This window comes from Bradyrhizobium sp. CCBAU 051011 (genome assembly GCF_009930815.1).
Lineage (GTDB): Bacteria > Pseudomonadota > Alphaproteobacteria > Rhizobiales > Xanthobacteraceae > Bradyrhizobium.
The window spans coordinates 6813918-6871260 of record NZ_CP022222.1; the positions used below are offsets into that span (position 1 = coordinate 6813918).

General features: G+C 63.4%; 49 protein-coding genes and 2 tRNA genes (2 of these 51 only partly in view). 36 read left to right on the forward strand and 15 right to left on the reverse strand.

Going from position 1 to position 57343, the window contains the following annotated elements:
- The 8 genes from ACH79_RS32100 to ACH79_RS32135 all read left to right on the forward strand — a co-directional run.
- Positions 1 to 2357: the end of an alpha-2-macroglobulin gene (locus ACH79_RS32100; RefSeq protein WP_161854527.1), read on the forward strand. Its footprint begins 2857 nt before the window's first position; the window shows 2357 of its 5214 coding nt (coding positions 2858-5214); its start codon lies beyond the left edge, outside the window; the stop codon is at positions 2355 to 2357.
- 29 nt (positions 2358 to 2386) lie between these two features.
- Positions 2387 to 4504, forward strand: a complete 2118-nt coding sequence (pbpC, locus tag ACH79_RS32105) for a penicillin-binding protein 1C (RefSeq protein WP_161856668.1) — start codon at positions 2387 to 2389, stop codon at positions 4502 to 4504.
- A 77-nt stretch (positions 4505 to 4581) separates the two neighbouring features.
- Entirely contained in the window at positions 4582 to 6324 is a 1743-nt protein-coding gene (locus tag ACH79_RS32110) for a glycosyltransferase family 39 protein (RefSeq protein ID WP_161854528.1), read from the forward strand.
- Positions 6325 to 7170: a phosphatase PAP2 family protein gene (locus ACH79_RS32115; protein ID WP_161854529.1), complete on the forward strand. Its 846-nt coding sequence runs from the start codon at positions 6325 to 6327 to the stop codon at positions 7168 to 7170.
- A gap of 71 nt (positions 7171 to 7241) precedes the next feature.
- On the forward strand, positions 7242 to 7985 hold the full coding sequence (locus tag ACH79_RS32120; protein WP_161854530.1) for a glycosyltransferase family 2 protein: 744 nt from the start codon (positions 7242 to 7244) through the stop codon (positions 7983 to 7985).
- Positions 7985 to 8323: a lipid-A-disaccharide synthase N-terminal domain-containing protein gene (locus tag ACH79_RS32125; RefSeq protein ID WP_161854531.1), complete on the forward strand. Its 339-nt coding sequence runs from the start codon at positions 7985 to 7987 to the stop codon at positions 8321 to 8323. The genes ACH79_RS32120 and ACH79_RS32125 overlap by 1 nt, the downstream gene beginning before the upstream one ends.
- 329 nt (positions 8324 to 8652) lie before the next feature.
- Positions 8653 to 8901, forward strand: coding sequence for a PilZ domain-containing protein (locus ACH79_RS32130; RefSeq protein WP_161856669.1), 249 nt, complete (start codon positions 8653 to 8655; stop codon positions 8899 to 8901).
- A gap of 144 nt (positions 8902 to 9045) precedes the next feature.
- Positions 9046 to 9873, forward strand: a complete 828-nt coding sequence (locus ACH79_RS32135; RefSeq protein ID WP_161854532.1) for a tetratricopeptide repeat protein — start codon at positions 9046 to 9048, stop codon at positions 9871 to 9873.
- Between the two features lie 92 nt (positions 9874 to 9965).
- On the opposite strand, the gene ACH79_RS32140 is transcribed toward ACH79_RS32135, so the two are convergent.
- The 5 genes from ACH79_RS32140 to ACH79_RS32160 all read right to left on the reverse strand — a co-directional run bounded on the left by ACH79_RS32140 (position 9966) and on the right by ACH79_RS32160 (position 15248).
- The gene (locus ACH79_RS32140; protein ID WP_161854533.1) at positions 9966 to 11243 is read right to left on the reverse strand and encodes an AAA family ATPase; all 1278 of its coding nucleotides are present in this window, start codon (positions 11241 to 11243) and stop codon (positions 9966 to 9968) included.
- Positions 11240 to 11980, reverse strand: coding sequence for a CpaD family pilus assembly protein (locus ACH79_RS32145; protein WP_161854534.1), 741 nt, complete (start codon positions 11978 to 11980; stop codon positions 11240 to 11242). The genes ACH79_RS32140 and ACH79_RS32145 overlap by 4 nt, the downstream gene beginning before the upstream one ends.
- A gap of 40 nt (positions 11981 to 12020) precedes the next feature.
- Positions 12021 to 13490: a type II and III secretion system protein family protein gene (locus ACH79_RS32150; RefSeq protein WP_246738215.1), complete on the reverse strand. Its 1470-nt coding sequence runs from the start codon at positions 13488 to 13490 to the stop codon at positions 12021 to 12023.
- 17 nt (positions 13491 to 13507) lie between these two features.
- A complete protein-coding gene (gene cpaB, locus ACH79_RS32155; protein WP_161854535.1) occupies positions 13508 to 14308 on the reverse strand; it encodes a Flp pilus assembly protein CpaB in 801 nt (266 codons plus the stop codon).
- 277 nt (positions 14309 to 14585) lie between these two features.
- A complete protein-coding gene (locus ACH79_RS32160; protein ID WP_202639086.1) occupies positions 14586 to 15248 on the reverse strand; it encodes a GntR family transcriptional regulator in 663 nt (220 codons plus the stop codon).
- Positions 15249 to 15369: 121 nt separating this feature from the next.
- Here ACH79_RS32160 and ACH79_RS32165 point away from each other — a divergent pair, with 121 nt between their 5' ends.
- The 6 genes from ACH79_RS32165 to ACH79_RS32190 are packed head-to-tail and all read left to right on the forward strand — an operon-like array spanning position 15370 to position 21518.
- Positions 15370 to 16170: an enoyl-CoA hydratase/isomerase family protein gene (locus ACH79_RS32165; protein WP_161854537.1), complete on the forward strand. Its 801-nt coding sequence runs from the start codon at positions 15370 to 15372 to the stop codon at positions 16168 to 16170.
- A gap of 8 nt (positions 16171 to 16178) precedes the next feature.
- Positions 16179 to 17432 (forward strand): CaiB/BaiF CoA-transferase family protein, encoded by a 1254-nt coding sequence (locus ACH79_RS32170; protein ID WP_161854538.1) that lies wholly within the window; start codon positions 16179 to 16181, stop codon positions 17430 to 17432.
- A gap of 51 nt (positions 17433 to 17483) precedes the next feature.
- Complete coding sequence (locus ACH79_RS32175) at positions 17484 to 18476, forward strand: tripartite tricarboxylate transporter substrate binding protein (RefSeq protein WP_161854539.1); 993 nt, start codon at positions 17484 to 17486, stop codon at positions 18474 to 18476.
- 11 nt (positions 18477 to 18487) lie between these two features.
- Positions 18488 to 18970, forward strand: a complete 483-nt coding sequence (locus ACH79_RS32180; RefSeq protein ID WP_161854540.1) for a tripartite tricarboxylate transporter TctB family protein — start codon at positions 18488 to 18490, stop codon at positions 18968 to 18970.
- Between the two features lie 11 nt (positions 18971 to 18981).
- Complete coding sequence (locus tag ACH79_RS32185; RefSeq protein WP_161854541.1) at positions 18982 to 20508, forward strand: tripartite tricarboxylate transporter permease; 1527 nt, start codon at positions 18982 to 18984, stop codon at positions 20506 to 20508.
- Complete coding sequence (locus tag ACH79_RS32190; RefSeq protein WP_161854542.1) at positions 20505 to 21518, forward strand: 4-hydroxythreonine-4-phosphate dehydrogenase PdxA; 1014 nt, start codon at positions 20505 to 20507, stop codon at positions 21516 to 21518. The genes ACH79_RS32185 and ACH79_RS32190 overlap by 4 nt, the downstream gene beginning before the upstream one ends.
- A gap of 21 nt (positions 21519 to 21539) precedes the next feature.
- On the opposite strand, the gene metC is transcribed toward ACH79_RS32190, so the two are convergent.
- On the reverse strand, positions 21540 to 22733 hold the full coding sequence (gene metC, locus ACH79_RS32195) for a cystathionine beta-lyase (protein ID WP_161854543.1): 1194 nt from the start codon (positions 22731 to 22733) through the stop codon (positions 21540 to 21542).
- 338 nt (positions 22734 to 23071) lie between these two features.
- On the opposite strand from metC, the gene ACH79_RS32200 reads away from it, so the two are divergent.
- From ACH79_RS32200 to ACH79_RS32215, 4 genes are read left to right on the forward strand one after another with little or no spacing between them, the layout of a single operon-like run.
- The gene (locus tag ACH79_RS32200; protein ID WP_161854544.1) at positions 23072 to 24088 is read left to right on the forward strand and encodes an amino acid ABC transporter substrate-binding protein; all 1017 of its coding nucleotides are present in this window, start codon (positions 23072 to 23074) and stop codon (positions 24086 to 24088) included.
- A gap of 24 nt (positions 24089 to 24112) precedes the next feature.
- A complete protein-coding gene (locus tag ACH79_RS32205) occupies positions 24113 to 25318 on the forward strand; it encodes an amino acid ABC transporter permease (RefSeq protein WP_161854545.1) in 1206 nt (401 codons plus the stop codon).
- Positions 25315 to 26820, forward strand: a complete 1506-nt coding sequence (locus ACH79_RS32210; RefSeq protein WP_161854546.1) for an amino acid ABC transporter permease — start codon at positions 25315 to 25317, stop codon at positions 26818 to 26820. Before ACH79_RS32205 ends, ACH79_RS32210 begins: the two co-directional genes overlap by 4 nt.
- Before the next feature lie 10 nt (positions 26821 to 26830).
- Entirely contained in the window at positions 26831 to 27574 is a 744-nt protein-coding gene (locus ACH79_RS32215) for an amino acid ABC transporter ATP-binding protein (RefSeq protein ID WP_161854547.1), read from the forward strand.
- A 351-nt stretch (positions 27575 to 27925) separates the two neighbouring features.
- Here ACH79_RS32215 and ACH79_RS32220 read toward each other — a convergent pair whose 3' ends face one another.
- The 4 genes from ACH79_RS32220 to ACH79_RS45225 form a co-directional block, all read right to left on the reverse strand.
- Entirely contained in the window at positions 27926 to 28954 is a 1029-nt protein-coding gene (locus tag ACH79_RS32220; RefSeq protein ID WP_161849768.1) for an IS110 family transposase, read from the reverse strand.
- Positions 28955 to 29138: 184 nt separating this feature from the next.
- Entirely contained in the window at positions 29139 to 30179 is a 1041-nt protein-coding gene (locus ACH79_RS32225) for a cysteine synthase A (protein ID WP_161854548.1), read from the reverse strand.
- A 91-nt stretch (positions 30180 to 30270) separates the two neighbouring features.
- Positions 30271 to 31500, reverse strand: coding sequence for a cyclopropane-fatty-acyl-phospholipid synthase family protein (locus tag ACH79_RS32230; RefSeq protein ID WP_161854549.1), 1230 nt, complete (start codon positions 31498 to 31500; stop codon positions 30271 to 30273).
- Complete coding sequence (locus tag ACH79_RS45225; protein WP_371419306.1) at positions 31488 to 31769, reverse strand: DUF1365 family protein; 282 nt, start codon at positions 31767 to 31769, stop codon at positions 31488 to 31490. The genes ACH79_RS32230 and ACH79_RS45225 overlap by 13 nt, the downstream gene beginning before the upstream one ends.
- 786 nt (positions 31770 to 32555) lie before the next feature.
- On the opposite strand from ACH79_RS45225, the gene ACH79_RS32240 reads away from it, so the two are divergent.
- The 8 genes from ACH79_RS32240 (at position 32556) to ACH79_RS32275 (ending at position 45166) form a co-directional block, all read left to right on the forward strand.
- Entirely contained in the window at positions 32556 to 34016 is a 1461-nt protein-coding gene (locus ACH79_RS32240; protein ID WP_161856671.1) for an efflux transporter outer membrane subunit, read from the forward strand.
- A complete protein-coding gene (locus tag ACH79_RS32245) occupies positions 34006 to 35397 on the forward strand; it encodes an efflux RND transporter periplasmic adaptor subunit (RefSeq protein ID WP_161854550.1) in 1392 nt (463 codons plus the stop codon). The genes ACH79_RS32240 and ACH79_RS32245 overlap by 11 nt, the downstream gene beginning before the upstream one ends.
- 30 nt (positions 35398 to 35427) lie before the next feature.
- The gene (locus ACH79_RS32250; protein WP_161854551.1) at positions 35428 to 38577 is read left to right on the forward strand and encodes an efflux RND transporter permease subunit; all 3150 of its coding nucleotides are present in this window, start codon (positions 35428 to 35430) and stop codon (positions 38575 to 38577) included.
- The gene (locus ACH79_RS32255; protein ID WP_161854552.1) at positions 38578 to 41682 is read left to right on the forward strand and encodes an efflux RND transporter permease subunit; all 3105 of its coding nucleotides are present in this window, start codon (positions 38578 to 38580) and stop codon (positions 41680 to 41682) included. It abuts the gene before it with no gap.
- A 36-nt stretch (positions 41683 to 41718) separates the two neighbouring features.
- Positions 41719 to 42450, forward strand: a complete 732-nt coding sequence (locus tag ACH79_RS32260) for a tRNA-uridine aminocarboxypropyltransferase (protein ID WP_161854553.1) — start codon at positions 41719 to 41721, stop codon at positions 42448 to 42450.
- 226 nt (positions 42451 to 42676) lie between these two features.
- Complete coding sequence (locus ACH79_RS32265; RefSeq protein ID WP_202639087.1) at positions 42677 to 43156, forward strand: hypothetical protein; 480 nt, start codon at positions 42677 to 42679, stop codon at positions 43154 to 43156.
- A gap of 393 nt (positions 43157 to 43549) precedes the next feature.
- The gene (locus ACH79_RS32270; protein ID WP_161854554.1) at positions 43550 to 44416 is read left to right on the forward strand and encodes a hypothetical protein; all 867 of its coding nucleotides are present in this window, start codon (positions 43550 to 43552) and stop codon (positions 44414 to 44416) included.
- A gap of 69 nt (positions 44417 to 44485) precedes the next feature.
- Positions 44486 to 45166, forward strand: coding sequence for a hypothetical protein (locus ACH79_RS32275; RefSeq protein ID WP_161854555.1), 681 nt, complete (start codon positions 44486 to 44488; stop codon positions 45164 to 45166).
- Between the two features lie 95 nt (positions 45167 to 45261).
- Here ACH79_RS32275 and ACH79_RS32280 read toward each other — a convergent pair whose 3' ends face one another.
- Positions 45262 to 45513, reverse strand: a complete 252-nt coding sequence (locus tag ACH79_RS32280) for a hypothetical protein (RefSeq protein ID WP_161854556.1) — start codon at positions 45511 to 45513, stop codon at positions 45262 to 45264.
- Between the two features lie 353 nt (positions 45514 to 45866).
- Here ACH79_RS32280 and ACH79_RS32285 point away from each other — a divergent pair.
- Positions 45867 to 45940, forward strand: a tRNA-Cys gene (locus ACH79_RS32285).
- A 61-nt stretch (positions 45941 to 46001) separates the two neighbouring features.
- Here the strand turns inward: ACH79_RS32285 and ACH79_RS32290 are convergent.
- Positions 46002 to 46181, reverse strand: a complete 180-nt coding sequence (locus ACH79_RS32290; RefSeq protein WP_161854557.1) for a hypothetical protein — start codon at positions 46179 to 46181, stop codon at positions 46002 to 46004.
- 255 nt (positions 46182 to 46436) lie between these two features.
- On the opposite strand from ACH79_RS32290, the gene ACH79_RS32295 reads away from it, so the two are divergent.
- The gene (locus ACH79_RS32295; protein WP_161854558.1) at positions 46437 to 46694 is read left to right on the forward strand and encodes a hypothetical protein; all 258 of its coding nucleotides are present in this window, start codon (positions 46437 to 46439) and stop codon (positions 46692 to 46694) included.
- Between the two features lie 9 nt (positions 46695 to 46703).
- Here ACH79_RS32295 and ACH79_RS32300 read toward each other — a convergent pair whose 3' ends face one another.
- Positions 46704 to 47357, reverse strand: a complete 654-nt coding sequence (locus ACH79_RS32300) for a TetR/AcrR family transcriptional regulator (RefSeq protein ID WP_161854559.1) — start codon at positions 47355 to 47357, stop codon at positions 46704 to 46706.
- 101 nt (positions 47358 to 47458) lie between these two features.
- Here ACH79_RS32300 and ACH79_RS32305 point away from each other — a divergent pair, with 101 nt between their 5' ends.
- Complete coding sequence (locus ACH79_RS32305) at positions 47459 to 48280, forward strand: NmrA family NAD(P)-binding protein (RefSeq protein ID WP_161854560.1); 822 nt, start codon at positions 47459 to 47461, stop codon at positions 48278 to 48280.
- A 2-nt stretch (positions 48281 to 48282) separates the two neighbouring features.
- Positions 48283 to 48768, forward strand: coding sequence for a DUF1772 domain-containing protein (locus ACH79_RS32310; RefSeq protein ID WP_161854561.1), 486 nt, complete (start codon positions 48283 to 48285; stop codon positions 48766 to 48768).
- A gap of 66 nt (positions 48769 to 48834) precedes the next feature.
- Here ACH79_RS32310 and ACH79_RS32315 read toward each other — a convergent pair whose 3' ends face one another.
- Positions 48835 to 49560, reverse strand: coding sequence for a choice-of-anchor K domain-containing protein (locus ACH79_RS32315; RefSeq protein WP_202639088.1), 726 nt, complete (start codon positions 49558 to 49560; stop codon positions 48835 to 48837).
- 1136 nt (positions 49561 to 50696) lie between these two features.
- Between ACH79_RS32315 and ACH79_RS32320 the strand changes: the two genes are divergently transcribed.
- Positions 50697 to 51134, forward strand: coding sequence for a hypothetical protein (locus ACH79_RS32320; protein WP_161854562.1), 438 nt, complete (start codon positions 50697 to 50699; stop codon positions 51132 to 51134).
- A gap of 716 nt (positions 51135 to 51850) precedes the next feature.
- On the opposite strand, the gene ACH79_RS32325 is transcribed toward ACH79_RS32320, so the two are convergent.
- Positions 51851 to 51925, reverse strand: a tRNA-Asn gene (locus tag ACH79_RS32325).
- A gap of 269 nt (positions 51926 to 52194) precedes the next feature.
- Here ACH79_RS32325 and ACH79_RS32330 point away from each other — a divergent pair.
- The 5 genes from ACH79_RS32330 to ACH79_RS32350 form a co-directional block, all read left to right on the forward strand.
- Entirely contained in the window at positions 52195 to 52386 is a 192-nt protein-coding gene (locus ACH79_RS32330) for a hypothetical protein (RefSeq protein ID WP_161854563.1), read from the forward strand.
- A 147-nt stretch (positions 52387 to 52533) separates the two neighbouring features.
- Positions 52534 to 53199, forward strand: a complete 666-nt coding sequence (locus ACH79_RS32335) for a protein-L-isoaspartate O-methyltransferase (protein WP_161854564.1) — start codon at positions 52534 to 52536, stop codon at positions 53197 to 53199.
- Positions 53200 to 53448: 249 nt separating this feature from the next.
- Complete coding sequence (locus ACH79_RS32340) at positions 53449 to 54852, forward strand: TolC family outer membrane protein (RefSeq protein WP_161854565.1); 1404 nt, start codon at positions 53449 to 53451, stop codon at positions 54850 to 54852.
- Between the two features lie 315 nt (positions 54853 to 55167).
- Positions 55168 to 55860 carry a PopZ family protein gene (locus ACH79_RS32345; RefSeq protein ID WP_161854566.1) on the forward strand — a complete coding sequence of 231 codons (693 nt, stop codon included), beginning with the start codon at positions 55168 to 55170 and terminating at the stop codon, positions 55858 to 55860.
- Between the two features lie 310 nt (positions 55861 to 56170).
- Positions 56171 to 57343, forward strand: partial view of a valine--tRNA ligase gene (locus ACH79_RS32350; RefSeq protein WP_161854567.1) — the 5' portion only. Its footprint extends 1695 nt past the window's final position; the window shows 1173 of its 2868 coding nt (coding positions 1-1173); it begins with the start codon at positions 56171 to 56173; the stop codon falls past the right edge of the window.

Below are 57343 nucleotides of genomic sequence, written 5' to 3' on the forward strand. Positions count from 1 at the left end.
GACGGGCGATTGGCCTGAAATGGTTCGGCATCGACAAAAAGACGCGCACACTCGCCGTCGCGCTGTCGCCGCCGCCGCTGGTGCGGCCCGGCACCGCGCTGAAGATCCCGGTCAAGCTCGGCGGGCTCAATGCGGGTGAGGACGCCAAGATCGTCGTCGCCGCGGTCGATGTCGGCATTCTCAACCTGACCAATTACAAGCCGCCGGCGCCGGACGATTACTATCTCGGCCAGCGCCGCCTGACGGCCGAGATCCGCGATCTCTACGGGCAACTGATCGACGGCATGCAGGGCACGCGCGGCCAGATCAGGACCGGCGGCGACGGCGCGGGCGCCGAGTTGCAGGGCTCACCGCCCACGCAGAAGCCGCTGGCGCTCTACTCCGGCATTGTCACGGTCGGCGCCGACGGCACCGCCGAGATCAGTTTCGATATTCCGGAATTTGCCGGCACCGCGCGGGTGATGGCGGTGGCGTGGAATGCGACCAAGCTCGGCCGCGCCACGATCGATGTCACCGTGCGCGATCCCGTGGTGCTGACGGCGACGCTGCCGCGCTTCCTGCTTAACGGCGACAAGGGCACGATGAGTTTTGACCTCGACAATGTCGAGGGTGCGGCCGGCGACTACAGTATCAGCGTCAAGACCTCGGGCCCGGTGAAGGTGACGGGTAATCCGACCACCACCGTCAAGCTGGCGGCGAAGCAGCGGACCTCGATGTTGCTGGCGCTCGACGCCGGCGGCGCCGGTACCGCCAATCTCGATGTCGACATCAAGGGCCCGAACGGGCTGACGCTGGCGCGGCACTATGCGCTCGACGTCAAGGCGGCGACGCAGGTGCTGGCGCGGCGCTCGATCCGGACATTGGCGAAAGGCGAGAGCCTGACGCTGACGCCGGACATGTTCTCCGACCTCGTGCCGGGCACCGGTGGTGTCTCGCTGTCGGTAAGCTTGTCGACGGCCCTCGATGCGGCGACCATCTTGAAGGCGCTGGATCGCTATCCGCACGGTTGCTCCGAGCAGATCACCAGCCGCGCGATGCCGTTGCTCTATGTCAATGACCTCGCGGCCGGCGCGCATCTGGCGATGGATACCGCCGTCGACCAGCGTATCAAGGACGCCATCGAACGGCTGCTGGCGCGACAGGGCTCGAACGGTTCGTTCGGCCTGTGGTCGGCCGGTGGCGACGATTCCTGGCTCGACGCCTATGTGACGGACTTCCTGACCCGGGCCCGCGAAAAGGGCTTTGCAGTGCCGGACGTGCTGTTCAAGAACGCGCTCGATCGCATCAGGAACTCCGTGGTCAACGCCAACGAGCCGGAAAAGGACGGCGGCCGCGATCTGGCCTACGGCCTCTACGTGCTCGCCCGCAATGGCGCTGCCCCCATCGGTGACCTCCGCTATCTCGCCGATACCAAGCTGTCGAACCTCGCGACTCCAATCGCGAAATCGCAGCTCGCAGCGGCGCTGGCTTTGGTCGGCGACAAGACGCGGGCGGAGCGGGTCTATGGCGCGGCGCTGGATGCGCTGGCGCCAAAACCGGTGATCGAGTTCGGTCGCGTCGATTACGGTTCGGCGCTGCGCGATGCCGCGGCGCTGGTCTCGCTCGCCAGCGAAGGCAACGCGCCGCGGGCGACGCTGACGCAGGCCGTCCAGCGGGTGGAAGCGGCGCGGGGGCTGACGCCCTACACCTCGACGCAGGAGAACGCGTGGATGGTACTGGCCGCGCGTGCGCTGTCGAAGGAAACGCTGACGCTCGATATCGATGGATCGCCGGTGAAGGCCGCGGTCTACCGCAGCTACAAGGCCGAGGCGCTGGCCGGCAAGCCTGTGAAGATCACCAATACCGGCGATGCGCCGGTGCAGGCGGTGGTTTCGGTCTCGGGCTCGCCGGTCACTCCCGAGCCGGCTGCATCGAACGGCTTCAAGATCGAGCGCAGCTATTTCACGCTCGACGGCAAGCCCGCAGATGTCACCAAGGCCAAGCAGAACGATCGCTTCGCCGTGGTGCTGAAGATCACCGAGGCCAAGCCGGAATACGGGCACATCATGGTGGCCGATTATCTGCCGGCGGGTCTCGAGATCGACAATCCGCGGCTGGTGTCGTCGGGTGACTCCGGCACGCTGGACTGGATCGAGGACGGCGAGGAGCCGGAGCATACCGAATTCCGCGACGACCGCTTCACGGCGGCCATCGACCGCGCCAGCGACGATCAGTCGGTGTTCACGGTGGCCTATATCGTGCGTGCCGTCTCGCCCGGCAAATACGTGCTGCCGCAGGCCTATGTCGAGGACATGTACAACCCCTCGCGCTACGGCCGCACCGGCACCGGCTCAGTCGAGGTGCGTCCGGCGAAATGAGCGAAGAGCTGCGCCAACAACGGGAAGACGTGGATGCCCGGGACAAGCCCGGGCATGACACCGGTGAAGGTGGACGCCGCCGCTTTTTCCGGATTGCGGTGGCGCTTGCCTTCGTGCTCATCGTAAGCACCACCGCCTTCACAGGCTGGGTCGTCTCGCTCGGACCGCTGCCGCTGGAGCAGTCGCGAAAAGTCTCGACCACGATCGTCGATCGCAACGGCAAGCTGCTGCGCGCTTTTGCGATGGCCGACGGCCGCTGGCGGCTGCCGGTGGATGCCAAGACATCAGTCGATCCCGGCTATCTGAAATTGCTGCTGGCCTATGAAGACCGCCGGTTCTGGTCGCACGGCGGCGTCGATCCGCTGGCGCTGGGGCGCGCGGCGCTGCAGTTCGGCACCAGCGGCCACATCGTCTCCGGCGGCTCGACCATCACGATGCAATTGGCGCGGCTGATGGAGCCGCGGCGCGAGCGCTCGCTCTCAGCAAAGCTGCGCCAGATGGTGCGTGCGGTTCAGCTCGAGCGGCAACTGAGCAAGGACGAAATCCTCGATCTCTATCTCGCGCTGGCGCCGTTCGGTGGCAATCTCGAAGGCATCCGCGCCGCTTCCATCGCCTATTTCGGCAAGGAGCCGAAGCGGCTTTCGCTCGCTGAGGCCGCACTTCTGGTCGCGCTGCCGCAATCGCCGGAACGCCGCCGGCTCGACCGTTATCCGGAAGCAGCCCATGCCGCGCGCGACCGCGTGCTGGCGCGGATGGTCGAGGACGGCGTGGTGTCGAAAGAGGACGGGGCGCAGGCCAAGGCGGTCGTCGTGCCGCGGCTGCGCAAGCCGATGCCGATCCTCGCGCCGCATTCCTCCGATGCCGCGATGGCGACGGCAAAGGATACGTCGCTGGTGAAGCTGACGCTGGATGCAGGCCTGCAGAAGACGCTGGAGACCTTGGCGCGCGACCGCGCGATGGCGCAGGGGCCGAATATCTCGGTCGCCATCATCGCGGTCGACAATGAAAGCGGCGATGTGCTGGCGCGCGTCGGCTCGTCGGATTATTTCGACGAGCGCCGCGCCGGGCAGGTCGACATGACCCGCGCGGTGCGCTCACCGGGATCGACGCTGAAACCGTTCATCTATGGGCTCGCCTTCGAGGACGGCTTTGTGCATCCCGAAAGCCTGATCGACGACCGTCCGATTCGCTTCGGCTCCTATGCGCCGGAAAATTTCGACATGACGTTCCAGGGCACGGTGCCGGTGCGCAAGGCGCTGCAGCTCTCGCTGAACGTGCCGGCGATAGCGCTGCTCGATCGCGTCGGCTCCAGCCGGCTGTCGTCGCGGCTGAAGCAGGCCGGCGGCAACCTCGTACTGCCCAGGGACGAGGCGCCGGGCCTTGCCATGGGCCTCGGCGGCGTCGGCGTCACCCTGCAGGATCTGGCGCAGCTCTATGCCGGGCTGGCGCGGCTTGGCGCGGCGCGGCCGCTGCGCGAGATCATGCTGGCCAACGACGACCGCGAGCCGCTGCGGCTGATGGACCAGGCCGCGGCCTGGCAGGTCGGTAACGTGCTGCTCGGCACGCCGCCGCCGGAAAACGGCGTGCACAACAAAATCGCGTTCAAGACCGGCACCAGCTACGGCTATCGCGACGCGTGGTCGGTCGGCTTCGACGGCCGTATCACCATCGGCGTGTGGGTCGGGCGTCCCGACGGCGCGCCCGTGCCGGGCCTGGTCGGCCGCACCGCTGCCGCGCCGATCCTGTTCGATGCCTTTGCGCGCACCGGAAAGATTCCCGCGGCGCTGCCGAAGGCCCCTAAAGGTGTCCTGATTGCTGGCAATGCCAAGCTGCCGCTGCCGCTCAAGCGCTTCCGTCCCGTCGGCGAACTGATCCGGACCGGCAACGATGCCGCGCCGCGCATCCAGTTCCCCCTGAACGGCTCGCGGATCGACGTCGATCGTTCCGGCGACGGGCAGGCCGCCGCGATGCCGGTCAAGGTCGCCGGCGGCGTGCTGCCGCTGACCGTCATGCTGAACGGCGCCTTGGTCGGCGAGATCGACAGCCGGCGCCAGCGGCTGGTGGATCCGCCCGGACCGGGCTTTGCCCGGTTGACCGTGATCGATGCGACCGGTTCGGCCGATACCGTGGTGATCCGGGTACAGTGAGGAAAAACGCTCTGCTGACCACGACTTAGGGGGTCTGTGGTGTTGTTTGCAGTGCGGTTTCATCGTATGCGAACAGCATGGTGGAAACCTTCCAACCCCCACGCTTTGGATCCGGCCAACAGCCTGTAAAACCTACGCATTCCAACCGTAGGATCGCGGCTGCGTTCGACTTCGCCACGGCGAGCCATCTTCGCGCCATCGTGTTCCTGGTGCTTTGCGGCTTCGTGCTTTTCCTGCCCGGTTTCTTCACCATTCCGGCGATTGACCGCGATGAGGCGCGCTTTGCGCAGGCGACCAAGCAAATGGTCGAAAGCGGGGATTTTGTCGATATCCGCTTCCAGGATGACGTCCGCTACAAAAAGCCGGTCGGCATTTATTGGCTGCAGGCTGCCGTGGTCGAAACCGCTTCCTCGCTCGGGCTGCCGCGCGCGCAGTTGCGCATCTGGCTCTACCGGATTCCCTCGCTGATCGGCGCCATCGGCGCGGTGCTCCTGACCTATTGGGCGGCGCTCGCCTTCGTCACGCGGCGCGGGGCGGCGCTGGCGGCACTGATGATGTGCAGTTCCGTCCTGCTTGGCGCCGAAGCAAGGCTGGCCAAGACCGACGCGATGCTTCTATTGACCGTTGTCGCCGCGATGGGGGCAATGGCGCGGGTCTATCTGTCATGGCAGCGCGGCGAGGACCCGGCGCGTCCGCCGTGGACCGCGCCCGCGGTGTTCTGGACGGCGCTGGCTGGCGGCATCCTGCTCAAGGGGCCGCTGATCCTGATGTTCGTCGGGCTGACCATCGCAGCGCTCGCGATCCTGGACCGCTCGGCGGCATGGCTGTGGCGGCTGCGGCCGGTCTGGGGCCTGATGTGGACGCTGGTGCTGGTGCTGCCCTGGTTCGTTGCGATCTTCTGGCGGGCCGGCGAGGCATTCTTCTCCAATTCGCTCGGCGGCGACATGCTGAGTAAGCTCGGCGCGCAGGAATCGCACGGCGCGCCGCCCGGCCTCTATCTGCTGCTGTTCTGGGTTACGTTCTGGCCGGGCGCGGCGCTGGCGGGAATGGCGGCGCCTGCGGTATGGCGCGCGCGGCGCGAACCCGGCGCGCAATATCTGCTGGCGTGGCTGGTGCCGTCATGGATCGTGTTCGAGCTGGTGCTGACCAAGCTGCCGCATTACGTGCTGCCGCTCTATCCGGCGATTGCGATCCTCACCGCCGGCGCGCTGGAGCGCCGCGTGCTGTCGCGGTCCTGGCTGAGACGCGGTGCCGCCTGGTGGTTCGTCGTTCCGGCGGGGGCAGCCGTGATCGCCGTCATCGGCGCCATCAAGCTGACGCACTACCCGGCGTTTCCGGCCTGGCCGTTCCTGGCGGCGGCGATGATATTCGGCCTGATCGCGTGGTGGATGTTCGAGGACAGCCGCGCCGAACGTTCATTGTTGAATGCCGTGGTGGCGGCGATGTTTCTGGCGGTCGCTATCTACGGCATCGTGATGCCGTCGTTGACCGCGATGTTTCCGAGCCCCGAGGTTGCGCGCGCGCTTCGCAACGTGGTCTGCGTCGGGCCGAAGGCCGCGGCGGCGGGCTTTCATGAGCCGAGCCTCGTCTTCATGACCGGCACCAGCACGCTGCTCACCGACGGATCGGGCGCGGCCGATTTCCTGGGGCAGGGCAGTTGCCGCTTCGCGCTGGTGGAATCGCGTACCGAACGCGCCTTCGTCCAGCGCGCCGAAGCGATCGGGCTGCGCTACAATGTGGCGAAGCGGATCGAGGGCTATAACATCTCGCAGGGCAAGGCGATCTCGATCGCCATCTTCCGCTCGGAAGGTACGGAATAAATGCCCGCGAGCCCTGCTGTCGCCGATTCCAAAAACTATCTTTCGCGCTTCGCTATCCTGGCGTGGCTGTCACTGGCGCAATTGGTGCGCACGCCGTCGCATTCGCGACGCGCCGAAGCCGCTCGCCGCGCGGCACGGCACGTGCTGTGGCTGTCAGCCGGTCTGGGTGCCGCGATCATCGTGCTGATGTACGCGATCGACGCGTGGGAAATCAGCCAGATGCCGAAGCGCGGCACCCCCTCGCTGTGGTGGGTCCGCATTCTTACCGACTTCGGCAAGGATGAATACGTGCTGGCGGTGCTTGGAATATTGCTGATCGCGGTCGCGATCGCAGCTCCTGCCTTGCATGGTATCCGGCGCTCGCTGCTGCTTGGCCTCGGAACGCGGCTGCAGTTCATATTCTGCGCGGTAGCCGTCTCCAATCTGGTCACCGAAGTGCTGAAATATTGCGTCGGCCGCGGCCGGCCGTTTGTTGGCGGCGAAGCCAACGCGTTCCACTTTTCGCACTTCGCGGGCAACCCGGCCTATTACAGCTTCCCTTCCGGCCATGCCACGACCGCCTTTGCACTCGCTTTCGCCGTGTCGGTGGTCTGGCCCCAGGCGCGCCATGCGATGGCCGTCTACGCCCTGATCATTGCGGCGAGCCGTCTGGTGCTGCTGGCCCATCATCCGAGCGACGTCGTGGCCGGCGCCATGGTCGGCATCATCGGCGCGATGTTCGTGCGATACTGGTTTGCGGCCCGCCGGCTCGGATTTGCGATCCAGCGCGACGGCAGCATCGTGTCCCTTGTCGGGCCCTCGTCGGGGCGCCTCAAAAGGGTTGCCCGGGGCGCTTTGGCCCCATAAAAGCGGACGCCGCCTGACGGCCCGATACGCCCGGTTCCGGGGTCTTCCAAACCAACCAGACGAGTACCGATTTGACACCTGCCGACAGAGATGCGGTTGCCGTTTCAATCGTTGTGCCGGTGCGCAACGAGGCGGACAACGTCGCGCCGCTGATTGCGGAAATCGTCGGCGCACTCGGCGGCCGCTGGACCTACGAGATCATTTACGTCAACGACGGTTCGACGGATGCAACCGCCGACCGACTGGCGGCGATGATGAAGCAGCACCCGCAGCTCCGGCAACTGAAGCACGCCGCTTCGTCAGGGCAATCGGCGGCGGTGCGCAGCGGGGTACGGGCGGCGCGCGGCGCCATCGTGGCGACGCTGGATGGCGACGGGCAGAACAATCCGGCGTTCCTGCCGGACCTGATTGTGGCGGTCGAAAAGGGCGGCGGCCGCGTCGGTCTTGCGGCCGGTCAGCGGGTCGGGCGCAAGGACACCGGTTTCAAGAAACTGCAGTCGCGGATCGCCAATGGCGTGCGCAACTCGATCCTGCGCGACGGCACCCGCGACACCGGCTGCGGATTGAAGGCATTCCCGCGCGAGGTGTTCCTCTCGATGCCCTATTTCGACGGGCTGCACCGGTTCCTGCCGGCGCTGGTGCGCCGCGAAGGCTTCGACATTGCTTACGTCGACGTGATCGACCGCCCGCGCCATTCAGGCGTATCCAATTACGGTTTCTTTGACCGGTTATGGATCGGGATCATGGATCTCGCCGGCGTGTGGTGGCTGATCCGCCGCAAGAAGACGACGCCCGTTGCGACCGAGGTTCTCTGATGCTGATTCAATACGGCGCTGCGCTCGGCGACTATCTCTATGACGTCTTCGTCGCCAAGTTCGATTTCTGGCTGGCCTTCGGGTTGGTCGCGCAATTGCTGTTCACGGCGCGCTTCCTGGTGCAGTGGATATCGAGCGAGCGCGCCGGACGAAGCGTGATACCGATCGCGTTCTGGTTCTTCTCGATGGGAGGCGGGCTGATGACGCTGGTCTACGGCATCGCCAAGCGTGAGCCGGTGATCATTATCGGCCAGGCGGCGGCTACCATCATCTACATCAGAAACATCATGCTGATCGTCAAGCATCGCGGCAAGGCGTCGAAGACGCTGGACCGCTGACGGTCAGCGGCTCGGCCAATTCGCTTTCGCCGCTGCGATGGGCGGCGAGCCTGGCACTAAAGCATGATGACGTTTCTTCGAATCGTCATCCCGCTTTATCTTTTGTTTTGAGCATGATCTCTTCGGAAAACCGCTGCACACTTTTCCGGACCATGCTCTAGCGGGGATCAATCCTTTAATTCGCCGAAAATTGCGGTCCAGGTTCGGTAAACGGAGTTCGAATATATCAGTTACATTGCGCGCCGCCGCGCTAGGCCAATTCCAACAATTCTTCGGTAAAGCTGATCCACCTTCGAGTGAATCACATCGAGCAAGGGCCAGGGGTGGACATGTTGGCAGCGAATCGCCGCGCAAGCGTACGTCGTGCGTGCAGAAATTTTGCAAAAATACAGTTCGCGACCGGCGGATTGCCGCGCGACTGCATGATTACGGACATGTCAGATGGCGGCGTGAAGATCATCGCCGAATACCCCGAAATCCCGTCCGAATTCACGGTGATTTTCTCGGAAGGCCGGCCGCGTGCATGCCGGCTGGCCTGGCGGATCGGCTGCGAGCTCGGCGCGCAATTCCTCGACTAGACTGCCCGGCAGCGCCGGTTCGGGGCGGCGGGCCACGAGGGGCCCGCAATGGTCATTGATTACCGCCAAGGCGCGCGGATTTAACCCGAATTTAGGGTTAAGCTGGGAACACTGCTGGACAGTTCCCGCCGTGAGTCCCGCTACATGGTCCAGAAGTCATCCCATCCGCCCCGCGTTGCGCGGCATCTTGCCTGCGCATCCATCCTGGTTCTGGCGCTGGGGCTCGGCGGCTGCCAGACCTCGGGACTGTCGGACATTACCGGCTCGATCGACGAAAAGGCCGACACCGGCCCCGCCACCGATCCGCGCCGCGACGTTGAACTCTATCAGGAGCGTTACCGCGCCAATCCCAGGGATGCCGATGCTGCGCTGAAATACGGCAAGGCGCTCCGCGTGACGGGACAGCGGTCGCAGGCGGTTGCGGTGCTCGAACAGGCCTCCATCGCCCATCCCGGCAACAAGCCGCTGCTCGCCGCTTACGGCCGCGCGCTGGCGGATAACGGCAATTTCCAGCAAGCCTTCGACGTGCTCGGCAGCGCCCACAGCCCTAACGATCCCGATTGGCGGCTGCTCTCTGCGCAGGGAGCAACGCTGGACCAACTCGGGCGATTTGACGAGGCGCGCCAATATTATGCGAATGCGCTGAAAATCGTGCCCGACCAGCCGTCGGTGCTGTCCAATCTCGGGCTCTCCTATGTGCTCTCGAAAGATCTGGCCAAGGCCGAGGAGACGCTGCGCCGCGCCTACAGCCTTGCGAAAAACGATCCGCGCGTGCGCGCCAATCTGGCGCTGGCGGTCGGCCTGCAGGGCAATTTTGCCGAGGCGGAAAAGATCGTGAAAGCCGATCTGCCACCGGCCGAGGCCGCCGCCAACGTCACGCAATTGAAGCGATTGCTGGCACGGAAGGACAGGGAGAACGCGCGGGCCGAGGCCGACAAGATGCCGATCGCTGCGGCCCGACGCGTCGACTAAGGCTGGACGCGTTTTACGCGAACCGGAAATCGACAACGCTCGCGAACACCATGAGCGTCAATGGCAAGGCCGCTGACGCCGTTGCTTTGTGCTCAAGCCCTGCGGGCCGTCGCGCCCTGCAGCTTCTTGATGAGCGGCGCCAGGAATGACGTCCGCTTGGTCACGGCATGACCGGTCATGCGCTGCGCAATCTGCAGGAACATCTGGGTGGTGCGATGCTTGGCTGATATCTGCGCGATCATCTGGCCATTATTGGCGGCGGTGCCGAACATCTTCGAATCGAACGGAATGGCGGCGATCGGCTGGCTCTCGATCGCCTTGGCAAATTCGCGCGTGGTGATCTCCGGACGCTTGGGCATGCCGACCTGGTTGAGGCAATAGAGCGGCGGCCGGTCGTTGGGTCGCGCCGCCTTCAGCACGTTCAGCATGTTCTTGGCGTTGCGCATGTTGGCGAGATCGGGCTCGGCGACGATCAGGATGTCGTCCGCGCCGACCAGCGTGCGCTTGGTCCACGCCGACCATTGATGCGGCACGTCGAGCACGATGCAGGGGGTCGTCATGCGCATCGTATCGAAGATCGCGTCGAACGCATCGGCACCGAAATCGTAGACCTGGTCCAGCGTTGCCGGCGCTGCCAGCAGATTGAGGCGATCGGTGCATTTCGCCAAGAGACGCTCCATGAACGCGGAGTCCGGCCGTTCCTGCTGGAAGACGGCGTTGGCGATGCCCTGAACCGGATCCTGGTTGTAATCGAGGCCGGCGGTGCCGAAGGCGAGGTCGAGATCGATCACGACAGAATCGAGCGCCAGATCGCGCGCGATCGCCCAGGCGACGTTGTGCGCAACAGTGGATGCGCCGACGCCGCCCTTGGCGCCGACGACCGCAACGATACGGCCGACTGCCACGGCCTCGGAGGCCGCGTAAAGGCCGCATATCGCGCGCACGACGTCGATCGGCTCGATCGGTCCGGTCACGTAGTCGCTGACACCGCGCCGCACCAGCTCGCGATAGGGCGTCATGTCTTTGGCGCTGCCTATCACGACGACGCGCGTGCCTGCGTCGCAGACGGCGGCGAGTTCATCGAGCCCTTCGAGAATGTCGGTGCCGGGATCACTCTCCAGCAGGATCACGTTCGGCGTCGGCGCCGTGTGGTAGGCCTCGATGGCGGCCGCAATGCCGCCCATGTGAACCGAAAGGTGGGCCTTGCCGAGACGGCGGTCTTCGCTCGCCGCGCGCACCGCGGTTGCGATGGCGACGCTGGCGCAAAAGGCCTGCACCGATACGCGTGGCGCCGGCGAGATGTATTCCTCGGGCTGCGCCGGCGTTTCGTCCAGTTGATCGTCGGATTTTTGAAAGACGCGGCTGATCATTTGCCTGTATCGCTGAGTTTGGCTTTTTCGGCTTCGGGATAGGTCGTCGTGGTCGGAAGACCCTTGCGGTATTTGTCAAAGGCGATGTTGCGCCGCGACGTATAGGCGGGGCTCTCGGGACGCGGCTGTTCGAGATCGGCGGGATTGTCGATCATCGCCGCGAGGTTGCGCTGGGAGGCGCAGCCGAAATTGTGGTAGGAGCGGTTTTCGTTGTAGGCGACGTTGTCGATGTTCGGGCCGAGGTCTTGCGGCCACAGGCCGCACGGGCCGGCTACCGCCCTGATCTTCGGATAGCTCAGCCGGATCGTGGGCAAGGTGCGGGGATCTTCGGGACGGTAGTGATGTCGCGTGATGGCGCGCGAGGGCACGCCGCCAGCCATCAGCACCGACCGGATTTCCCCGAACGACGCCGCAGCCGCGCGGGCATTCGGGGTATCGATCGGGACGTCGACGATGATTGCGCCGGTGCCTTCGCGGACCCAGCTCTGCGCCAAACCCAGGACGTCGGCGCGTTGCGGACCGGAGAGACCGCCGCGGGCATGGCCGACAAACACGACGATCGAGTGGTTGGCTTCGGTCACGGCAATCGGATGACGCTGTCGGTAGTCATCCGGCACGCTGGCGGTCACGGTTTCCGTGGCCAGCGGTGTGCAGGCGCCGAGCGCGGCCGAAAGGCCGAGCAGGGCGCCAAAAACGCCCAAGGCCCTGACCTGACGGAGTTGAATTTTCGTGGTCATCGTTCTGCCCTCGTCCCCACTCGGTGAACAGTTCTGCGTCTCAATCGATGATGTAGCCGAAATTGCCCTGGACACCGGCGAAGGGATCGACACGTGCGGCGACGCCGTAGATGCGGTTGATGCGCCCGAGCAACGCGGACTGGGAGTCGGACGCCGACGCGAAGCCGTCATCGGGCCGCGACAGTTCTTTCTGTGCGACAGCCCGGACGACATAGGGCGTCACGATGACCATCATCTCGGTCTGGTGGTTGATGAAGTCCTGGCTCCTAAAAAGCTGTCCAAAAATCGGTATCTGGTCCACGCCGGGCAAACCGTTGATGGCCTGCTTGGTTTGTTCCTGGATCAGTCCCGCCATCGCGATTGAGCCTCCGGACGGAATTTCCAGCGTGGTTTCCGCGCGACGCGTCTTGATCGAGGGAATGGTTGTTCCGTTCTGGCCGCCCGTCAAAGCGTTTTCGGTCGAGATTTCCGACACTTCCGTCATCACCCGCAGGCTGATCCGTCCCTCGGACAGTACGACCGGCGTGAAGTTGAGCGAGATGCCGAATTTCTTGAAGCTGACGGTCTGGACGCAATTTTGAATGCCGCCGGGCGTTGTTGTCTGGCAGGTCACGCCGGTCGGAATCGGAAATTCGCCGCCTGAGATAAACGTTGCGGATTCGCCGGAGATCGCCGTCAGATTGGGCTCGGCGAGCGTCTTCACGACACCGGCGCTTTCCATCGCGCGCAGGGTAGCCGTGACAGTCGGCAAACCAGCTTTGTTCAAAGCCGCTCCGACCAAGCCGTTTTCGGGGACGAGCGGTGCGCTGTTGGCGGTGAACGGATTGTTATTTTTGAATACGACCGCCGCGGTGCCGTAGTTCATGCTGGCACTGAGATCGATACCCAATTGCTTGATGATGTCTCGTCGCACTTCCGCGACGGTGACCTTGAGCATCACCTGATCGCGGCCGCGAACGACGATCGAGTTGACGACCTTCTCGGATCCGCCGACCAGTCGCGCGGCGATCTCGCCGGCCTGCTGGGCTTCGACCGGGCTCGATACCGAGCCGGTCAGCAGCACGCTGTCGCCGACGCCCTCGATCTGAATCCCCGGCAGCGACTGCTTCAGCGCGGCGCGCACGCCGTTGAGATCGCGCTTGACCGCGATGTCGTAGGAAGCGATCTGCTGGCCGTCGCCGTCGAAAAACACCACGTTGGTCTGGCCGACGGCGCCGCCGATGATATAGGCGCGTTGCGGGGAGCGAATGACGGCGTTGGCGATCTTCGGATCGGCGACCAGCACATCCTTGACGTCGCGCGGCAGGTCGACGACCACCGACTTGCCGATGCCGAGCGCCAGGAAGCGCATCTTGACCGGGCCGATAGCGGAGGTCGTTACCGGATCCTTCTCGGTTTCGGCTGCGATCACGGGCAGCAGCGGTCCGAGCGTCAGCGCGGCGACGGCCGACAATAACAGTGCGCGCGCCGCCACGATTCGCATCGCTGACTGATTTACCCCAAACTTCATCTCAGCCGTCCTTTCGGTCACTTCTGTGCCGTCGTTTGACTAGAGACTCCGTAGCGAACCACGGAGACACTCTCTTTTCGTTTTTGAGTCTGTTCATCGGAACGGCCTTCGGCCGCATTGGCATCGGTGATGCTGCGCAGCGCGAGCGACAGCGTGCCGCTCTGGCGCGCACGCGCCATCGTCTCGGCCTGCTCGGGCTTCAGTTCCAGCGTGACGGTGCGGCCGACGAGGGAGTTCATGCCCTCTTTTTCCTTCGGCGCCTGATCGATCGCGAGCACGCGGATGTTGGAGAGAATGATTTCCGACTGGATGACGTCCGCTCCCCTGCCATCCGGATTCTTCTCGCGCTTGGAAAGGATCACGTCGACGCGGTCGTTGGGCAGGATGAAGCCGCCGGCGCCGGTTTCCGGCGAGATCTCGGTCGAGAGCGCCCGCATGCCGGTCGGCAGGATGGCTGCCATGAAGCCGGAGCCGTTGGCCTTGACCAGTTTCTGTTCGCGGATCGGTTCGCCCGCGAAGAACGGGTTGCGCGCGATCGAGCCGGCGAGTTCATTGATGGCTTCGGCCTTGCTCGCGCGGTCGATCAGGTTGCTGTTGGCGGTCGCAGCCGGCCAGGCCTGCCATTGCATGTCCTCGGGCTTGACAGCCTGGCCGAGCCCGATGTCGGACTTCGCGACCAGAATTTCCACTGTCGGCAAATTGGCGACAAGTTCGGCTGACGGTTGCGATGATTTGTCTTCGGTGCCACGGGCGAGATAGGCGGCGACACCGCCTGCACTCAGTGCGATGGCCAGAACGACGAGACGTGCGATGTTCATACGCTTACGATCTACTCTTACGCCGGGACGCCCCAACGGCACGGCAGTGACGGTCCCCGAAGGCCATGACTAGGCATCAAAGGTATAAGGGAACTTGAGGGGTGAACGATTTGACCGATCGCAGGAGCGGGATTCACGGTCATGGTGAACGACTGGTTATCGTTCGGGAAAAGGCCGCTTCCGCAAAAACCCGGAAAGCCGCTCAGTGCGGGCGCGCTACCGGGCCAACTCGTCAATATGGATGGACGTTGCCGATCGGGCGTCAGGCCTGACGCAGCTATGATGCGCGAGCTTGTTCGAGCGGCGCGGTCTCCGCGAAGCCGGCCTGCAAGACCTCTTCGCGCTTGTGGCGCAGATGCGCGCGCAGGATATGCGACAGCCCCACGCCATCGCGACGTTGCAGGGCGTTGAGGATCGCTTCGTGCTCCTGCACCGCCAGTGCCCAGCGCCGCGGCGTCATCGGCGTGACGTAGCGCGCACGGCGAATGCGGGCCGTGACGGATTCATACAGGCCTGACAGCACCGGGTTGCCGGCAGCAGTGATGATCGCCTCGTGGATGAAGCGGTTGCAGCGGTAGTACTGCAGCAGGTCGCGATCACCGTAATGCCGCACCATCGCGGCATGGGCATCGGCGACGCCGGCGATCTCGGCATCCGTGATGCGCTCGCAGGCGAGTTCGCCGGCCAGGGCTTCGAGTCCCTGGCACACCTCGAACAGGTCGCGCATGTCCTTGTCGGTCAGTCTCGCCGCGCGCGAGCCGCGGTTCGGCAGCAATTGGACCAAGCCTTCTGCGGCAAGCACCTTGAGGGCTTCGCGCAGCGGCGTGCGCGAGATCTGCAGCTTTTCACAGAGGTCGCGCTCGGGAATCCGCGCGCCCGGCGGGATATCGCCATCGAGCAGCATGGCGCGGACACGGCCTACGACTTCCTCGTGAAGCATTGCCGAAAAATCCAATTTGAATTCAAAAGTGGCTATAGCACCGGATTTTAGTCAGTTCCAGCTTGATAAAGCCTAATTTTGCATTCAGAATGGTAAAAATCAATTAAGAAAGGCCGTCGGGATGGATCAGGACGTAACGGTACGGGAGGGTGACCTCCTGTTTGCCCTCGATGACGGCATCGGCCGGGTAATCTTCAACCGGCCGCAGGCGCGCAACGCCTTTACCTTCGAGATGTACGAACGGCTGGCCGAGATCTGCGAACGCGCCAACCGCGACCATGCGATCAAGGTGCTGCTGCTGCGGGGCGCCGGCGACAAGGCGTTTGCGGCCGGTACCGATATCAACCAATTCCGCGCCTTCAAGACGCCGCAGGACGCACTCGACTATGAGAACCGCATCGACCGCGTGCTCGGCATTCTCGAAACATGCCGGGTGCCGACCATTGCCGCCATCAACGGCGCCTGCACCGGCGGCGGCGCGGGCATTGCTGCCTGCTGCGATCTGCGCATCGGCACAAGAAGCACGCGGATGGGATTTCCGATTGCGCGCACGCTCGGCAATTGCCTGTCGATGTCGAATGTCAGCCGCATTACCGCGTTGATCGGTCCGGCGCGCGTCAAGGATCTGATCTTCACGGCGCGGCTGGTCGAAGCCGAGGAGGCGGCCTCGTTGGGCCTGCTCAACGAAATCGTCGATGATCTGGCCGCGCTCGACAAACGCGCCGACGAGATCGCACGGCTCGTTGCCGGCCACGCGCCGCTGACGCTGAACGCGACCAAGCAGGCGGTCGCGCGCTTGCAGAAACGGCTGACGCGCGACGAGGGGGAGGACCTCATCCTGATGTGCTACACCAGCCAGGATTTCCGTGAAGGGCTCGACGCGTTTCTCACCAAGCGCGCGCCGCAATGGCGCGGCCAGTAGGAGCCCGCATGTCCCTTCAAAACGACACCACGCCGCGCTCGGGGCCGCTCGCCGGCCTCAAGGTCATCGATCTCACCCATGTGATGGCGGGCCCGACCTGCACGCTGATGCTCGCCGACATGGGCGCCGACGTCATCAAGATCGAGAAATGGCCGAATGGCGACGACACCCGGCATTCGGTGCCGCCGAAGATCGGCGACGAGGCGGCCTCCTTCCTGATGATGAACCGCAACAAGCGCGGCATCGTGCTCGACCTGAAGACCGCAGGCGGCAAGGAAGTGCTGCGGCGGCTGATCGCCGGTGCCGACGTGCTGGTCGAGAATTTCGCCCCGGGCGCGATGGAGCGGCTCGGCTTTGGCTATGCGGAGCTGCACCGGGATTTTCCGGCGCTGATCTATTGCTCGCTGTCAGGTTTTGGCCGCACCGGCCCGTACAAGCATCGCCGTGGCTTCGATCTGGTTGCGCAAGCGATGAGCGGCATCATGAGTTTCACGGGCGAGCGGCCGGACGGTCCGCCGGTGAAATGCGGTCCGCCGCTGTCCGATATCACCGCCGGACTGCTGGCCAGTATGGGCATTCTGGCCGCCTATGCGCACCGCCTCAAGTCCGGTGAAGGGCAGTGGGTGGAGACATCTCTTTATGAGGCGGCGCTGGTTCAGACCTACTGGCAGTCGACCATTGCGCTCGCAAGTAATGTGGCGCCGCGCGCCATGGGCTCGGCTCATCCGCTCAACGCGCCGTATCAGGCGTTCGAGGCATCCGATGGCTGGCTCGTGGTCGGCGGCGCCAACAAGAAGCATTGGCTGTTGATGCTGGAAGCGCTCGGCGCGCTGGAACTGGCGTCCGACCCGCGCTTCGTCAACGGCTCCGACCGCATGGCGAATTTGAAGGAGCTCGAAGCCGAATTGAGCGCGCGCTTCCAAAAGCAGACGCGGGCGCATTGGCTGGCGGCGCTTGACGAGAAGGGCGTGCCGTGCGGCCCCGTGCACGACATGCTGGAAGCGCTGAACGATCCGCAGACGCTCGCGCGCGACATGGTGGTCGAGGTCGAGCATTCGACACTCGGACCAGTGAAGACGATCGGACTGCCGGTCAAATTCTCGGCGACGCCCGGCAAGGTGCGTTCGGGCGCGCCTGTTTATGGCGAGCATACGCGCGAGGTGCTGCGCGAACACGGTTTTGATCAGGCGGAGATCGACGCGTTCGAGCGGGAGGGCGCGATCGTCGCCGCATCAGTCGGTCGCAAGGAGCAGGTCGCCTGACAAGAAAACGAGAATACGAACGACAACAAAAAAGCCTACCGGGAGGAAGCCATGAAGATCACGTCGAAACTGCTGCTGTCCACGGCAGCGTTCATGCTCGCGGGCGCGCTTCCGGCCAATGCTGCCTGGCAGCCGCAGAAGCCGATCGAGTTCGTTGCCACGGCGGGGCCGGGCGGCGGCACCGACAATCTCGCCCGCGCCGTCCAGAGCATCATCACCAAATACAAGCTGACCGACCAGCCCGTTGTGGTCGTCAACAAGGGCGGCGGCAGCGGGGCGGAAGGCTATGTCTACGGCAAGGCGTCCGCCGGCGATCCTTATAAGGTAATCTTCGGCACCTCGAACGCGTGGCAGCAGCCGCTCGTCTCCAAGGTCGCCTTCAACTACACCGATCTCACGCCGATCGCGGCGATGGCGCAGGACGAGTTTCTGTTGTGGGTGAAACATGACGCGCCCTACAAGACCGCGGGCGACTTCCTTAAAGCCGCGGCCGCGACCGAGTTCAAGATGGGCGGCGCGCAGTCCAAGGATACCGATGAGGTGCTGACGCGGATGATCGAGAAGGCGGCGCGCGTCAAATTCACCTACATCCCCTTCAAGAGCGGCGCGGAGGCGGCCGTGCAACTGGCCGGCGGCCATATCGATGCGCACGTCAACAATCCTTCCGAGAGCCTTGGGCAATGGCGCGGCAGTACCCAGCGCCCGCTCTGCGCCTTCAGCCCGAAGCGGCTGCCGCAGGGGCCGAAGGTTACGGCATCAGAAGGCTGGAGCGACGTGCCGACCTGCGTCGAGCAGGGGCTCGCGATCTCGCAATATGAGCAACCGCGGACGGTGTGGCTGCCCGGCAAGGTCAGCCCGGAGCAAGCGGCGTATTACGTCGATCTCATGAAGAAGGTGCAGGCGACGCCTGAATGGAAGGAATACATCGAGAAGACCTCGCAGGTTGACACCTTCCTGACCGGCACAGCATTCGACAATTTCATCAAGCAGGACCTCGAACACGTGAAGCAGGTCGCGGGCGAGCAGGGCTGGCTGGTGAAGTAGGGCAGGCCGCGATGATCTCCCGACGTGCGCTCGAGATAGCCGCCGCGCTGCTGACCGGAATCTTCGGTGTGGTGGTCGTCGTGTCCAGCCTCGACAACGGCATCGGCTGGTCGAGCGCCGGCGTCGACGCCGGCACGTTTCCGTTCCTGACCGGAATCATCATCGTGCTCGGCAGCCTCTATAATCTGGGGCAGGGCGCGCTCGGACGCGGCACCCTCGCCATCGTCAGGGTGGCCGTCACGCCGTTCGAGTTGCGCCGCCTCGCGGGATTGTTCGTTCCAGCCGCGATCTTCGTTGCCGCCATTCCAATGGTCGGAATGTATCTCGCCTCGGCGGGCTATGTTTTTGCAGTCCTGGCATTGCCGCGACAGCAATCGGTTTTGCGCGCCCTTGTCATTGCCGCGGTTACGCCGCTTGCGCTCTACGTCGTGTTCGAGCGCATGTTCCAGGTGTCGCTGCCGCACGGCGCGCTCGCCGCTGCGTTCGGTTTCTGAAGGGACGGGCGATGGAAAACCTTCAATCGCTGCTGCACGGTTTCACCATCGCGGTCACCGTTCCGCACCTGACGCTGATGGTTGTCGGCGTCCTGCTCGGCATTCTCGTCGGGGTGCTGCCGGGGCTCGGCGCGCCAAACGGGGTGTCGCTGCTGCTGCCGCTGACCTTCGGCATGCAGCCGGTGTCAGCGATCATCCTGCTTTCCAGCATGTATTGGGGCGCGCTGTTCGGCGGCTCGGTGACGTCGATCCTGTTCAACATCCCGGGTGAACCTTCGTCGGTGGCCACCACCTTCGACGGCTATCCGATGGCGCGCGACGGGAGGCCAACGACGGCGCTGGCCACCGCCTTCGGCTCGGCCGCGTTCGGGGCGCTGGTCGGCGTGATCCTAATTACGTTTCTGGCGTCCTGGGTGGCGCAGGTGGCGCTCGCCTTCGGACCGCCGGAATATTTCGCGGTCTATTTCCTCGCCTTCGCCAGTTTCGTCGGCATGGGCGGCGCGGCGCCGATCAAGACGGTGGTGGCGCTCGCGATCGGTTTTGCCATCGCCGCGATCGGCATCGATACGGTCTCGGGTAGCGTCCGGCTCACCATGGGCATCGACGAACTGGTCAAGGGCGTCAGCTTCGTCGTTGCCGTCATGGGGCTGTTCGGCATCGGCGAACTGCTGATTGCGGTGGAGGAGGAGTTTCAGGCCCGCGCGGTATCGTCGCGGGTGGACTGGAAGGAAGTCTTCCGGGCGCTTAGCCGTCTGCCGCATCATGGCATTGCGCTGCTGCGCAGCGCCGCCATCGGTTGCTGGATGGGCATTACGCCGGGCGGCCCGACCGCTGCTTCCTTCATGAGCTATGGCATCGCCAAGCGCTTCTCGCGCAACGGCGCGCGTTTCGGCACCGGCGAGGCCGAGGGCATCGTCGCGCCGGAGACCGCCGACCATGCCGCCGGCACCAGCGCGCTGTTGCCGATGCTCTCGCTCGGCATTCCCGGCTCGGCCACGGCCGCGGTGATGATGGGCGGGCTGATGATCTGGGGATTGAACCCCGGACCAATGCTGTTCGTCGACCAGAAGGATTTCGTCTGGGGGCTGATCGCCTCGATGTATGTCGGCAACATCGTCGCGGTTGCGCTGGTGTTGCTTACCGTTCCCGTGTTCGCCGCCCTGATGCGGATTCCGTTCGCCGTCATCGCGCCCCTGATCGTCATCATCTGCGTGGTCGGCGCCTATTCGGTCTCGAACTCCTATCTCGACGTCGTCCTGATGCTCGGCTTCGGCGTCGTCGGCTATCTCTTCAAGAAGTTGCATTATCCGTTGGCTCCGTTGGTGCTGGCGATCGTGATCGGCGACAAGGCCGAGGACGCGTTCCGGCAGGCCATGCTGATGTCCAAGGGATCGCTCGGAATATTCTTTGCAAACCGGCTGGTAACGACGCTCGTCCTGGCCGGGACGGTGCTGTTGCTGCTTCCGCTCGCCCTGCAGATCGTGCGTCTGTTGCGAAAACCGGACGAAGGCGCTCAGGAGAAGATGAGGATCATATGAACGTGCAAAGTCCCGGCAAGCCGCTGATTGCGCTGGCGATGGGAGACCCCGCCGGCATCAGCCCGGAGCTGACCGCAAAACTCGCCTGCCTCGACGAAATCCGCTCGCGTGCACGCCTGATCCTGATCGGAGACCGCCGCGTTTTCGACGAGGGCGCGCGTGTCGCCGGCGTCAAGCCGGACCTGCCGAATGTGCCGCCGTCCGCGGACCCCAAAGCAATCAGTGACGCCGCCTTCTTGGATCTCGGCCATCTCGATCCCGAGACCATCGAATGCGGCGTCGCCAGTCGGGCCGGCGGCGCGTTTGCGCTGGAGAATTATCGTCGTGCGCTGACGCTGGCGCGCGACGGGCAGGCCGATGCGGTTTGCTTCACGCCGTTCAACAAGAAGGCGATGCGGCTCGCGCGCGCGGAGTATGACGACGAGATTGCATTCTCCGCCGAGGTCGCCGGCCTGAAGACGCCAGCCAGCGAATTCAACGTGCTCGACAGACTCTGGAATGCCCGCGTCACCTCGCACATCGCCCTCAAGGATGTGGCCTCGCGGCTAACGGTCGAACGAATTCATCGCGCGCTGAAACTGACCGATGCCTGCATGCGACGGGCCGGCTTTGCCGAGCCCCGTATCGCGGTAGCGGGGCTCAACCCGCATGCCGGGGACGGCGGCAATTTCGGCCGCGAGGAGATCGATGTGATCGAGCCCGCCGTCATGGCCGGCCGGGCCGAAGGGATTGCGGCGGAAGGGCCGTTTCCGGCGGATACGGTTTTCCTGCGCGCCAAGAACGGCGCCTTCGATGCGGTGCTGACGATGTATCACGACCAGGGCCAGATTGCGATGAAGCTGATGGGCTTCGATCGCGGGGTGACGATCCTGGGCGGCTTCCCGTTTCCGATCTGCACGCCGGCGCACGGCACGGCCTATGACATCGCCGGCCAAGGCGTCGCCTCGGTCGGCGCCAGCCGGGCGGCCTTGTTGCTCGCCGCTGAGATGGCCGGCGCGGCCAGCGCGTAAAATCGGGCGGCGTGAGGGCCCCTAAGTGGCGGCCTTCAGCGCTGCAAATCCGCGATCGAGATCGGCCTTGAGGTCGTCGACATTCTCCAGGCCGATGTGCAGCCGCAGCGTCGGCCCGCCGGGCGACCATTTGGTCGCGGTGCGGTAGGGATCGCAGTCGAACGGGATGATGAGGCTTTCGAAGCCGCCCCACGAAAAGCCCATGCCGAACAGCTTGACCGTATTGAGCAGGGCGTCGACCGCCTGCTGCGGCACCGGTTTCAGCACAATGCTGAACAGGCCGGAGGCGCCGGTGAAGTCGCGCTTCCAGATCGCGTGGCCCGGATGGCTTTCGAGCGCCGGATGCAAGACCTGCAGAACTTCGGGGCGGCCGGCAAGCCAGCGCGCCATTTCCAGGCCCGAGCGATAATGCTGCGCGAGCCGCACCGAGATCGTGCGGGTGCCGCGCAGCGCCAGGAATACGTCGTCCGGCCCGGCGCAAACGCCGAGCAGGCGGATGCCCTCGGCGATCAGCGGCCAGGCCTTTGCGTTTGCCGAGATCGTGCCGAACATGATGTCGGAATGACCGCCGATATATTTAGTGGCAGCCTGCATGCTGATGTCGACGCCCTGGTCGAGCGAGCGGTGAAACAGCGCGGTCGCCCAGGTGTTGTCGTCGATGACGAGAGCGTCCCGAGCATGCGCGACGGCGGCGATGGCGGGGATGTCGCTCATCTCGAACGACTGCGAGCCGGGCGCCTCGACCAGCACCGCCTTGGTGTTCGGCTTAAACAGTTTTTCGATTCCAGCGCCGATCAGCGGGTCGAAATAGGTGACCTCGACGCCGTAGCGGACCAGCATGCCGTTACAGAAATTGCGCGAGGGCCGGTAGACGTTGTCGGTCACCAGCAGATGGTCGCCGGCCTTCACGACCGAGAGCAGGGTGGTGGTGATGGCGGCAAGGCCCGATGGCACCAGGCCGACGCCGGCGCATTGCGGGCCCTCCAGCGACATCAGCACGTCCTGCAGTGCCCGCGTGGTCGGGCTGCCGTGGCGCCCGTAGGAGAATTCGGCGCGGTGGGCGCGCAGGTCCTCGGCGGTCGGATAGAGCACGGTGGAGCCGCGGAAGACCGCCGGGTTGACGAAGCCCCTTTGCCCCTTGGTGTCACGGCCGGAAGTGACCAGCCTGGTTTCGGGTTTTTGCGGATTGGACGGGCCGTCGTTCGAAAAGCTCATGCGTTTGCATTATCCAAGACGTTATGCCGCAGCCGCAACTTGATCGCGAAAATAGCACCGGGCGGCGGGTCAGGGGCCGGCGACTTAATAACAAGACACAGAAGACGGCAGTCAACCCCTTGACCCGGCACGCTAGTCGTTCTGAGATGCATCTCAACTAATCATCGCCGCAAGTTGAGGGGCCTGCTGCGATATCGGATCCGCCGCCTGACCGGAATGGCACGCTAAATGCACGGTCAGGACAACGCTTTTCAGCGCGGGATCAGCGGGTTGGCCCCACAATGTGAGGCGTTGTCTAAAACACGACATCCGCACGACCCCCTTGAAAGGCCTTGCCCATGAAACGCGTATCTCTGGTTGTTACCCTTGCCCTAGCCGCCGGTCTCTCGGCCCAGGCCGCCTCGGCGCAAACCCTGAAGACGGTCAAGGACCGCGGCATGCTGTCCTGCGGGGTCAGCCAGGGGCTGCCGGGCTTCTCGACGCCGGACGACAAGGGTAACTGGACCGGCCTCGACGTCGATATCTGCCGGGCGATCGCGGCTGCCGTTTTCAACGACGCCACCAAGATCAAGTTCGTCCCGCTGTCGGCCAAGGACCGCTTCACCGCGTTGCAGTCCGGCGAGATCGACGTGCTGTCCCGCAACACCACCTGGACGCTGTCGCGCGACACCTCGCTGGGCGCCAACTTCACCGGCGTGACCTATTATGACGGCCAGGGCTTCCTGGTGAAGAAGTCGCTGAAGGTGAACTCGGCGCTCGAGCTCAACAGCGCCTCCGTCTGCGTTCAGACCGGCACCACGACCGAGCAGAACCTTGCCGACTACTTCAAGGGCAACAACATGAAGTATGAGGTGATCGCGTTCGCGACCGCCGACGAAACCATCAAGGCCTATGAGTCCGGCCGCTGCGACGTCTTCACCTCCGACGTCTCCCAGCTCTACGCCGAGCGCCTGAAGGTCGCCAATCCCGCCGATCACGTCGTGCTGCCCGAAGTGATCTCGAAGGAACCGCTCGGACCGATGGTTCGCCATGGCGACGACCAGTGGTTCGACGTCGTGAAATGGACGCTGTATGCGATGGTCGGTGCTGAAGAGCTCGGCATGACCCAAAAGAACATCGACGAGATGGCCAAGTCCGACAAACCCGAGGTCAAGCGCGCGGTCGGCACCGACGGCAATCTGGGCGAACAACTCGGCCTGACCAAGGACTGGATGGTGCGGATTGTGAAGGCAACCGGCAATTACGGCGAGTCCTTCGAGCGCAACGTCGGTGCAGGCTCCAAGCTCGGCATTGCCCGCGGCCTCAACAACCTATGGAGCAAGGGCGGTATCCAGTACGCCCCGCCGATCCGCTAGTCGCCAGCGAGAGGGGCTGCGGCGATGGCCATCGAACCCCGAAAACCACCATCGCAGCTCCTTCCCAGGCTGCAGCGAGCGCTCGGCGGCCGGGCGGGCTGGAGCGGCTTCGTGCTCCAACTGCTCTTCGTCGCCGCGCTCGCCTGGATTTCCTATGAGATCGTCGCCAATGCCCGCGCCAATCTGCAGGCGCAGCGGATCACCGCGGGCTTTGGTTTCCTTGCCAACAATGCCGGCTTTGACGTCAGCCAGAGCCTGATCCCGTATTCGGGATCCGATCCCTACACGCGCGTCTTTGTGGTTGGCTTGCTGAACACGCTGCTGGTCTCGGTGATCGGCATCTTCTTTGCCACCGTGATCGGATTCCTCGTCGCACTCGGCCGGTTGTCGCCGAACTGGCTGCTGTCGCGGATCGCGGGCGGCTATGTCGAACTGATCCGCAACCTGCCGCTGCTGTTCCAGATTCTGTTCTGGTATCTCGCGGTGCTCGCCGCCTTGCCCAATCCACGGCAGAGCATTTCGATCTTCGACAGCATCTTTCTCAGCAATCGCGGCTTGGTCATTCCGAAGCCTGTCGGGCAGGCGGGGTTCGAGCCCTTCGTCGTCGCCCTATTGGTTGCGATCGTGGCCACGATCGCACTGTGGCGATACGCGCGCCGTCAGCTCTTCCAAAGCGGCACAGTGATCAAGGTCTGGCCCTATGCGCTCGGCATGATCATCGGCCTGCCGCTCATCAGCATGCTGATCTTCGGTCTCCCGGTCACGTGGGAGGTGCCGGTGCTCAAGGGCTTCAATTTCGCCGGCGGCTCGCGTCTCATTCCGGAATTCGTTGCGCTGACGCTGGCGCTATCGACCTACACGGCGGCCTTCATCGCCGAGATCGTGCGGGCGGGCATCCTCTCCGTGCACAAGGGCCAGATGGAAGCCGGCTCCTCGCTCGGACTGCAGCGCGGCTCGGTGCTGCGGTTGATCGTGATCCCGCAAGCCTTGCGCGTGATCCTGCCACCGCTGACCAACCAGTATCTCAATTTGACCAAGAACTCCTCGCTGGCGGTCGCGATAGGCTATCCCGACCTGGTCTCCGTGTTCGCCGGAACCACGCTGAGCCAGACCGGGCAGGCGATTGAAATCATCGGCATCACCATGGGCGTCTATCTCCTGATCTCGCTGGTCACCAGCGCGATCATGAGTTTCTATGGATGGCGGATCAGCCGGAGCATGGGCGGATGAGCGATACGACTACATCCAATTTCGTCCGTCAGGATCTGGTGCCGGAGCGGCCGGCGCCGGTGAAGACCACCGGCTTCATCGGCTTCCTGCGCACGCGGCTGTTCAATTCGCCGACCAACATCCTGATCACGATCGTGAGCTTGTTGCTGCTGTGGGTCACTGTCGTTCCCGCGGTAAAGTTCGCGCTGATTGATGCGGTCTGGATCGGCAAGGACCGCACCGCCTGCCTGCCAAAAAATCCCGGCGACGTGGTCGGCGCCTGCTGGCCGTTCATTCAGGCCAAGTTCTCGCAGTTCATCTACGGATTCTATCCGGAGCCGGAGCGCTGGCGCGTCAATCTGACTTTCGCTCTTGCCGCGATCCTCTTGATACCGTTGCTGATTCCGCGGCTGCCGGGCAAGGGCCCGAATGCCATCCTGTTCTTCGTGGCTTTGCCTGTCGTCGCCTTCTTCCTGCTGCGTGGCGGCGGACTGGGGGGCTTCGGCGTGAGCTGGACGGCGGACCTGCTGTCGGGCCTGACGAGCGGCATCACGAACGCCGGCGTTGCCGGAATTAATGCGAGTCACCCGATCTTCGGACCATTTCTTTCTCTGCTGGGATGGATTGGTTTCCTGCTAGGCGTCATCCTTTCATACCTGATCTGGCCGCTGACTTGGTTGCGTGATCAGATTCAGGCAACTGGCCGCCCGGTCTGGGCCGACCTCGCCGCGACGGCGGTGATCGTGTCGGCGCTGCTGTTCTGGCTGACCGGGGCAATACGCGCCGTCGCCACCACCCTTGCGATTTTCGTTGGCATTGCCGTTGTCATCGCTGTGATGGGGCTCGACAGCGGCGGGCTTCCGGAGGTGGACACAAGGCTCTGGGGTGGCCTGCTGGTGACGCTGGTGGTGTCGGTCGTCGGCATCGTCGCCTCGATGCCGGTCGGCATCGCGCTGGCGCTCGGGCGGCGTTCGACCATTCCGCTAATCCGGATTTTCTCCATTGCCTTTATCGAGTTCTGGCGCGGCGTTCCGCTGATCACTGTGCTGTTCTTCGCGACCTATATGCTGCCGCTGTTCGTTCCGACCGGCTTCACCATCGACGGACTGATGCGCGCCTTGATCGGCATTGCGCTTTTCGCCGGCGCCTACCAGGCCGAAGTCATCCGTGGCGGCCTCGCGGCTATACCGCGCGGACAGGCGGAGGCGGCGAGCGCACTTGGCCTGTCCTGGGCCAAGACCATGGCGCTGATCGTGATGCCGCAGGCGCTCCGCCATGTCATCCCCGGCCTCGTCAACAGTTTCATCGCGCTGTTCAAGGATACCTCGCTGGTCTCGATCGTTGCGCTGTTCGATCTGCTCGGCCAGCTCCGGGCTTCCTTCAGCGACCCGGTCTGGTCGACGCCGACGACGCTGTTCACCGGCTTTGCCTTTACCGGGATCATCTATTTCGTCTTCTGTTTCGGGATGTCGCGTTACTCGCTGTTCGTCGAGAACCGGCTGAATGCCCATCGTCGCAACTGAGTAGATCACCATGACCGCAAATTCGATCGTCGGCATCAACACACTCAACAAGTGGTACGGGGACTTTCACGTGCTGCGCGACATCAATCTCGATGTGGCCAAGGGCGAGCGCATCGTGATCTGCGGCCCCTCGGGCTCGGGCAAGTCGACGCTGATCCGCTGCATCAATGCGCTGGAGGAGTTCCAGGAAGGCAACATCGTCGTCGACGGTATCGAACTGGGGCCAAACCTGCGGCGCGTCGATGAGGTCCGCCGCGAGGTCGGCATGGTGTTCCAGAGTTTTAACCTGTTTCCGCACCTGACCGTGCTCGAGAACTGCACGCTGGCCCCGATCTGGGTGCGCAACATCCCGAAAAAAGATGCCGAAGCGACCGCGATGAAATTCCTGGAGCGGGTCAAGATTCCGCATCAAGCCAACAAATATCCGGGCCAGATGTCGGGCGGTCAGCAGCAGCGCGTGGCGATTGCCCGCGCCCTGACCATGAATCCGAAGGTCATGCTGTTCGACGAGCCGACCTCGGCGCTCGACCCTGAGATGGTCAAGGAAGTGCTCGACACCATGGTCGACCTCGCCAAGGAGGGCATGACCATGCTGGTCGTCACGCACGAAATGGGATTTGCCCGCGAGGTCGCCAACCGCGTCGTGTTCATGGATGCGGGGCAGGTGATCGAGTCAAACACGCCGCAGGAATTCTTCGCCAATCCGCAGCACGCACGGACGAAGCTGTTCCTGAGCCAGATCCTGCGGCATTGATCGGTCGCGTAGGGTGGGCAAAAGCGCAGCGTGCCCACCAACAATATCGCGGTTGATAGATGGTGGGCACGGCGCAAGAGCGCCTTTGCCCACCCTTCTTCTGTAACGGGCCTCGATTAGTCAATCCCTTTGCGTTGTCCGCCCGCCGGGGTCTCGCTTCTGTACGGGGTCGGCGCAGGGCCGCCACCTGATGGGGTTGGAAGAGGATAGGTCGACCAATCTACGTTGTGCGTGCTCACGAGGGCGACCTGGTGGGCAACGGCCTGACCTGATCCATCGTCCCGGCGAAGGGACTTCGCTTCGAGAAGGCCTGGTGTTGTGACCCGCCCGAAAACTGTTGTGTCTCTCCTGTTAGGCTGCGGCAGCAGCGGCGTTAAAGGGTGTTCCGTCGGCGAGCATGCGATGCATGATCACCGCGAGCCGGCGCGCCAGCGCCACTTTGGCTTTGTTCGTGCCGGCGCGCCGTTTGATCCGCATGGCCCAGCTCTTCAATTGCGAACAGCCTTTGACCGGCTTGGTCAGCATGACGTTGGCGGCTTCGTAAAGCACCGTGCGCACCGAAGCATCACCGATCTTGCTGATCCGGCCGGTGTAGTCGGTCTCGCCGGATTGATGCTTCTTCGGGGTCAACCCGAAATGGGCTCCTGCCTGCTTCGACGATTTGAACCGGGCTGGATCGTCGATCGCGCTGGCATAGGTTAGCGCCACGATTGGGCCGACCGCCGGGACTGACGTCAGCAGCCGTGCTTGCATGTCGGATCGCACCATCCTGCGGATCTGCTTCTCGAAGGCTGCGAACTCGGCCCGCAGCACTGTTCGCACCGCTAGCAGCGCCTTGGCGATCGTTTGCAGGTGCGGGTGGCCCGCCACGAGCTCCTCGATCCGTCCCGCGAACGTCTGCCCGGTCGTCTTGCCAACCTTCAGGCCAAAACCGCGCAGGATCCCGCGCAGACTGTTCTCCACGTCGTGAAGCTTCGATTGCACCAGCTTGCGCGCCGTCAGCAGCGATCGGGTCTCTTGCGCACTCATCGATTTGCAATGCACTGGCCGGAACCAGCCCAGCCGCATCAGTTGCGCGATGCCGCGGGCATCGTTGCGATCCGACTTGACCGGCATCGCCTCGAACGCCTTCCGCACGTGCCGCGTCTCCAGCAGTTCCACGGCAAGGCCGGCTATCTTCATGGCCGCAAACAGCCATTGCGACAATGGTCCGGCCTCCAGCCCGATCCGCTCCAGGCCGAAGCCCAGCGAACCGAACCAGGCGATTAGGGCTTGCGGCTCGCTCGCCACCTTGGCCTCGCGCACGATCTTGCCATTGGCGTCGACAACGCACACGCTCGAGCATTCCAATGACACGTCGATTCCGGCATAATGCTCCATGGTCGTCTCTCCTTGATGCTTGGAGCGAGGCTCATCCCTCTGACTCCGTAACACCATCAATGTGAGGGACGACCGCCCGCCTTCCAGGCAGGTCGCGCGAAGCGCGCCACCCAACACCGCCGTAGCAAGCGCGGCTTGCCTGGAGGGTGGACCGGGGCCCGTTACCCCATCTACAATTCTGCAATCACGCCTTCTCGAACGGCACGTCGATCTCAGTGCGCTTCTCCAGCCAGGCCGGCACCGGCAGGTTCTTCGAGCGCATGAACTCCGGATTGAACAGTTTTGACTGATAACGGTTGCCGGAGTCGGCGAGGATGGTGACGATGGTCTTGCCGGGGCCGAGCTGCTTGGCGAGCCGGATTGCGCCGGCGATGTTGATGCCGGTCGAGCCGCCGAGGCAGAGGCCCTCGTGCTCGAGCAGGTCGTAGATCACCGTCACGGCTTCCTCGTCCGAAATGAGGAAAGCGTCGTCGACAACCGCGGTCTCGATGACGGGCGTGACGCGGCCGAGCCCGATTCCTTCGGTGATTGAGTCGCCCGGTGTCGATTTGGCCTTGCCGTGCTTGAACAGCTCGTACATCGCAAAGCCATGCGGGTCGGCGCAGGCGTTGACGATGCCTAGGTGCTTTTCCTTCAGATATCGGCTGACGCCGGCCAGCGTGCCGCCGGTGCCGACCGAGCAGATAAAGCCGTCGATCCTGCCGCCGGTCTGTTCCCAGATCTCCGGTCCGGTGGACTCGTAGTGCGCCTTGGCGTTGTCGAGATTGTTCCACTGGTCGGCGAACAACACGCCGTTCGGCTCGGTCTTGCGAAGCTGCGCGGCCAGCCGCCGGCCGACATGCTGATAGTTGTTCGGATTGGCGTAAGGCAGCGCCGGCACCTCGACGAGCTCGGCGCCGCACAGCCGCAGCATGTCTTTCTTTTCCTGGCTCTGCGTTTCCGGGATCAGGATCAAGGTCCGGTAACCGCGCGCGCTGGCGACCACGGCGAGACCGATGCCGGTGTTGCCGGCGGTCGATTCCACCACCAGGCCGCCGGGCTTGAGCTCGCCGCGCTTCTCGGCCTCCAGGATCATCCACTTGCCCGCGCGGTCCTTGACCGACTGGCCGGGATTCATGAATTCGGCCTTGCCGAGAATAGTGCAGCCGGTGGCTTCGGAAGCGTGCTTCAGCTTGATGAGGGGCGTGTTGCCGATCGCTTCGATAACGTCTTTGTGGAAGGCCATGTCGTTGAAATCGCCGGTTTGTTTGCCTAATCGTTGAGCGACCCTAAAGGACCGCCGCTAGCCGCACAAGCCAGCGTTGCGGCGGGTCAGGTCAGCCCGATTTCGCAAATACCACCTGGCGCACGTCGATATTTCCCGACAGGAAACCGGCCTCGCAATATGCGAGGTAATATTCCCAGAGCCGCCGGAAGCGATCGTCGAAACCCGATGGCGTCAGGTTCGGCCACGCCGCGCGGAAATTGTTTCGCCAGATCGCAAGCGTCTTGGCATAATCTTGCCCAAAGATGCGCTCGCGGATGACGGGAACGCCGAAACGCTCGCCTAGGTTTTTCAGGATCTGCGGCGAGGGCAGCATGCCACCCGGGAAGACGTAACGCTGGATGAAGTCGACTTCGCGGCGATAGGTCTGGAACAGGCTGTCCTGGATGGTGATGGCCTGGATGCCGGCGAGTCCTCCGGGCAGCAGGCGGTCGCGCAACTGTGAAAAATAGTTCGGCCAGAATTGTTCGCCGACCGCCTCGATCATCTCGATCGAGGCGATCCGGTCGTAGCGGTCGCGTTCGTCGCGATAATCCCTGAGCTTGATCTCGACCTTGTCGCTGAGCCCGGCATTGTGAATCCGCGCTTGTGCGAAATCGCGCTGCTCCTTGCTGATGGTGAGGCCTACGACCTTGGCGCCGAACGTCCTGGCGGCGTATTCGGCAAAGCCGCCCCAGCCGCAGCCGATCTCCAACAGCTTCTGGCCCGGCCGCAGATCGATGGCCTCGGCGAGCCGCCGGTACTTGTTGTGTTGCGCGGCCGTCAGGTCGGGCGTGTCGTCCTCGAACAAGGCCGACGAATAGGTCATGCTCGGATCGAGCCACGCCGAGTAGAAGGCGTTGCCGATGTCGTAATGCGCATAGATGTTGCGTCGGGCCTGTCGCCGCGTATTGCGGTTGAGCCAATGCCTAATGAACTGCAGCGTGCGCGCCAGCGGGTTGGCGACCAACATCGTCTGCATCCAGTCCTGGTTGACGCAGAACAGATAGAGGAATTGCGTGAGGTCGGGCGTGTCCCATTCGCCGCGCAGATAGGCTTCCGCAATGCCGATGTCGCCGCCGCGCAAGAGCCGCGAGGCAAAGCCGTAATCGTAGATCTTCATCGCCGCGGCCGGACCCGGCCCGTTGCCGCCGAGCCGCACCATGCGGCCGTCGGCCAGCGTCACGTCGAGCGTGCCGTGTTGCAGCTTTGAACCGAAGCCCAGCGCCAGCCGGACCATGCGGGGCAATTCCGGAAACGTTGCATCTACGGTTTCCGATGTGACCGAAATCAACTCGGACATGTGCGATCCATCGAACGTCGGTTTGCCCCGACTTCGCATGGCCGATCGGTCCTGCTCAGTCTTTGGCATGGGCGGACAACGCTGGCGAAGTATAATCGTTGCCGTTCTCGCTCGCCAAGCTGGTTTTGAAAGGCGGCATGCTGCCGCGGGACCAGCCGCGCGCCCTTGAGCCAGAGCCGCAGCGCCTCCCAGTGTATCGCCGCCATGACCTTGAATGTGACGAGCGGCAGAGCGAACAACGCACGCAGCAACTCTTTGGTGTTGAGCATGCGGCGACGACCATTGAAGGTTGCAGCGAGCAGGGTCCTTTGCGGCAGGTTTCCAGAATTCGCAATTGCACACGCTCGTCAGGTTGCAGCGAGCGAAAATGTGCGCATCGCCATATCGAGGACGAGATGTAGAACAGTTTGTCCTGCCACTGCCGCACGCCGGCATATCTGACATCGCCTGACATCACCGGATGGATGTAGGGATCGATGTCGCCGAAGGTGTTGCGCGCACCTCGCAGATCAGAAGCACCGGATCGCTGCTCGCGCGATTAGCAGAAATAGACCGAGCCCGGCCATTCTGTCTGCGGCGTAATCCTCGATGCTCCGCTGGTTGAAGATATCGCGGAGCATCCAGAAGTAGGAGGGCGGGCCGCTGCGTTGCCGCTGATTCCCTTACCCACCACCGCGACCCGCATTTTTTGCCCTCCGTTACGCGAGGCGAGATACAGGGGGCTGTTCCAGGGTTTCAAATCGGCCACAGGCGGGGAAAAACCCCATGAAATCTTCGTAAGATTTCGATGTCCTGTGGAGCCCCGACATCGTCCGAAACCCTATAAAATAAGGGAGATGAGCGCTTTGCCGGCTGTTTTTTCGCGTCCGCGCAGAGCATTGGCGAAGGGCTCGCGGGACTGTCCGCATCCCGGCCGCAAGGCTAGTATTAAGCAGTTCTAACGGAAGCATCACCCCCGTGAAGTTGCAGGCCACCAGGAGAAGCGCTCGCCGTGCGTCGGGCCGGGATTTGCCCGGTGGAGAACGGGTGTGACCCAGCGAACTGCAACTGCGGCGATGGAAGGCTGGTCTGCTCTCGTCCCCGGCGGCAAACGGCTGGCGCGATCGCTTGCGGTGCTCGGTCTGGTCGCCAGTTCCGCCGGCTGCATCCTGACCAAGGACCTTCCCGATCCCGCGCTCGACATCCCCGATGGCTACAAGGCGGCCCGGCTATCGAAGGCCAAGGATGCGCCGCCGACGCTCGACTGGTGGCGTGGCTTCCGTTCGCGGGAGCTGACGAGCCTGATGGAGGAGGCGCAGACCGTTAATCTGGACATTGCAGCGGCCACCGCGCGGTTCCAGCAGGCTGATGCGCAGGCGCGGATCGCGGGCGCGGCGCTGTTGCCTACGCTCAGCGGCAGCGGTTCGGAGAGCTATTCGCGCACCTCCGGATCGAGCGCCAGCGGCTTGAGTATTGGCGGTCGCGAGGTGGTCAACTATTCGGCCTCGCTCAGCGCCAGCTATGAGCTGGACTTCTGGGGCAAGAACCGCGACGCCGCACAGGCCGCGGAAGAGATCGCGATCGCCAACCGCTTCGACCGCGACGTCGTTGCGCTGACCACGCTGACGACGGTTGCCAACGCCTATTTCCAGGTGCTGACGGCGCAGGACCGGATTCGCACCGCGCAGCGAAACATCGCCAGCGCCGAGCGCATCCTCAACGCCATCAAGGAGCGCTTCAGAGCCGGGACCGGCACCGACCTCGACGTCGCGCAGCAGGAGAGCGTGCTCGCCAACCAGCGCGCGCTGGTGCCGCCGCTGCGGCAGACGCTCGACCAGAATATCAACGCGCTCGCAACCCTGGTGTCACGGCCGCCGGAAGCCGTGCGCGTTGCCGGCGGATCGCTCAACCAGATCGCCATCCCGCGGGTCACGCCCGGGCTACCGTCGGAGCTGTTGACGCAGCGTCCCGACATCCGGCGTCAGGAAGCCCAGTTGGCTTCTGCGACCGCCAATGTCGGCAATGCCCGCGCGCAGTTCTTTCCAAGCATCCAATTGACCGGGCAGGGCGGCTATCAAAGCTCGGCGCTATCATCGCTGTTTCAGCCGCAAGCCGCGTTCTTCAGCATGGTCGGCAGCCTGACCCAGCCGATCTTCGACGGCGGCCGGATCCTCGGCAATTTCGAGTTCACCAAGGCGCGGCAGGATGAACTGCTGCAGACCTATCGCAAGACCGTGGTGCAGTCCTTTGCCGACGTCGATAACGCCCTTTATTCGATCCGCCAGACCACTGAGAAGCTGCGCCTGCAGAGGGAAGTGGTGGCGGCGTCCCGCCGGGCGTTCGAATTGTCCGAGCAGCAGCTCCGGGCCGGAACCGCCGATATCGTAACTGTGCTAAATACGCAGCTGACATTGTTCCAGGCTGAGGATGCGCTGTCGCAGGCCCAACTGGCCCGGCTGCTCGCGATCGTCAGTCTTTATCAGGCGCTGGGAGGCGGCTGGGAGCCTAGGATGGAAAGGCCGGTCAATGCTCTTTAAGCCGGAAGTGGACGACAAGGCGAAGACGGCCGGCAAGCGAGTGGCGCGGGGCATTGGCCGTCGGATGGTATCGCTGACGATCACGCTGTTGATCCTTGGCGGGCTCGGCTATCTCGGCTGGAACGCCTTTCAGCAGAAGCCGACGGGGCGCAACGGCCCCGGCGCGCGCCCCGACCTTCCAGTGCCGGTGCTGGCGACGACGCCGCGGACGCAGGATGTCCCGGTCTATCTCGACGCCGTGGGCTCGGTCCGCGCGCTGAACACGGTGACGGTGCGCGCCCAGGTCGACGGCAAGCTGATCAAGGTGAATTTCGTCGAAGGCCAGGACGTCAGGCAAGGCGACGTGCTGGCCGAGATCGACCCCGTGATCTATCAGGCGCAGTACGATCAGGCGGTAGCCAAGAAGGCGCAGGATGAAGCGCTGCTTGCCAACCAGAAGCTCGATCTGGCGCGCTATCAGCAGCTTGCCGCGTCGAATGCCGGCTCCAAGCAGCAAGCCGATACGCAGCGCGCGGTGGTCGCCCAGCAGGAAGCGCTGGTGCAGGCCGACCAGGCTGCAATCGACAATGCCAAGGCGATGCTCGGCTATACCAAGGTCATCGCGCCGCTGACGGGCCGCGTCGGCCTGCGCCAGGTCGACCAGGGCAACATCATCCGTGCTTCTGATGTCACCGGCCTCGTCATCATCACCCAATTGCAGCCGATCGCGGTGCAGTTCAGCCTGCCGCAGCAGCAGATCGTGCGGGTCAATGCCGCTGCGGCCAAGGGCGTGCTGGCGGTGGACGTGTTCGGCAATGACGGCGTGACGGTCGTCGATACAGGTACGCTCAAGGGTATCGACAACCAGGTCGATCCGACCACGGGCACGCTGAAGCTGAAGGCCGAGTTTCCGAACGCCAAATTCCAGCTCTGGCCCGGGCAGTTCGTCAATGTTCGGCTGAAGGTCGAAACGCTGGAGAAGGCGATCGTGGTACCGACCTCGGCGGTGCAGCGCGGTCCCGCCGGCACGTTCAGCTATGTGATCGGACCGGGCGACATTGCGACCGCCAAGGCGATCGTGGTGACGCAGCAGAACGAGAACGACGCGGTGATCGCGAGCGGGCTTTCGACCTCCGACCGCGTGGTAACGACAGGCTTTGCCAACCTGTCCGACGGCGCCAAGGTCCTGATCGGCACCGACGACCGGGCGCCGACCGCCGATCTGGCGCCGCGCAAGCGCAGCCGCAGCCCTGATGCCAAGGCGGGTCCGGGCAAGGAAGGCGGTCTTGGCAAGGACGGCGAGCACCGCGGCAAACGCGAGCGCGGCGAGGGCGACCAGAAGGGACAAACCGGACCAGCGCGAGGCGAGCCATCGGGCGGCGCGGCGAAGTCGCAGCCTTGATCGCCTTCGCAAAGTCATGAGTACGCAACCATGAGCGTCTCCGAACCGTTCATCCGCCGGCCGATCGCAACCTCGCTGTTAGGGATTGCGCTGATGATCGGCGGCGCGCTCGGCTATTGGGCGCTGCCGGTATCGGCGCTGCCGCAAGTCGATTTCCCGACCGTGCAGGTGACGACGCAACTGCCGGGCGCCAGTCCCGATGTGGTCGCGTCCCTGATCACGGCGCCGCTGGAACGCCAGCTTGGGCAGATCCCGTCGCTGTCGTCGATGCAGTCGACCTCTTCGTACGGCGTCAGCCAGATCTCGCTGCAATTCGACCTCAACCGCGACATCGACGGCGCCACCCAGGACGTGCAGGCCGCGATCAACGCCGCCGCCGGAATCCTGCCGAAAAACCTGCCGTATCCGCCGACCTACGCCAAGGTGAACCCGGCCGACGCGCCGGTCCTGACGCTCGCGCTGACGTCGGAGACGATTTCGCTGCGTGCGATGAGCGATATCGCCGACACCATTCTCGGCCAGCGGCTCAGCCAGATTTCCGGCGTCGGGCGCGTCGCCATCCTCGGCGGACTGAAGCCTGCGGTGCGGGTGCAGGCCGATCTGGCGCGGCTCGCCGCCTACGGCATCTCGATGGAGGATCTGCGCAACGCCATCGCGGGCGCCAACGTGTCGGGGCCGAAGGGATCGCTCGACGGCGCGCAGCAGGCCTACACCATCGCCGCCAACGACCAGATCGCGGCGGCGGAGGCCTATAAACCGATCATCATCGCCTATCGTAACGGCTCGCCGGTCACCATCGGCGACGTGGCCATTATCATCGACGGGCTGGAGAACGATCGGACCGGCGGCTGGTACCAGGGCACGCCGGCCGTGATCATCGACATCCAGCGGCAGCCCGGCGCCAACGTGATCGAGGTCGTCAGGCAGATCCGCGAGGAAATCCCCAAGGTACAGCGCGCGATCCCGGCCGGCGTCAATCTGAACATCGTCTCCGACCGGACCGTCACCATTCGCGCGTCCGTCCGCGACGTGCAGTTCACGCTGATCCTTTCCGTGGTGCTGGTGACGCTGGTGGTGCTGTTGTTCCTGCGGTCGCTGCGCGCGACCCTGATCGCGGGCGTGGCGCTGCCGCTGTCGCTGATCACGAGCTTCGGCATCATGTATTTCTGCGGTTTCAGCCTCGACAATCTGTCGCTGATGGCGCTGACGATCGGCACCGGCTTCGTGGTCGACGATGCCATCGTGATGATCGAGAACATTGTCCGCCACATGGAAAACGGCGAGTCCGTGATGGAGGCGTCGCTGAAGGGCGCCAGCGAAATCGGCTTCACCGTGATCTCGCTGACGGTGTCGCTGATCGCGGTCTTCATCCCGCTTCTGTTCATGTCCGGGCTGGTCGGGCGCATGTTCCGCGAGTTTGCGCTGACGCTGACGATCGCGGTCGTGACCTCGGCGATCGTGTCGCTGACGCTGACGCCGATGATGTGTTCGCGGCTCCTGAAGCATGTCGGGGAGGAGATGACGGTGCCAGGCCTTGCCGCCGTCAGCCGCTTCATCGACCGCATGGTCGCCTTCTACCATCGCACGCTGCTGTGGGTGCTGCAGCGCCAGCGCGCGACGCTGATGGTGACCTTTGCCACCATTATCGCGACGCTTCTGATGTATGTGGTCGCGCCGAAGGGCTTCCTGCCGCTGCAGGACACCGCGTCGATTACCGCGGTGACCGAGGCCGGCCCCGATGTTTCCTTTGCCGAGATGCAGAGCCGTCAGGCGGCGGCTGCCGCCGCGATCCAGGCAGATCCGGAGGTGGTCGGCGTGGTTTCCGTCATCGGCGCAGGGTCCGTCAACCCGACCACCAATGTCGGGCGGCTGGTGATGACGCTGAGGCCGCGCGGCGAGCGGGAGGATGACATTTCGGCCGTGGTCGACCGGCTGAAGCAGCGAACCGCCTCGATCCCCGGCATGACGATCTACTTCCAGCCGGTGCAGGACGTGCAGATCTCGACCCAGTCGAGCCGCTCGCAGTACCAGTACACGCTGACCGGCACCGATGCGGCGGAAGTGTCGCTGTGGTCGCAGAAGCTCATTGCCGAAATGCGCAGGGACCCTCTGTTCCGCGACGTCTCCTCGGAAGCGCAGGAAGGCGGCCTGCGCGCCGCGCTCAACATCGATCGTCAACGCGCCGGCCAGCTCGGCGTCAGCATCCAGGCGGTCAACGACACCCTCAACGACGCCTTCGCGCAGCGGCAGATTTCGACGATTTACGGCCAGGCCAACCAGTACCGCGTGGTGCTGGAGGCGATGCCGATGTACCAGCGCGATCCCTCGATCCTCTCGAAGCTTTATCTGCCGGGGGCCGCGAGTGCCACCGTCGGCGCGCCCAACGCCCAGGTGCCGCTGTCGGCGGTAGCGACGCTGACTCGCACCACGGCGCCGCTGGCGATTTCGCATCTGGCGCAGTTTCCGGCCGTCTCGCTCAGCTTCAACCTTGCACCCGGCGAGGCGCTTGGCGATGCCGTCGAGGCGGTCAAGAAGATCGAGACCAGGATCGGCATGCCCGGCAGCATCGTCGGCGTCTATGCAGGCGATGCGGCCGAATTCTCCAAGTCGCTGACCGGCCAGCCCTGGCTCATCCTGGCGGCAATCGTCACCATCTACATCGTGCTGGGCGTGCTCTACGAGAGCTACATCCACCCGATCACCATTCTCTCGACGCTGCCCTCTGCAGGCGTCGGCGCCATTCTGGCGCTGATGCTGTTCGGGCAGGACCTGTCGGTGATCGGCCTGATCGGCATCATTCTGTTGATGGGCATCGTCAAGAAGAACGCGATCATGATGATCGACTTCGCGCTGGAGGCGGAGCGGCATCAGGGCATGTCGCCTTCCGAGGCGATCGTGCAGGCCTGCCTGTTGCGCTTCCGCCCGATCATGATGACGACGCTGGCCGCGTTGTTCGGCGCATTGCCGCTGGCGATCGAGAGCGGCACCGGCGCCGAATTGCGCTTTCCGCTCGGCATCTCCATCATCGGCGGTCTGCTGCTGAGCCAGTTGCTGACGCTCTATACGACGCCGGTGATCTATCTGGCGCTCGACCGGATCAATCGCAAAATCGAGAAGGCCGTGCCGGACCCAGGGCCGCCCGGACCCACGGTCGCCGGCGCCACCGAGGGGATGCAATAGATGGCATCGATCTCGGAGCCCTTTATCCGGCGGCCGGTGGGCACCACGCTGCTGGCGATCGGGCTCTTCCTGGTCGGCATCGTCGCCTACGTCTTCCTGCCGGTGTCATCGGTTCCGAACGTCGATTTCCCGATGATCCGGGTGTCCGCCACGCGGCCCGGGGCCGATCCTTCCGTCATGGCCTCGACCGTCGCCGCCCCGCTGGAACGTCGGCTCGGCCAGATCGCGGGTCTCGATCAGATCACGTCGACCAGTTCGCTCGGCACCACCAGCATCCAGTTGCAATTCTCGATCGGCCGCGACATCGACCGCGCCGCGCGTGATGTGCAGGCCGCGATCAATGCCTCGCTGGCGGATCTGCCGAGCGACCTGCCGTCGCTGCCGCGATTCCGCAAATCCAATCCCGCAGCCGCCCCGGTGTTCGTGCTGGCGCTGACCTCGAAGACGCTGACGACGAGCGCGATGTATGACGTCGCCGACACCGTGATCGCGCAACGCATCTCGCAGGTGCCGGGTGTCGGCGAGGTCACGGTCTCTGGCGCCGATCAGCCGGCGGTGCGGATCGCGCTAAATCCTGTGGCGCTGTCGAATGCTGATATCGCCACCGACGACGTTCGTCAGGCGATCATCAACGCCAATCCGCTCGGACCGGTCGGGATCTTCAACGGCGGCCGCCAGAGTGAGACGATCTCGACCAACCGGCAGATGCGCACCGCGATCGAATTCCGCGACATCATCATCAAGAGCGCGGGCGGCAATTTCGTTCGCCTTGCCGACGTCGCCGACGTCGAGGATTCCGTCCGCAACAGCCGCTCGATCGCCTGGTTCAACAAACAGCCGGCCGTGCTGATCCAGATCACCAAGCAGGGCGATGCCAATGTGATCGACACCGTCGATCGGGTGAGGGCGCTCATTCCCGAACTGAAGCAGTGGCTGCCTGGCGGGGTGGAGATTTCCACGCTGGTCGACCGCACCGGCACCATCCGCGCCAGCGTGCTCGACATGCAGTTCACGCTGCTGGCGACGGCTTTTCTGGTGATGGTGGTGGTATTCGCGTTCCTGCGGCGGCTGACGCCGACAATCGCAGCCGGCGTCTCGGTGCCCTTGGCGCTGGCCGGCACCTGCGCCGGGATGTGGCTCGCCGGCTTCTCGATCGACAATCTGTCGCTGATGGCGCTGGCAATCTCCGTCGGCTTCGTGGTCGACGATGCCATCGTCATGATCGAGAACATGTACCGCAACCTCGAACAGGGCATGGCGCCGTATCCGGCAGCGCTGGAAGGCGCGAAACAGATCGGCTTTACCGTGCTGTCGATCAGCCTGTCCCTGATCGCGGCGTTTACGCCGCTGATCTTCATGGACGGCATCGTCGGCCGGCTGCTGCGTGAGTTCTCGCTGACGCTAACCTTTGCCATCGTGGTCTCGACCGTGGTCTCGCTCACGGTCACGCCGATGATCTGCGCGCATTACATCAAGGAAGCGACGTCAGACCGCGCGACCTGGTTCGACCGCCTGGTCGAGGGCACGCTGTCGCGCATCGTCGCCTTCTATGCCCGGACCCTGCGCGCGGTATTGAACTTCCCGTTTCTGACCTTGCTCGTGTTCTTTGCCACCATCGCGCTGACGGTGGTGCTCTACATCAAGACCCCGAAGGGCTATTTTCCGACCGACGACAGCGGGTTCGTCATCGGCTCCACGCGCGCTTCTGCGGATACCTCGTTCCAGGCGATGCTGGGCCTGCAGCAGCAACTGGCTGACATCGTGATGGCCGATCCGGCGGTCGCTGGCGTCGGCTCCTCGCTTGGCGGCAGCGCCGGGCCGGGCGGCGGCGGCTCCAACCGCGGCACCATGTTCATCAGCCTGAAGCCGCCGGAGGAGCGGGAAGGCGTGTCGACGGCGCAGGTGATCGATCGCCTGCGGCGCAATCTTTACCGGGTGGCCGGCATCCGCCTGTTCATGTTCGCGGCGCAGGACATCCGCACTGGCGGCCGGCAGAGCGATTCCGACTATCAATATACGCTGTCGAGCACCAACCTCGACCTCCTGCAGAAATGGGCTCCCATCGTCGCCAAGCGCATGGAGACGGTGGAGGGCATCACCGACATTTCCAGTGACCGCGATCCCGGCGGATTGCAATTGTCGCTGGTGATCGACCGCAAGGCCGCATCGAGCCTGGGTGTTCGCGTCCAGGACATCGACAATGCCCTCAACAATGCATTCGCGCAGCGGCAGATTTCGATCATCTATACCCAGCGCAACCAGTACATGGTGGTGTTGGAGATCGACCCGAAATTCCAGGCGGATCCGTCAAATCTGGAGCGCATTTTCGTGGCCGGCGCCAACGACGCCCAGGTGCCGCTATCGGCCGTGGTGCGCTACCAGCGCGGCCTGTCGGCGCTCGCTGTGTATCACTCGCAATCGTTCCCCTCGACCACGGTCTCATTCAATCTGCTGCCTGGCGTGCCGCTGGAGGTCGCGACCACAAACATCCAGCGTGCGGTCGATGAACTGCATATGCCGGAAGGCATTCGCGGCAGTTTTGACGGCAACGCCGGCGATTTCAACAAGACCAGCGGACGCCAGCCGTTGTTGATCCTCGGCGCGCTGGTGGCGATGTATATCGTGCTCGGCGTGCTCTATGAGAGCCTGGCCCATCCGATCACGATCATCTCGACCTTGCCGTCGGCGGGTTTGGGGGCGCTGCTGGCACTGCAGGTAACCAACACGCCGCTCACCGTGATCGCCTTCGTCGGCATCATCCTCTTGATCGGCATCGTCAAGAAGAACGGTATCATGATGGTCGATTTCGCGCTCGATGCCGAGCGCAACCGCGGCCTGTCCTCGGCGGACGCGATCTTCGAGGCCTGCCGCGCCCGCTTCCGCCCGATTCTGATGACGACGATGGCGGCGCTGTTTGCCGGCATTCCGCTGGTGATCGCCACCGGCCCCGGCACCGAGCTGCGCCGGCCGCTCGGCATCACCATCATCGGCGGCTTGTTCGTCTCCCAGATACTGACGCTGTATACGACGCCGGTGATCTACCTGCTGATCGACCGGCTGCGGCAGCGATCGCGGCCGGCCGCGGTGGCAGCCCCCGCCGAATAGTTGAACACCCGGCCACGGACAGCGTATAGCGGGCGGATGTCAGACCCATCCAATTCCCAGACCGCCGCCGTCGTGGAGGCCGTTCCGGACTGTCCGCGTTGCGGCAAGCCGCTGCCGCTCTGCATCTGCGACAGCGTGACCCCGATCCAAAGCAGGATCTCGCTGCTGATCCTGCAACATCCGCAGGAGCAGGACAGGACGCTCGGCACTGCGCGGCTGACGGCGCAGCATTTCGAGGATGCGGTGGTCAAAATCGGCCTGTCCTGGCCGAGCCTGTCCAAAGCGTTGGGACGGACGGTTCACGATCCCTCGCGCTGGGCCGTGCTTTATCTCGGCTCGGCCAAGGTCGCTGACCTCGATACCGATGCCGAGATCGTCGCGATCAACCGCAAGGGCGAAATCGAGCCGCACCAGCGCGCCATCCTCGGAGATATCGAGGGCGTCGTGCTGCTAGACGGAACCTGGAGCCAGGCCAAGGCGCTGTGGTGGCGCAATGCGTGGATGCTGAAGTGCCAGCGCGTCATTCTTGGGCCGAAGCGCCCGTCGCGTTACGGCAAGCTGCGCAAGGAGCCGCGCCGTGACGGTCTTTCCACCATCGAAGCCGCAGGTCTGCTGCTGGCGAAGCTCGAGAAGCGGCCCGAGATCGCCGAGGCGCTCAACGCCAGCTTCGATCGGATGCTTGCGCGGTATCGCGAAGTGCAGGCGGAGATGCCGGAGGTCGCGCCGAAGCCGAAGAAGCGGGATTGGCGACGACGGAAACGGGGTTAACGGCGGCGTTCGAAGGGATTGTTGGCGCAGGCCCGTGTCTTCGCGCGTCACGCGCTATGGCGTTGTTACACTCGCAGTGCTGAGTCTGCGACGAGCCTGGTTCCAATGTCGGGTTTAAGACATAGCTACCCCTTGTTTGCCCAGAAACGGCTGTGGACAATGGTGACACCGCTCTTGACGATGCTAAGTTCGTCACCCTCCGCGTAACAATTTGGAGCGATAGTCGATGACTTTAAGCACAGAAATTCTCACGCGTTCTCCATTACTCGACGCTGATGAACTTGAAGGGGAAATCGGCAACATCATCCATAGAACCCGCCGAGGCCCGGTGATCGGAGGAGCGTCTGACGGCTACGATCATCCGTTGCCGAAGGGCCCGATGCCCGACTACGTCGAGCACAGGGAAGGGGTTAATCAGGTCGGCAAACTATCGGCCGAAGCCGTGGTCCGCGAATACGACGCGGCAGTAAAAGAGATCGAAGCGCTCGGCGCTGAACTGTCCGAGGCCGCCAAGAAATGTGAGGCGATGGTCGCGGGCGTTCACGCCATGGTGACCGAGATCAGGGAGTTGGCGGCGAACTATCGCGAGGAAGGCAAGCGCTACTTCCTGCAGATCGAGGATTGCTCCTTGATGACGTCCGAAGTCCGTACCGTCTGTGAAGCGCTCAAAAAGAAAATCGCGGCGGGCAGTAGTCTCGCGGCCTGATGTTCCGGCTTTGGCCGGTCCTGCTGGTGGTCGCGCCATTCGTCGTCGCGGCCATTAGCTGGATATTCTAACGGCGTACCGGCTGTTCACGCCGATAAAACAAGCCGCCCACGGCGGCCTGAGGCTGCGCCCAACGCGCCATTGTGGCGATATGTCGCCAAACGCCGCGACCGGAAACCGGGAGCCATTTGCGGGCTTAACGATTATCTGGGGCCATATGCATCTGTAATCCAGCGGCTGGGCACGGCCGTCTTCAGCACCGATCTACAGGGCTTGAGATGACGAAGCGGTGGATAGCCGTCTTCGAAGTCCACGGATTCGCCCCGCAAATGCTGGATTGGAACGGACGGAACCGTCTCTGCTTTCGTTCTCCAGGGAAAGAATATTCACGCTTTGCCGTCTAAGATCTCTTCGCATCTTCCTTTCGGTGGCACCGAACTCAGCCTCCGGAAGAAATTTCGCCTGTTCTTCACGGTCGGTGCCGTCGTGCTGGTGCTGGGTAGCGTCAAGGCGATGGTTCACTACTTCGAGTTCGAATTCCTCGATCTCAACGGCCTGGTGACGAGCGGCATCGGCGGCGCCATCTTCATCATCGGCTTCCTGCTGTCGAGCATTCTCAAGGACTACAAGGAAGCCGAGCAAATTCCGACGGTGCTGCGCACCGCGATCGAAGCAATCGACGGCGATCTGGAATGCTTCGCGCCGACCAACGAGCGCTTCAATCTCAGGGAAGCGCGGCTGATCCTCCTCGGAGTGATCGAAAAGCTGCGTGACGGCCTCGGCCACGCCTACGACCACAAGAACATTTCCCCCGTGCTCGCCGAGCTTGGCAGGCTGACGCCTATCCTCGGAAGGCTGGAGGGCATGGGCATGGCCGCGAATTTCGTCGTTCGCCTCCGCGCCAACCAGGATGCGATCCGCCGCGCGCTGCTACGGATCTACACCATACAGCGCGTCGAGTTCGTGCCGTCGGTGCACGTCCTGGTGCAGACGCTGGTGTTGTCCATCATCATCCTGCTGCTTCTCCTGAAGACAGAAGGCGATCCGGCGGCCGCCCTGTTGTTTGGGTTCATCACCTATATGTTCGTCTACGTCCTGTACCTGATCCGGCTGCTCGAACAGCCCTTCGCCAAGGGGCGCGGCTCCGTCGACGACGTCAGCTTCTTCCTGCTGGACGAACTGGAGGAGCAATTGCGCCGCTCGCTCGATCACGACAGCGGACGGCGGCGGCTCCAGGCAATAGAGCGGGTCGGCAATTGAAGGGTCTGAGAGTTGCTCCCTTCTTTCGCTCCCACTATGACTAACGTTGATGCAAGCGGGAGCACCGGGATGGAATTGGCTGCGCAGTTGCGCCTGTCGAAGCAGGCCGGGATCGATCTTGTCTTCTTCTGCGCCGTTCCGTTCGTGCTGGCGATGCTGTCGGCCGTTCTCGGACCGTATGCGGTCATCATGGGAGCCGCCGGCGCGACCGCCTATGTTCTCTCGCTCGCCCTTGTTCCCTGGTGGCTGGCCGGCCTCGCCACCCAATTGGTGAGCAAGCGCGTTCAGGGAAGACTGCCGCTTTGGCTGGTCGCGGCCATCGGCGCCATTATCTCCGGCCCGTTCGTGTCGCTGTATGTCTATTTCATCAATTTGATCGCCGGCGACATCTGGCCCGCTCTGGACACCTTGCGGCCGGCGACCTTCGGCGCAGAACATCTCAAAGCGGCCGCCCTGTCGGAGGGACGCGCCATCGTTCTCTGGATTGCTTTCGTCGTCATTTTCCGGGAGACGCTGGGTTGGCAGCGGTTTGCTGCGCCAACCAGGGAAGCGAGCCGCGAGGAGCGCTTCCAACTGAGCGGCGCTGAATGGACCGCGGAAGACGATGCGCTGCTGCGATTGTTGATCGGCAGCGGCAAGCCGCCGAGGGCCATTGCGCTGGAAATGAAGCGCACCGTCGGAGGCATCCGCGCAAGGACTGCCAAGCTTGGGCTTAGGAACAATCGCCTCGGCGATACCTCCGCCGACTGAGGTGCGTTGCGCTGCGCAAGCGAGGGCGGGCGGTTTACCTCAGCCCAAGGAGGGGCTCGGCGGCGCCGCTTGAGGCCCTTCTCTCGTTCAGGCAATCAGCTCAGGTACCTGGCGACCTCGAATGTGAATGTCACTTGCAGGACAGGGCCACCCTCGTTTCTGACCTCGACCGCCATTCGACGGTTTTTGCTGCCATCGTATTTTGGGGAGCGCACTGAATCCCCGGCCATTTCTGCTAAGGTTTTCGCGGCCTCTTCCTGGACAGACGCGATGCTCGATAGCTCCATTCCTTCTTCATCAAATGATAGATCGTCTCCGTCTCGAAAGTCGAAGTAGTAGCGTGGCATTGGCCCTCATCCAGCTAAGTCAGCGTGAGAGCTACAGAAACCAGACTTCGTCTGTTCTCAATCAGACATTGGTTTATTCGGCTGACTAGATTGGGAACGCTGAGGCCTAACCGGCCGCTCGCCTTCAAGTGCGCAGGTGCCGATTAATTAGCCCACTCGCGCTCCTTCGCGAGCAGCCGGTAGCAGGCCACAGGTTTAGTTTAGGATGCCACTGAACCTGATCTTGTGGACGGTGCCACGCCAGACCGCCCGCGAGTTTAAAAATGCGACGGATCAGAATTTCAGAACTTTGGGAGAGGCGTAGAGGCAGGTTGCCTAAGTGATTGATCGCCTGTATTGATCCGCCCCGATGGGGCCACGTGGCGGAGTGGTTACGCAACGGTCTGCAAAACCGTGTACACCAGTTCAATTCTGGTCGTGGCCTCCATCCATATAATCAATGACTTAGACCGATTATATGAGGCCGCCGCAAGGCCAGCCGTGCCGTTTCAGTAGGCGGCCTGCCAGCCCTCAGGGAACGGAACCAGCGGCCAGAGGGTCCGGTTGTCGTTGGCGGCGCGCGGCGACGGATAAGAGCGCTGAGTCTGGACCACGAAATCATCCTCCGGTGCTGGCGCGATCGCCGTCTGAACGGCTTCCAGCAGCAAATTGTATTCAACTTCGCTCATCGCGCGCTCCGGGGTTCCAGAGGGCGACGGTCGCAAAACAAGTTTGTTTCCAGATTGAGCAGATCGCTCGAATTTTAACGATTCGGCGGCCGCGGCAAGGCTGGTTAATGAAATGTTGAGTTCCCCGCGCGAACCCTAGGCTTCTCGCACGCGAGGCGCGTGTGAGAAAAATCACATTTTGCAAAATTTAGTTCGCGTATCCGGCTGGATGACGCCCGCCTTGTCAGAGGCGGGTGCAATCCAGGAGGCGCGGTCATGAAGGCAAGGTTTGCGCGAAGTGCAGCACTCTTTCGTCGTTCCCGCCGGGCTTCGACGCTCGGTTTCCTGCTGGTGTTGATGGCGAGCGGCTCAGTCCATGCCCAGCAGGGCACGCCGGAACAGCGCAGGGCCTGTGCGCCGGACGTCTACCGGCTCTGCGCCGGCGAAATTCCCAATGCGCGGGCGATCACCGCCTGCCTGCGCCGGCAAAAGGCGAGCCTGAGTTCGGCCTGCGCGGCGGTGTTCGAGCGGTGAGGGTGCGCCTCACGCCTCCAGCGCGGCGAGATTCTTCGGCAGCATCCGCTTGAACAGAGTGAGGATGCGGGCGGCTTCCTTCGCCTCCTGCGTGATGGCGTGGCGGACGGTCGCAGCGATCAGCGTCATCATCAGTTGGGAAAACGAGGCCAGTGCGGATGCGGGCGCGTCGGGCGCGATCCGCCGCAGCGCCTCGCCGAGCAGCCCGGCAAGATAGGCGCCGTCTTCCTCGTCAAGTTTCTGCAGGGCGCGGTCGGCCTGCGTCGCCTGCCAGATGTCGCGCATGACAGGCACGTCCATGAACATCCGGTAGTAGCTGTCGGTAATGCGGCATAAGGCCGGATGCAGATCGCGGGCAGCCCTGACCACGGCGAGGTCGCGCCGGACGCAGTCGCGGCCGACCGCGTTGTAGCGCTCCGCCAGCGTGCCGATGATCGCCGTCTTGTCCGGAAAGTACTGATAGAGCGAGCCGAACGGCACTCCGCTGCGTTCGACGACGTCGCTCATGCGGAAGGCTTCGCTGCCTTTCTCCGCCATCAGCTCCGCAGCACATGCGAGGATCTTTTCGAACCGCTCGCGGCTGCGCTGCTGGGTCGGGACCAGGCGTGCCAACGCAGGCGCAGCCTCAGCTGTTGTTTTCTGTCCAGCTTTCGCCCGCGGCATCGGCCCTCTCACATAAAAGCGACTTGACGTTACCAATACGAGAGTTTATCGGATTTTGCAAATACGAGATATTCTCGTGTTGTGTCCTGAAAGGATTTCTCATGTCGGAACTCCCGATTCTGATCATCGGCGGCGCGGGCAAGACCGGTGCGCGCGTCAATGCGCTGCTGCAGTCGCGCGGCATCCCGACCCGGGCGGTGTCGCGCTCGACGCCTGTGCCGTTCGACTGGACCCGGCCCGAGACATGGCCGGCCGCGCTTTCTGGCGCCGCGATGGCCTATGTCACCTATCAGCCGGATCTTTCGGTCGAAGGCGCCGCCGAGGCGATCGCGGAGGTCGGCCGGCTGGCGCGCGAGAACGGTCTCGAGCGCGTCGTCCTATTGTCGGGTCGCGGCGAGCCTGGCGCGCAGCGGGCGGAGGCGGCGCTGCAGCAGTCCGGCGTGCCCTGGACCATCGTGCGCGCAAGCTGGTTCAACCAGAACTTTTCCGAAGGCTATCTGCTTGACGGCGTGCTGGCCGGCGAGATCGCACTGCCGGCGGGCGCCGTGCCCGAACCGTTCATCGACGCCGACGACATCGCCGAGGTCGTAGTCGCGGCGCTGACTGACCCGCGCCATGCCGGCAAGCTCTATGAGGTGACGGGACCGCGCGCGCTGACGTTTGCGCAAGCGGTTGCCGAGATCGCCCAGGCCGCGGGGCGGCCGGTGCAGTACCGGCAGGTCGCACCGCAGGAGTTTGCCGCCGCCATGCGGCCCCATGTGCCTGACGACGTCATCGAGCTGATGCTGGAGCTGTTTACCGTCGTGCTCGACGGCCGCAATTCTGATGTCGCGCATGGCGTCGAGCAGGCGCTCGGCCGTCCGGCGCGGGACTTTTCCGACTATGCAAGCCGGACCGCCGCGACCGGTGTGTGGAGGACTTGATCATGCTGCAGATGTTGATCACCGGCTTGCTGTGGTTCTCCGCCATCGGCTGCGGCCTGCTCGCCGGGCTCTACTTTGCGTTCTCGACTTTCATCATGACGGCGTTCGACCGTATCGGACAGGCCGCTGGCATCGCCGCGATGAATGCGATCAATGCCGTCATCGTGCAGTCGCTGTTCCTGCCGGTGTTTCTGGCAACGACGGCAACGAGCGCCGCGCTGGCGGTGATGGCGCTGTTGCGCTGGGGTGAGCCGGGCGCAATAGCGATGCTGGTCGGCGGCGTGCTCTACGTGCTCGGCATGTTCGTCGTCACGATGACCTTCAACGTGCCGCTGAACAACGCGCTTGCCGCGGCCGATCCCGCAAGTCAGGAGGCCGCTTCGCTGTGGGCGCGCTATCTGACGGACTGGACGTTTTGGAACCACGTGCGGACGGTCGCGTCCACGGCCGCTTGCGCGCTGTTCATTGCTGCCATTGCGGCGCAATAGGAAGAGCCGACAAAGAAAAAGCCGCCCGGAGCAGGGCGGCTTTCGAATTGCCTTCCGCGCGAGCGATCAGGCCGCGGTGAGCGCGCTGCCGCTGCGCTTGCGGCGATAGGCCATGAAGCCGACGCCCGCAAAACCGAGGATCATCATCGCCCAGGTCGAGGGTTCCGGGACCGGAGGCGCGGCTGTTTCGAAGGTGAAGTCCGCCAGGATTTTGAGCGTCGACGTCTTGCCCTCGGGGTTCGTCCATTTGTCGGTGTATTTGTCGTACCATCCATCACCATATTCAGCGAAGTGGATGTCGGACACCGTAACGCCATTGAGGGTGAACGGACCAAGGTTGTTGAGCAGCGTCTGGCTGATGTTGAACACGTTGTCAGGCGACGGGTTGGTCGTCTGCTGGATGTTCAGGTTGAACTCCTGAAAATCAGATGAGCTGCCCGGCGAGGTGAAGTTCAGGGTGAAAGTGTATTTGACGTTGAAGTTCTGGTCGGTGTTGTAGGTCGCAAGATTCACCCAGGTGATCTTGCCGATGACGTAATCGTCCTTGTTTGTCGTGATGTTGCCGGTGATATCGGTGATGGTCAGCGTGCTCGGCTTGTTGTTATTCGCCGCGCCAGACATTTTGAGCACGTTGTTGTTATTGGTGATGGAGCAGCCGGGGCTGCCGCCGTTGCAATTCGAGATGCTGGAAAAATTGCCGTCACCGGTGAAGCTCACGAGCGCTGCATTTGCCGGTGAATGCACGAGACCGGCGAGCAAACCTGCGGCCAATAATTTAAATGTCCTGCTCATAGTAAGACGCCTCGTTTTTAATATCAATTTTATTTAATAGAACCTTTTCAGATATTATATAGGTAGTCAAGTGTGGAGCTTTTAATTTCCCAAATTAAATGTCGTGAGGTTGCATGGCAACTTGTGTTCGCTTAGCCCGGTAGCCAGTGACGCGGCTGGGCTGGCAAGGGCTACACCAGATCCGAAGTTATTGGGTCAGGTGCGCGAGCATGGCCTCACAGGCATTCTGGGCTTCGGCGAACGTCTTAAAGGGTGATCCGCCCAACCTGATGGCCGTCCTGTTGAAATTGATGGGGCGCCAAGAAGCTACAAAGCCGGGCTGCCCATGGAGCCCAGGGCCATTCCTACTCTCATTGCTGATTACAAACGAGTAGCCGAGTTCACTCGCGCTCCAAATCTCTAGCTCCACTGTCGCGGGAGCAACGCGGCTGAAGTGCAGGGCCATTCCACCATCCAGCGAACTCTAAACGGCCCCAGGAATTCGACCTGGTGCCGCCACCTTTGGCAGGTCTTCTTCCGGCCTGGGGACATCGGCCGGAAGTGAGGATTCGACGCCTCGCCCTGCCGGGAGTTCCAGCGATTGTAACTTTTTCCGGACGGTAGCGACGGCTGGCTTGACCAAGAAGAAGCGGTCCGGCGTGATTACCCCTAGCTCTCGTGGATTGCGAGGCCGAGCCGGTGGCGCTTTAATGATCGGCCATGGGCACCAAATCGCGAGAGTTAATCTGCGGCGGTCAGATCGTGGGAGCCGAGATCCGCGCGCAGAGCGTCCGGCAGGCCGTCAGCGAGGCCGTAAGTGAATGTCACAACGAGACTTGAACATTGCGGCCATCGCCGCCGTTATCGGGTGGGTTGGATTCTGCCTGTATATGAGCTGGTTCTAACTACGTTTTTGGCGGTCAGCCCAGCGCGCGGTTGAGCTGGGGGGCTCCGCGAGATCGGCGGACTCTAATTTCGCGGCCGGGATAGCCGGGATAGAAGACAGGCGAAGCGCGGACCTCTTTCGTATCCCGCTAAGGGACGACCTGTCAGGCTACGTTCCGAAGGGTGCGCACCCATCTGACGCAGGGCAGGCCGCGCCAATTACCGGCTCGTAGTGAGGGGAACGAATCGATCGCTGTCGGTTTACTAACTAGATGAGCGACTTCACCCCAAGTAATCGTGTTAGCAGCGAGCCAAGACGACCACGCCGAATATTGCCGTGGATTCTTCTTCTCGCGGTTGCCATCGGTGCAGTGCTTTGGGCCAGCAATCGTATTGGATACGACAACTCGCAAGAAGCTGTTGTTCGGCCCAAGGCTGAACTGTCTGCGGCTGCAGAGATTGCCGACAAGACGGCTAGAGAAGCTGTGGCCAATCTCCAGCAAATGATCCAAGAGCTGCGGGCAGAACAGCAACGGGTCGCGGAACAGATCAGCGGTCTCCAGCGGCAGCTATCAGCGGAGCAGGGCGGGCGGAAGTTGCTGTCGGAACAGGTGGGTGGGCTTTCCGCTCGCGTGGATAGCCTCCGAGGATCGAATGCGGCAGCGCCGCCCAATCCGCAACAACCTGCCAAGAAAGGACGCGAACAATGATTGTCGCTAAGCGTCATTTCGCTCTTTCTTGACCGACAGGTGGTGGGCTGCTCCGGCATCATATTGCATCGCTGAGAGCGATTTCTTCGCCTTCGGCCCCAGATCGACAAGTCTACGGAATCCCCGCAATGAGCTTCACTGCGGCGGATCGCGCCTGACATCTCGAAACTCCGAGGGACCTTTGATGAGCGGCGCACACGAGTGACAGTCTAGCGCTTATTTTTTAGAGAAGCCGACTGGGTCTGCGGCGATCTGCGGCGCGGATCGAGCCTAATGGTGGGGAAGGTCTACCGGCTCACGTTTCAGGGATCGCCGCTCGTGTGATCGAGCCGCCTGCTAATGTGCAAACAAGGAACTACCCCTACCTCGTTGAGAGCCTCATCCTGAGAAGTCGTTGGTGGGTCAACGAACGTGGCGAGCCGGACAATATCTACTCGCCACACTTGATAGTTGCCACTTCCGGTGAAGGTGAGATCGAAAGCGAGGTTGGCGCCTCTGTTCAAGGTCAAGTATCCGGCGGGAAGTACTTTCGTAGCGTCAGTCGGATTGCGAAGGAGAGCGCGACGCAAACCGCGATCGCGATGCCGGCAAATTCAGGCATGGAAAAATGCTTGGCGTTGAAATGTGCCGGATGTTGCCCGCAGTGTTGCCCCGAGACGGCCGGCTGAAGCTGCTGGCGGATCTAACTTAATAAATTGCTGTAAAATATAGCCTTTTGGCTCCCCGGGCTGGATTCGAACCAGCGACCATTCGATTAACAGTCGAATGCTCTACCGCTGAGCTACCGAGGAATAGGCGAACCAAAGGTTCGCGAGCGGGGAGCGTATAACAAAGCCTTCCGGGCTTGCAAAGGACCAAATCGCGGCCAGCGCATTTGCTTGAAGCGGGCCGGAAGTTGCTGCGCGACAATGATTTGTCGGCATTTTAGGCATCCGGGGGCGGGCAGCGGAACCAATCTCGTGCAATTCCGTCATCCCCAGGCGTCATGGATTGGGCCGCCAATTCGACTCAATCGGGCCGGAGTCTTTCCGGGGTACCGGGTTTCAAGGGAGCTGATTCGATGCCAGCCATTGCAACCGACCTGATGCGAGCGGGGCCTTCGATCGTTCCGAGCGACATTCCCGCCATGAGCGACGACGAATGCCTGCTTCGGCTCGCCCAGGCCATTGAAGCGCACGACGAAGCGCACGATACGGACCATTTGGACGAAGTCGCGCGGCTGATCGCGCGGCTCGCGGTCACGGTCGAATAGGCGGCTTTCCGCTTCGCCCGCGGATAACCCGGCCGCAGCCGGGCGCATGTTGCGTTTTGCCGGAGCTTGTACCAAAGATGGCCGGGCTTTCAGCTCTCGGTTCCAGTTCTCTTGCGGTAACGCCGCATGCTTTCAGGGTCTTAGCCTATGTCCGGTTTTGCGGCCGCGCGCCAGAATATGGTCGATGGTCAGGTGCGTCCGAGCGACGTGACCGATATCCGAATCATCGATGCCATGCTGGCTGTGCCGCGTGAGGCCTTCGTTCCCGAGAACAAGCGGGCGCTGGCCTATCTGGACCTCGATCTCGACGTCAGCGAAGGCGGCTCAGCCAAGCGCTACCTGATCAAGCCCGCCGTGCTGGCGAAGATGCTGCAGGCGGCCGAGATCAAGGAGAGCGACCGCGTCCTGGTGGTCGGCTGCGCCACCGGATATGCCGCCGCCGTGATCGCCCGATTCGCTCCCCAGGTGAGCGCGACGGAGAGCGATTCGGCGCTGGCGGCAAAGGCGCAGACGATTCTGGCCGGCAATGGCTGTGGACACGTCGCGGTCCGGACCGCGGCGACGGCGGATGGAGATCCCGCGAGCGCGCCTTATGATGTGATCGTGCTTAACGGCGCAACCGAGATCGTGCCGGAGCAGCTCTACGGGCAATTGCGCAGCGGCGGCCGATTGGTCGGCGTTTTTGCGACGTCGCGGCCTGCACGGGCTACCATCGTGACCTGTTCGCACGGCGATTTCGGTCACCGGACGCTGTTCGATGCCGCTGCCCCGGTGCTGCCCGGCATGGAACTCGTTCCAGCCTTCGTTTTCTAGTCTTTCAGCCCCTTCCACGCCCAATATTCGCCCTTGGCGGCCGGCTAAATCCTCTTCGAAATCAGAAGTGTGGCCGGATTGCCCCACGTGAAGAGTTTCGACGGTCTATACTTCCGGAGTAGTTCCGTCGGGCTTACGTGCGGACTAAGGTGAGCTGGGACTCACTTCGAATGAAGCGACGTTCGGTTAAGGATCATGTGGGACCATGCTCACTGGCCGGGCGACCAAAAATAGATCGGATTGCTTGGGATGCGTGGGGTGAAGGAATTTGCCGGAGCTGCAGCTTCGGCCCTTCTATTAGTGTGCATGGGCTCGACGCCCGTATTGGCCGACACGATTGAGGCAGCGCTGGTGCGCGCCTATCAAAACAATCCGCAGCTCAACGCGCAGCGCGCGCAGGTGCGCATCACCGACGAGAACGTGCCGCAGGCGCTGTCGGGCTACCGCCCGAGAGTCGCGGTCACCGCGAGCGCGGGCGTCCAATACACTGACAGCCTTACCCAGACCGGCGATCTCAATGTCGGGAGGCCTCCCCCAATAAACGGCACCAATCCGCCGCGCAGCGTCGGCGCCACCATCACGCAGACCCTCTTCAACGGCCAGCAGACCGCGAACCGGACGAGGGCGGCGGAGAGCCAGGTTTCCGGCGCCCGCGAAGGCTTGAGGGTGCTCGAACAGACCGTGCTGCTTCAGGCGGCCACAATTTACATGGACTATTTGCGCGACTCCGCGATCGTCGAGGTGCAGAAGAGCAACGTTCGCGTGCTCGAGCAGACGCTGAAACAGACGCGCGACCGCTTCAATGTCGGCGAAGTGACGCGCACCGACGTTGCGCAATCGGAAGCCCAGCTCGCCGCGGGCAAAACGCAGCTCCTCACCGCAGAAGCCAACCTCAACACGACGCGCTCGAATTTCCGTCGCATCATCGGCAACGAGCCGCAAAACCTGGCGCCGGGCTCACCGGTCGACCGCTTCCTGCCGGCGACACTGCCGGCCGCCGTCGAACTCGGCCTGTTGCAAAATCCGAACGTCACCGCGGCGATGTTCGGCATCGACGTCAGCTACCTCCAGGTCAAGGTGGCGGAAGGCGCGCTCTTGCCGACCGTCACGCTTCAGGCAGCGGTTCAGCAGTCTTATGAGCAGAGCCTGATCCAGTACCGTTCGTTCGGTGCATCCGTGACTACGCAGCTCAACGTTCCGATCTATCAGGGCGGCGCCGAATATTCGCTGATCCGCCAGTCCAAGGAAACGGTGGCACAGCAGCGCCTCGTTCTGGACCAGACCCGGGATCAGACCCGCGCCAACGTGGTCACGGCATGGGGGCAGCTCGTTGCCGGCAAGGCGCAGGTCGCCTCCGCCCAATCGCAGGTACAGGCATCGGAAATTGCGCTCAATGGCGTGCGCGAGGAAGCCAAGGCCGGACAGCGCACCACGCTCGACGTGCTCAACGCTCAGCAGGCACTGGTGAATGCGCGCGTCGCGCTCGTCACCGCGCAGCACGATCGCGTGGTGGCGTCGTACTCCGTGCTGAGCCAGATCGGACGGCTGTCGCCGCAGGTGCTCAACCTGCCGACCACGGTCTACGATCCGAGCGTGCACTATCATCAGGTGCGCGATAGCTGGGCGGGCGTGCGCACGCCCGACGGCCGCTGATCTCCGAGTCAATTTCCGCACAGGCGGGATGAAATCGTCGCCCGGCGCCTGAAGCGCCGGGCGCTTTGCTTGCAATCATTTGTGGCCATGACGTACCGTTTCCGGGGCGAGCTGAGCGATTCGCGGCTCGCGTCCTTGCATCGCACGGACGCGCGTCGGGTTGCATTTTGAGGGGAGCAGTCCCCCGCGCGGTGCAGCGGGTGGGCTTGATCTGGGGACAAGTCAGGCTTCTGCGATGAATATCCCGGCCTGCATTCCGGAACCGGCAATTCCTCCGTGGCTTTGGTATAAAATGGTTTCGATGTGGAGTCGGAAATGACGCAACCTGCAAAGGTCCAAGAGCCCTCGATGGAGGAGATTCTGGCGTCGATCCGTCGCATCATTGCCGACGACGAGGCGAAGCCTGCGGCCGCCAAGCCGGAGGCCGCAGCCGCGCCGGCACCGAAGCCGGTGATGAAGGACATTCCGCCCTCGGCGATTGCTCCCAAGCCGGCGGCGCCCAAGCCCGCGCCAGCCCCGCCACCGCCCGAACCGGCCGCCAGCAACAACCAGGATGACATTGACGCGATGCTGGCGAGCCTCGATGCGGCGACGCCCGAGGCCGATATCAGGCCGGCGCCGCAGCCCGAGGCCGACGTGTTCGAGCTTACCGACGAGATGGCGTTGCCTGATCCGACGCCGCCGCCGGCGTCGTCGTTCAACAAGATCGAGCCGGCGGACGACATCGAATTCAGCGAGGCCCGCAGGGCCAGGCAGCCGGTCCACGAGCCGCCGTTCGACAACTCACCACCTGGGCCGGCGATCTTGTCGCGTTCAACCGTTTCCGCCGTCGAGTCCGCCTTCAATTCCCTGGCCAATACCGTGCTGAGCAACAACGCGCGAACACTGGAAGATCTGGTCAAGGAAATGCTGCGGCCGATGCTGAAGTCCTGGCTGGATGACAATCTGCCGGGCCTGGTGGAGCGAATCGTCAAGGCCGAGATCGAGCGGGTTTCGCGCGGGCGCTAGTTCCAAGTCCTAGAACCAGGGCTTGTTTGACCCAAGACTTGTTGCACACAAGACTTGGGACTCCCAAGGGCGCCCCGGCGGAGCGGCGCCAACGTCTTATTCACCAGTCTGGCCGGGCGTTGCCGCAGCGTCCCGCCGCCCCCAAATTGACTTGTCTGGTTGACTTGAGGCGCTGTCGCGGCTTTCTAGGGGCCGTCCGGCGCGATCACATCAGAACCCGGCGCTACCACGTTGTTTTGATGCGTATTCTCTCGGCGGACCGGCGACGGCTTGCTCGAGAGCGCGCCCCCAGCACCCCAACTGCATTGTCATGATCGAGAAAAACTACCAGCCCGCCGATATCGAAAGCCGCATGTCCCGGATCTGGGAGGAGAGCGGCGCGTTCATGGCCGGCCGCCCGGAACGGAAGGATGCCGCGCCGTTCACCATCGTGATCCCGCCGCCGAACGTGACGGGCTCGCTGCATATGGGCCACGCGCTGAACAACACGCTGCAGGACATCCTCTGCCGCTTCGAGCGGATGCGCGGTCGCGACGTGCTGTGGCAGCCCGGCACCGACCATGCCGGCATCGCGACCCAGATGGTGGTCGAGCGGCAATTGATGGAACGGCAGGAGCCGGGCCGCCGCGACCTCGGCCGCGCCAAATTCCTCGAACGCGTCTGGCAGTGGAAGGCGGAGAGTGGCGATACCATCGTCAATCAGCTCAAGCGTCTCGGCGCTTCCTGCGACTGGTCACGCGAGCGTTTTACCATGGACGAGGGCCTCTCGCGGGCAGTCGTGAAGGTGTTCGTCGAGTTGCACCGCGCAGGGTTGATCTACAAAGACAAGCGGCTGGTGAACTGGGATACGAAACTGCTCACCGCGGTCTCCGACCTCGAAGTGCAGCAGATCGAGGTCAAGGGCAGTCTCTGGTACCTGCGCTATCCGATCGAGGGCAAGACATTTAGCCCCGACGACCCCTCGACTTTTGTCGTCGTGGCGACGACGCGACCCGAGACGATGCTCGGCGACACCGCCGTTGCGGTCCATCCGGACAACGAGCGGATCGGGCATCTGATCGGCCAGCATGTGATCCTGCCGCTGGTCGGCCGCCGTATCCCGATCGTCGGAGACGACTACGCCGATCCCGAGAAGGGGTCGGGCGCGGTCAAGATCACGCCGGCGCACGACTTCAACGACTTCGAGGTCGGCAAGCGGCATAGCCTGCCGCGGATCAACGTGTTTGATCAGGAAGGCTGCATGAACCTCGTGGGCAACGAGGATTATTTGCGCGGCTTGCCGGAAGGTTCGGAGCAACTGGCCGAAGAATTGAACAGCGTCGAACGCTTCGCCGCGCGCAAGAAGCTCGTGACCCGGCTGGAGGATTTCGGCTTCCTGGAGAAGATCGAGCCGAACACGCACATGGTGCCGCATGGCGACCGCTCCGGTACAGTGCTCGAGCCCTATCTGACTGACCAGTGGTATGTCGACGCCAAGACCATG

Bases quoted from the DNA above. Each gene is read 5' to 3' on its own strand.
- ACH79_RS32110 (WP_161854528.1), top strand. From the start codon at position 4,582: ATGGTGGAAACCTTCCAACCCCCACGCTTTGGATCCGGCCAACAGCCT.
- ACH79_RS32115 (WP_161854529.1), top strand. From the start codon at position 6,325: ATGCCCGCGAGCCCTGCTGTCGCCGATTCCAAAAACTATCTTTCGCGC.
- ACH79_RS32125 (WP_161854531.1), top strand. From the start codon at position 7,985: ATGCTGATTCAATACGGCGCTGCGCTCGGCGACTATCTCTATGACGTC.
- ACH79_RS32130 (WP_161856669.1), top strand. From the start codon at position 8,653: ATGTTGGCAGCGAATCGCCGCGCAAGCGTACGTCGTGCGTGCAGAAAT.
- ACH79_RS32135 (WP_161854532.1), top strand. From the start codon at position 9,046: ATGGTCCAGAAGTCATCCCATCCGCCCCGCGTTGCGCGGCATCTTGCC.
- ACH79_RS32140 (WP_161854533.1), bottom strand. From the start codon at position 11,243: ATGATCAGCCGCGTCTTTCAAAAATCCGACGATCAACTGGACGAAACG.
- ACH79_RS32145 (WP_161854534.1), bottom strand. From the start codon at position 11,980: ATGACCACGAAAATTCAACTCCGTCAGGTCAGGGCCTTGGGCGTTTTT.
- ACH79_RS32150 (WP_246738215.1), bottom strand. From the start codon at position 13,490: ATGAAGTTTGGGGTAAATCAGTCAGCGATGCGAATCGTGGCGGCGCGC.
- cpaB (WP_161854535.1), bottom strand. From the start codon at position 14,308: ATGAACATCGCACGTCTCGTCGTTCTGGCCATCGCACTGAGTGCAGGC.
- ACH79_RS32160 (WP_202639086.1), bottom strand. From the start codon at position 15,248: ATGCTTCACGAGGAAGTCGTAGGCCGTGTCCGCGCCATGCTGCTCGAT.
- ACH79_RS32165 (WP_161854537.1), top strand. From the start codon at position 15,370: ATGGATCAGGACGTAACGGTACGGGAGGGTGACCTCCTGTTTGCCCTC.
- ACH79_RS32170 (WP_161854538.1), top strand. From the start codon at position 16,179: ATGTCCCTTCAAAACGACACCACGCCGCGCTCGGGGCCGCTCGCCGGC.
- ACH79_RS32175 (WP_161854539.1), top strand. From the start codon at position 17,484: ATGAAGATCACGTCGAAACTGCTGCTGTCCACGGCAGCGTTCATGCTC.
- ACH79_RS32180 (WP_161854540.1), top strand. From the start codon at position 18,488: ATGATCTCCCGACGTGCGCTCGAGATAGCCGCCGCGCTGCTGACCGGA.
- ACH79_RS32185 (WP_161854541.1), top strand. From the start codon at position 18,982: ATGGAAAACCTTCAATCGCTGCTGCACGGTTTCACCATCGCGGTCACC.
- ACH79_RS32190 (WP_161854542.1), top strand. From the start codon at position 20,505: ATGAACGTGCAAAGTCCCGGCAAGCCGCTGATTGCGCTGGCGATGGGA.
- metC (WP_161854543.1), bottom strand. From the start codon at position 22,733: ATGAGCTTTTCGAACGACGGCCCGTCCAATCCGCAAAAACCCGAAACC.
- ACH79_RS32200 (WP_161854544.1), top strand. From the start codon at position 23,072: ATGAAACGCGTATCTCTGGTTGTTACCCTTGCCCTAGCCGCCGGTCTC.
- ACH79_RS32205 (WP_161854545.1), top strand. From the start codon at position 24,113: ATGGCCATCGAACCCCGAAAACCACCATCGCAGCTCCTTCCCAGGCTG.
- ACH79_RS32210 (WP_161854546.1), top strand. From the start codon at position 25,315: ATGAGCGATACGACTACATCCAATTTCGTCCGTCAGGATCTGGTGCCG.
- ACH79_RS32215 (WP_161854547.1), top strand. From the start codon at position 26,831: ATGACCGCAAATTCGATCGTCGGCATCAACACACTCAACAAGTGGTAC.
- ACH79_RS32220 (WP_161849768.1), bottom strand. From the start codon at position 28,954: ATGGAGCATTATGCCGGAATCGACGTGTCATTGGAATGCTCGAGCGTG.
- ACH79_RS32225 (WP_161854548.1), bottom strand. From the start codon at position 30,179: ATGGCCTTCCACAAAGACGTTATCGAAGCGATCGGCAACACGCCCCTC.
- ACH79_RS32230 (WP_161854549.1), bottom strand. From the start codon at position 31,500: ATGTCCGAGTTGATTTCGGTCACATCGGAAACCGTAGATGCAACGTTT.
- ACH79_RS45225 (WP_371419306.1), bottom strand. From the start codon at position 31,769: ATGCTCAACACCAAAGAGTTGCTGCGTGCGTTGTTCGCTCTGCCGCTC.
- ACH79_RS32240 (WP_161856671.1), top strand. From the start codon at position 32,556: ATGGAAGGCTGGTCTGCTCTCGTCCCCGGCGGCAAACGGCTGGCGCGA.
- ACH79_RS32245 (WP_161854550.1), top strand. From the start codon at position 34,006: ATGCTCTTTAAGCCGGAAGTGGACGACAAGGCGAAGACGGCCGGCAAG.
- ACH79_RS32250 (WP_161854551.1), top strand. From the start codon at position 35,428: ATGAGCGTCTCCGAACCGTTCATCCGCCGGCCGATCGCAACCTCGCTG.
- ACH79_RS32255 (WP_161854552.1), top strand. From the start codon at position 38,578: ATGGCATCGATCTCGGAGCCCTTTATCCGGCGGCCGGTGGGCACCACG.
- ACH79_RS32260 (WP_161854553.1), top strand. From the start codon at position 41,719: ATGTCAGACCCATCCAATTCCCAGACCGCCGCCGTCGTGGAGGCCGTT.
- ACH79_RS32265 (WP_202639087.1), top strand. From the start codon at position 42,677: ATGACTTTAAGCACAGAAATTCTCACGCGTTCTCCATTACTCGACGCT.
- ACH79_RS32275 (WP_161854555.1), top strand. From the start codon at position 44,486: ATGGAATTGGCTGCGCAGTTGCGCCTGTCGAAGCAGGCCGGGATCGAT.
- ACH79_RS32280 (WP_161854556.1), bottom strand. From the start codon at position 45,513: ATGCCACGCTACTACTTCGACTTTCGAGACGGAGACGATCTATCATTT.
- ACH79_RS32290 (WP_161854557.1), bottom strand. From the start codon at position 46,181: ATGAGCGAAGTTGAATACAATTTGCTGCTGGAAGCCGTTCAGACGGCG.
- ACH79_RS32295 (WP_161854558.1), top strand. From the start codon at position 46,437: ATGAAGGCAAGGTTTGCGCGAAGTGCAGCACTCTTTCGTCGTTCCCGC.
- ACH79_RS32300 (WP_161854559.1), bottom strand. From the start codon at position 47,357: ATGCCGCGGGCGAAAGCTGGACAGAAAACAACAGCTGAGGCTGCGCCT.
- ACH79_RS32305 (WP_161854560.1), top strand. From the start codon at position 47,459: ATGTCGGAACTCCCGATTCTGATCATCGGCGGCGCGGGCAAGACCGGT.
- ACH79_RS32310 (WP_161854561.1), top strand. From the start codon at position 48,283: ATGCTGCAGATGTTGATCACCGGCTTGCTGTGGTTCTCCGCCATCGGC.
- ACH79_RS32315 (WP_202639088.1), bottom strand. From the start codon at position 49,560: ATGAGCAGGACATTTAAATTATTGGCCGCAGGTTTGCTCGCCGGTCTC.
- ACH79_RS32320 (WP_161854562.1), top strand. From the start codon at position 50,697: ATGAGCGACTTCACCCCAAGTAATCGTGTTAGCAGCGAGCCAAGACGA.
- ACH79_RS32330 (WP_161854563.1), top strand. From the start codon at position 52,195: ATGCCAGCCATTGCAACCGACCTGATGCGAGCGGGGCCTTCGATCGTT.
- ACH79_RS32335 (WP_161854564.1), top strand. From the start codon at position 52,534: ATGTCCGGTTTTGCGGCCGCGCGCCAGAATATGGTCGATGGTCAGGTG.
- ACH79_RS32340 (WP_161854565.1), top strand. From the start codon at position 53,449: ATGCGTGGGGTGAAGGAATTTGCCGGAGCTGCAGCTTCGGCCCTTCTA.
- ACH79_RS32345 (WP_161854566.1), top strand. From the start codon at position 55,168: ATGACGCAACCTGCAAAGGTCCAAGAGCCCTCGATGGAGGAGATTCTG.